Consider the following 57,671-nt stretch of genomic DNA (forward strand, 5'->3'; position numbering starts at 1 on the left):
GATCACGCCGGGCTGGAAGACGGCGATGCTGGTGGTGCTGTGCCTCTACCCGACGGTGATGCTGCTCTCCGCATACTTGGCGCCCGCGCTCGATCGGCTCGGGCTGGCGCAGTCGCCGGCAGTCTTCGTGGGCAACGTCGTCAGTGTCCTTCTGCTGCAATGGGTTCTCGTCCCGGCCGCGTCACGGCCCTTCAGGCGCTGGCTCGATCCGATCGACGGGGCGCCGCCGGGGATAAGCCTGACCGGGGCCGCGGTGGTGGCCGTGGGCTACGTCGCGCTCGTGCTGCTTTTCTCGCTCATCGGGTAGCTGAAGCGCCGATCATCTCGTGCAACTCGGCCAGCGACCACGGCGGGCTGACGTTGTGGTCGCGGTAGCCCAGCAACTGCGGCTCCGGCCGCTGGTATCGGCCGACGAAACCGCCTGCGGCAACGAAGATCTGCCCGGTGACGTCACGGGCGAGATCCCCGGCGAGGTACCCGTAGAGGGGTGCCACGAATTCGGCGGGAGCGGGGTGCAGCGACGCGCGCATCGTCATCTCGTCGAGCAGCCCGCGGTGGTGCAGGTCGGCGATGTGCGATTCGTATTCGGGTCCGGTCGACAGGCGTGTCCGTGCGCCGGGACACACCACGTTGGCCCGCACTCCGTCGGCTTTCAGCTCCGCGGCGATCGCCATCGTGAGCGCATTCACCGCACCTTTGCCGGCGGGATAGCCCGTGCCCCCGTAGTCGCCGAGGAACGCCGCCGATCCGGTGTTGACGATCGCGCCGTGGCCCTGCTCTGCCATCAGCGGCGCCGCCAGCCGGCAGGTGTGGAATACCGTGCCCAGATGCGAACCGATCAGGAGATCGAACTCCTTCGGGCTGATCCGCAGGATTGAGGACTGCGGCGGTTCTGCGATACCGGCGCAGTTCACCAGGATGTCCAGCCGGCCGAACGAACTCGTGGAGGTCTCGATCAACGCGGCGGCGACCCGTTCGTTGTCGGCCGCCCCGCTGACCGCAACGGCTTGACCGCCGGCGGCGGTGATCGCGTCCACGGTCTGCGCGACGGCATCCGGGTCACGGCCGTTGACCACCACGGAAGCACCCAGACTGCAGAGCAATTCGGCGACCGCACGCCCGATACCGCGGCTGCCGCCGACCACCACCGCGGCCTGGCCTTCCAGCCGCAAGCTCATAGCTTTCCTCCCAAAAATGTTGGGACAGAAATAGTTTCACGCACCGACCGGCTCGAGTTCCTCCTCGGCGGCGACCGGTCGTCGTGGCCACCAGAGAAAGCGGTCGAGCACCACCATCATGGCCGGCAGCACGAACGCGCGCACCACCAGGGCGTTCAGCAACAGCCCGAGGCCTACCGTGACGCCGATCTGCGACACGCTCAACACACTGCTCGGGGCCAGCGCGATCATCGTGATTCCCACCACCACTCCCCCGGCGGCGACCACCCCGCCCGTCGCGGCGAACGCGCGAATGATGCTGGTGCGCAGGCCCGCCGGCAGTCCCTCGCGGATGCGCAGGGCGAACAGCAGATTCCCCCCGGATGCCATGCCGACCATCGACACGAACGCGATCGGCGGTACCGACCAGTGCAATTCGTGCTGCAGCAGGCGGTGCCAGATCAGCACGCTGGCACCGAGGGCACAGACATAGGACGTCGCGATGGTGCCCAGCACCACCAAACCGGCGATCGGACTGCGCAACAGCGCTGCGGAGATGAACAGGATCACGCCGAACGTCAGCACCGCCAGCAGAACCAGATCACCGCCGATGACGTCTTGAAGGTCGCGGGTGACCGGTCCGACGCCGGTGAGTTGGATAGCGGTGGATTTCAAAGTGCCGTCCCGGGTTGCATCGGCAACCGCAGCGGCTATCGCCCGGGCTCGTACCGCACCCTCGTCGCCCCACTCGTGCCCGTTGCCGTAGACGTACAGCCGGGTCGCATGACCGTTCGGCGAGAAGAACTCATTCAGCGCGGGACGCATGTTGGGGTCGGTCAGGATCTTCCGGGAGGCGTAGAGGTCGACGCCGGGGCTGCCCTGGGAGATGGAGACGAGGCTGTGCAGGTAGGTCGGCAGTTCTTGCGCCGACACCGGACGAGGGTGGTTCAGCACCTCCTTCACGCTCGCGGCCAGCGCCCGCGTCTGGTCCATCTGGCCGCTGAGACCCAGCAACGCACTCGGCAAACCCGGTAGACCCGACACCGCTGCCGCGTCGGCGATCTGCTTGGCGAGTTGCTCGGCGGTGTCGACGAGGTTGTTCGAGCCCTCGACGACGGCGCCCGACCACTGCACCGCCTCCTGAGCGGCCGAACACACCGGAGTCGTGCGGCAGCCGGTGATCGCGCCGACGAACCGGCGCAGCGGATCGAAGATCTCGGAGACCTCCGCGGAACGATCCCGGATCTTGGTGACGGCTTCCTGCGTCAGATGAACCGCCAGGCTGACACCACCGATCGCGTAACTACCCGCATAAGCGCCGGACTGAATCAGATCGAGTCCGTGGACCAGCTCGCCCACCGCGGCGTCGAGTTTGACGAAGGTCGTGTCCCGTGCCGCGACCAGGTCGCCGAATTCGTCGAGGCGGTCACCGACATTGCCTCCGGTCGCGGTCAAAGCGGCCTGCTTGGAGACCATTCCGCCCGGGTGACTGGCGGACTGCACCATGCGCACACCCGAGATAGCCATGACCGTGCCGGTGATCTGTTCGATGGCGGTCACGCCGGCGGGATTGCGGATGTCGTGGTCGGTCTCGATCGTGACGACGTTGGGCAGCAGTTGGTTGGGCGGGAAGTGCCGGTCGACCAGGTCGTAGCCACGTCGGGATTCGGATTTGGCCGAGGTCGCGGTGATTTCGTCCCACCCGATCGGCACACCGGGCAGACCGATGATCAGGATCAGCACCAGAATGCCGCTGGCGACCAGAATCGGCGCCGGCCAACGCGCCACCTGGATTCCGATTCGTCGCCACCGGCGCCTGAGTCGTTCTGCCTGCGGCGGTCTGATCAGGTCCGCCCGGCCGGCGAGCGCGACGATGGCCGGCGTCAGGGTCAGCGCCGACAGGCCCGTCGCGAGCACGCCGATCGCGCACAGAAATCCGGTCGTGGCGAACATGCTGATCCGGGACAGGCTGAGCCACGCCAAGGCACCCAACGGCGCGACGACCATGATTATCGAGCCCACGATCGCCGGCGCCACCGCCCGGTACGCGTCGGCCAGCGCGTCAACCGGCGGGAGATCCTGTCGTCGGCGTTCGTGGTAGCGCCCGATCAGAAAGATGGCGAAGCCGGTCCCTGCCCCGACGGCCACCGCGACACTGACCGACAGCGAGAACAACGAAATGCTGATGAGCTCCTGGGCGGCAAGATGGGACACCACCGGCTTGGCCACGGCCAGCGCGACGATGACCGACACCAGAGGCACCATCGCGGTGATCATCGACCGGTAGACGATCAGCAGCAGGACGAGCAGCACCACGACAGTCGTGGCGGTGATGACCTGCGTCTGCCGGTCGATTGCCTCGAACTCGTCCATGATGGTGGCGCCGGGTCCGCTGACGTAGACACGCAAACCGTCGGGCGGGTGCGATTGCGCGACGACCGCGCGCACCGCGTTGATCGAGTCGACGGCTTCCGAGGTGCCGATCATGCCCACCAACCGCAGGGGCGCGGTCATCACATGACGGTCCTCGCTCATTGCCGCGTCCGCCGTGACCGGTACCTGCCACCAATCCGTCACCTGCAGGACGTGCGCGGTGTCCGCGCGCAGGGCCGCCACCAGCTTGTCGTAGAACGCCCGGTCCCGGTCGTCGAGAGTTCCGTTGCGCGCCAGGATCAGGTAGTCGACGTTGTCGGTGGGCGCTTGCTCGAAGGCCGCCGCCGAACGCTGCACCGCCAACGATGTGGCGGTGCCCGACGGCATGAACGTCTGGTCCTCGTCGGCGACGACCTGCTCGAGCGGCGGAGTGAGGCTGTTGCCCGCTACCGCCAACAGCGCCCAGACACCGACGATCAGCAGCGCAAACCGATAGATAAACCGGCCGATCAGCACGTGAACCTCAGCCGCGCCGCGCCAGCGGTGTCACGCGGCGCCTCGTAGGAGTGCAACTGGTGCATCACCTTCTCATTCAAGACCGACCCCCGGACAAAGTCGGCTAATTCAACCACCACCGTAATCAGATCGACAGTGGTTTCGCGGTCGACGCAGCCGCTGTCGTCAAACCCGGGCGTATCCGGGCTCGATAGGGTCTTGCGTCATGGGTGCCGGGCAGTTCCTGTGGCGACGGGTGCTGGCCTTCGACCGACTCGGTTCCCGCATCCCGCAGCTGATCCAAGTCTGGCTGTTGGAGTTGCTCTTCGCGCTGCCGTTGATGTTCTTCATCGGAAAGGTGATCGACATCCATGGCGCTTTCGGGGTGCCCGGCACCGGTGAACGACTCGACACGGTGTTCTGGGGAGCCCTGGTCGTCGCGCTGATCTTCGGGGCGCTGTTCGTACGGTCCTTGGTCAAGCCCCGAATGGTCGAGGGATCCTGGACGCCGACGGTCCACGCCGACGTGGGGCCGGTAACCGTCTACGGCGGCAACCGGGCCTGGACGGTGACCTATCCGTTTCTGACCAGCCACCCGTCCTACGCCCTGCTGTTGCTGCTCACGGCACCGATCCCGGCCGTGATGGTCGCCGCGACTGCCAACCAGGGCGACAGCACGTTCTACTTCCGGGTCTGCGGCATCGTCGGACTCGCCATCCTCGCCGTCATGGCGCTGGCGCGCATCCTGTCCTGGTACGTCTTCCGGTTCGGGCGCCGCGACCTCGACGAGCAGCTTGCCGGAATGCCGATCTCGCAGGCCCGCCTGGGTTGGGAGATCGCGTGGAAGCCGGTGCTCGTCTTGTTGGCGATGATGTACGCGATCGTCTGTGTCCCGCTCGGCGTCATGTGGGTCAAGGAGCAACGCACCATAGCCGCCTTGCCCGTCGTCACCGTCGTCGACGCGCAGCATCCCGGCGACTACCGGCGGGTGCGGGGGACGGTGACGTCGGGTCCGATCTATTGGGCGCCGCGGGGCACCGGCCGAGGCGGCAACAACTATGCGGGCGCCGGCGTGCTGGTGCGGCTCCCGTCCGGCGGTGACGCATTGTTGCTGGCCGAGGCGTTGTCGGTGCCCGACTTCCGGGGTGTGATGGCCGACGTCCGCGGCGGGGCATTGCAGGCCACCGGGAAGGTGGTCGACGACATCACCGCCGAGCAGCGGCGATATTACGGCTTCGACGAAAGCGCCTTCCCCCAGCCGACATCCGCGGGCCGGGTGATATTGCTCCTGTCGAATCCTTGAGCCGTCCCGAAAACCGTTCTACGACCTGCTGACCGGGTTCGCCGCGCAGCGGATCTACGCCGCGAAACGCCCATCTCGCTGCGGCGTTTACCCCCGTTCTCGAAGCCGAGTGTCGTAACGTTCTCACCGGTCCCGGGCAGACCACGAGAAACGGCACCGCATCATCGAAGGGGGCCAGCGGCATGCGCAGGCCAGTCATCGTCGTCGCCGCCTGCGCCGCACTGCTGGCGGCCGGGTGCAGCGGGTCGAAGAACACCTCGCACCATTCCGACGACAGGTCGCCGGCGGCCGAATCGGCGGAGACTACGTCTATCACCGCGACCAACGAGCCCCCGGTGGCGGCCAAGATGACAATCCGCTACGAGGACGCCACCACCCCCGAGGCGCAGCGCGGCCGCCAATTGATGGTTGACGCCAAGCTGCTGGAGAGCGTCGCCGGGCACGTCAACGACACCCTGAACCTGCCGCACGACGTCGGGGCGGTGGGCAAACAATGCGGCGAGGCCAACGACTACTGGGACCCCAACCTCAACGAGATCCAACTGTGCTACGAGGACATCCAAGAGAGCGAGGCGCGATTCGCGCGATTCGAGAATCCCAATCCGGCGCTGGCTGCGGTCAACGCGACGATTTCGGGGTTCTATCACGAGCTCGGCCACGCCACCCTGGCCATCTACGAGCTGGCGTTCACCGGGCGGGAAGAGGACGTCGCCGACCAACTGTCGGCCTTTGAACTGCTGGACCCCGGCGCGGACGGAAAGCCCTACCCCAACGGGGTGCGCATCGCGACCGACACCGCGCAGGACTGGAAGCTCAGCGCCAGGGAGGCGGGCGATGCGAACGAGCTTCCCTTCTGGGACGGGCATTCGATGGACATCACCCGGATGTACAACTGGGAGTGCTGGATCTACGGGTCGGACACCACCGCCAATGCCGACATCGTCAGCTCCGGAGACCTGCCGGAAGACCGCGCCGGCAATTGCGAGGAGGAGTTCCGGAACATGTCGAAGGCGTGGCACCAGATGTTGGGGCCGCATCTGAAGAAGCCCGGCTAACAGCGTCAGCAGCGACACCAGTTGCAGCCGTGTGAGCGTGAAGCCTGGGTTTTGAGCGTGAATCCTGGGCGTTGAGGGTGAAGCCTGGGCGGGATTTTTGCCGATTTCCCCGCCCTGGGCTCACTCTGAAAGCCGTGACTTCACAATCGAATCCAACGATTCACACCGAAACCGTGCAGCGGCTGACGCGCCTCACCCCGCGGCAGGAAACACGCTGGAACTCATCACGATCCCCTCAGCGTCAGCGTAATCGCCGCGTCCTGGAGCAGCTATAGCTCAGCGCCGTGCTGATTTATCTTCGGCCAGAGCTACTTCGAGCAACTCACCAACCCGGTGCCGCTCCCACAGGTTGAGCAGATTCGACAACATCTGCAGTGGCGCGCGAACACTTTCGTCGTCCCTGATGCGCGGGTCCTTGCGACCAACGGGAACGTCCGCGCCGAATCGCTTGCCGATCAACGCCGGCACGTCCAGCAGCCAGGCGACACCCATCGCGGCCGCATAGAGCAGGGTGTGGCGGCGCAGCCTGTCCGGGTCCAGCTCCGGTCCGCCGTGACCGCGGACTTCGTTGGCGACCAGCCGCAGCAGCGCGTCGAAATGATCGTTCCACAAGTCGGTTTCGGCACCCGACATGGCTCCCCAGATGGCCATACCGAGGTTCATCTGGCCGACACAGCCCCAGTCCAGTAATCCGCAGCGCAGCACGCCGCCGGGGTCGCGCCAGAACCAGGCGTTGTCCACGTTGGCGTTCCAGTGGCATAGCGCAACGTAGTCGGAGTCGTTGGCGAGCAATCGCATTACGGCGGTCTCGTGCTCGGCGATGCGTGGCACGTCCTCGCGCAGCCGGGCCACAAACATCGGATCCGTCACGTTCGCGGGCAGCAGCCCAGGCGCGACGTCGACGAAATCAGCCAGCTGGGACAACCTGCGTTTGAGCTGGTCCGTGCTGAGCACACGGCGCTCCCCCACCGTGGCGCCCCGTACGTCCAGCGGAAAGTGTGCGGTCAGGTATGCCGGCAACCGACCGGAGCGGTGAGTTCCCGCCAGCCGGGCCAGCGCGGCCAACAGTGCTCCATAGTGTTCGGCGGGCGCGGGCATCTCGTAGTCGAGGCACTTGTGATAGTGACGCTCAATCCCGTTGCGGCCGAACTCTATCCGCTCGGTGATCAGAATCCCGGTGCCGCTCGCCCGCTGATAGTCGGCAAACAGCGCGTGCGGCACCGAGATTGGGAACGCGGGTGCGCGGGACAGCGCCGCGAACCGTACTTCCGGTTCCATCTGCGTCTTGCCGCGATCCCGAATCGGGTTGCGCAGATCACGGGAGAACTTCACGAACAGCTCGGTATGCAGCGCCGGGCCGGGGCTGGCGTATTCGACCGACAGTGCCACTTTGCGTCCGGTACTGCCGGCGTCGATCTCGTCGAATGCCGTGACGTCGGTGACGAAGTTGTCGGCCGCCAACGCACCTGACGCCCGGAATGCGTCGGTCAGGAACCGTGGGCCGCTGTCACGTAATGCGCTGGGCTCCAGGGGAATCAGCAGCCCGCTGTCGTCGCCGGGGATCCATCGGTCGTCCATCACCAGGTCTGCTCGGCCGCACGTACCAGCATGTGGTTGACCGCCACCCGACGGTCACGAGTGACCATGTACAGCACGGCATCTGCGATGTCCTCCGGAACGAGCTTGACCATATCGGCGGTTTGCCGCTCGAACGCGTCGCGGGAGGGCGGGGCCAAATGCGTGAAGATCTCGGTGTCGACGGTCCCGGGTCCCACCACCCCGACCCGGACCCGTTTGGCGATCATCTCCTGCCGGATGCCCTCGCTGAACGCGTTGACACCAAATTTCGTCAGCGAGTAGACCGCCGTGCCCGGCCGAGCCACCCAGCCCGCGGTGGAGCTGACGGTGACCAGGTCGGCCACCCCACGCGGTGAATCCGCAGCCGCCGCAACGAGATACGGCAAGGCCGCACGGGTGACGTACAGCACTCCCTGGACGTTGACCGCAACCATGTCGTCCCAGTCCCGCAGTGATGCCTCGGTCGCGGCTCCCGGCTGCATCAGGCCGGCGTTGTTCACCACGATGTCGAGCCGGCCCAGCTCGGTCACGGCGCGTTCGACGGCGGCGGCTACCTGCTCGGCATCGGTGACGTCCGCGGGCACCGGAAGTGCTGTGCCGCCGCTGGATTCGATTTCGGCCTGCAGAGCCCGCAGGCGGTCGGCCCGCCGCGCCAACAACGCCACCGCGGCGCCTTGCGCGGCCAGCGCTTTCGCCGTCGCAGCACCGATGCCGCTGCTCGCGCCCGTCACCAGTGCTGCGGTGCCGGCCAGTTTTGCCGTCATGTTCGGGCATCCGATCGTGGTTCGGTGCGCACGATCTCGCGCAGCACATATTCGGTGTCCTCGCCCAGGTTCGGTGCGCCGCGCGTGATCTGCGCCGGGTCACGGGCCATCCGCCAGGACGGTCCCACGATCGGGCGCTGACCCTCGCGATGATCGCTGACGAACCGGTACAGCTCGCGGTCCCAGAGCCGTGGGTCGCTGATCACATCCAACGAGGTGGCGCTCTTGCACGCCGCGACACCCGCTTGGCGCAGCCGCCCGCTGAGTTCGGCGGCTTCGTGGTGTCGGGTAAGCAGCGCGATTTCGGCATCCAGCTTCTGCGCGTGCCGGAGCCGATCGCCCGACGTCGCGTAGCGCGTCTCGGTTGCCAGCAGCGGCGCATCGAGCACCCGGCAAAACCGTTGCCATTCGGCGTCATCGGCTATGGCCACACTGATCCACGTGTCGTCCGCGCACGGGTAGCAACCGTGCGGGCACATGTCGGGGTTGGTGTTGCCGACGGGTCCGAGCGGCTTTCCGGTGAGGCTCTGTTCGAGCAGGCTGTCCCCGATCATCGAGGACAGCGTCTCGACCGCCGATACGTCGACGAATTGACCGGTGCCGGTGAGTTCGCGATACAGCAAGGCCACCACGGCCGCATAGGCCGCGGCCGCACCGACCGTGGAGTCGCCGTAGCGCATGCTCATCCCGAGCGGCGGACCACCCGGGTAACCCACCAGCGCGGCGAGCCCGGCCAACGCGGCGAAACACGGCGCATACCCGGTCTGATGCGCTTGCGGACCGTCGTTGCCCCACATTTTGATCGATACCGCGATGATGTCCGCATTGATCGCCGCGAGATCCTGATAACCGAGACCCTGGCGCTCCATAGCTCCAGGGCGCAGGTTGTTGATCACGATGTCGCTCTGCGCGATCAGCTCATGCAGGCGCGCCCGTCCGTCCGGCGTCTTGATGTCGAGGTCGACGCTGCGGATCTCGGGGTTGATGCTCAGGAAGTAGGGTGCGTGGTCGATGTCGGTCCCCCCGTAGGCGCGCATCTCCTCGGGACTGCTCGCGGTCTCGACCTTGATCACTTCGGCACCCAACAGCGCCAGCAACTTTCCCGCGTATGGGCCGGCCCACACCTTGGTCAGCTCGACGACCCGCACCCCTTGCAGTGGTCCGCCGCGCTCCGTGCCAGGCCGGGCGGGCCGCGACCGCGGCGCCGGTCCGACGCGGCGATCGGGGCGGTGCAGGATCTGATCGGTGTGCTGCCCGAGAGTTGGTGCGGCGGAGACGAGTCCGGCAGGAGAGGCACTCAGCGCATACGGGACGCCAGGATAGGATCCGGTGCCCAGCACCGGGTGCCGCAGCGTTCGGAAGAAGCCGCGGTGCCGGTACTGAGCGGATCGACGCAGGTCCTCGGCGTCGTTGACCGGGACCAGCGGAACCCCCAGCCGCTGTGCGCGTTCGGCAGCGGACTCCTTGTCCAGGTTGCGAACCCATGCGGCGAATCCACGCTGGAAAGTGTCGACCTTCGCGGCCGTCACCGAGAACTCCAACCAGTCGTCGTCGAACTCGTCCAACCAAACCGGGTGGTCCAGCAACGCTTTGATGCCCAGCCAGTGCGCGCGGTTGGTCACGTACAGATAGACGAAGCCGTCCGCGCACGCGAAGAATGACGCCGGGCCCCGCTGGTCGTAATCGCCGCGGCCACCGGTGGCGGGATCCTCTCCGGCGAGGAACCGACCGACAATGCAGTCGGCTCGCGACACCAGCACGGCCTGTGCGGAGATGTCGATGGACTCACCCTGGCCGCGTCGCAGCCGTCGCAGCAGTGCGGACACGACGCACAATGCCGCGTCGAGCCCGGCCTCATAGTCGGCGAGAAATCGGCCGGGACCCTGCAGCGGCCGCGCGCCGCGGTCGGCGTGACTCGGGGTGTGGTAGCCCCAACCGCTGGCGTGGAACACGTTGACACTCTTGGCGTTCTCGAACTCTCCCACGCCGAACGGCGTGATCGAACAGCACACCATGGCTGGGTGCCGGGCAGCGAAGTCCGCGGCGCTCGCGCTCAGCACGACGTCCGCTCCGCCGATCAACCGCTCCAGGCGGTGCATACCCGCGGAATCGGTGACGTCCAGCTCCACCGAGTACTTGTTGGTGTTCAGGTAGCCGAACAGCGCACTGCCGTCGCGTGTTTCGGCGACGACCGGTGACATGACCCGGGTGCGGCTGCCAACCCCCGGCGCTTCGATCTTGACGACCTCGGCGCCGAAGTCCGACAACAACTTTCCGCAGTACTCGACCGCCACCGAGTCGTCCAACTCGACGACGACGATGCCGGTCAAGGCCGACACGGCGATCAGGGCTTCTGACGACCCGATCGGCTCAACCGCCACTCCGGGGGAAAGTTCATGTCGTTGTCTTTGACCACATTGTTCAAACCCTTCTCGAAGGTGCCGGCGGTCAGGTCGACCTCTTGCGCATCGTTGGCGATCATCGGCAGCATTCCTTCCACCATGCCGGTGAGCAGGCTGCCGAAGTATTCACCCTTGTGCTGCTTGTAGAGCTCCAGGAAAGTCTTCTGCACCGCGACGGTGTCGGTCGGGCGGGAGCGCGAACAGGCGAGCGCGTATTTCTCGGTCTCGGCTTCCAGCTTGTCGCGGGGCACCACGCTGTTGACGAATCCGCAGTCGTACATCTCCTTGGCGCTGAACGGCCTTCCGGTGAACAGCATTTCGGAGAACTTGCGCAGCCCCATGGTTTCGGCCCACCACCACAACCGCGGACCCCAGCCCACGTAGCGGAAGGCGGGGTGACCGAAAAGCGCGTCGTCCGAGGAGATCACCAGGTCGGCATCGCCGGCCTGGTAGAAGTGCCACCCGTAGCAGTAACCCTTCGCTTCGATGATGCTGATCTTGCGTAGTTCTTGAAGCGGGCGGTTTCCGGCTCGTGCCTTGGCGTAGAAGTCGGTGACGGTGGACAGGTACCGGTACGACCCGCCCGGTGGGTATTTGACATCATCGTCGTTGATCGCGAGTTCGTGCAGCAACGGCATACCCGGGTTCTCGAGCATCCCGCGCTGTTCGGGCAAATCCCCCCCACTGCCGAAATCCTCGCCCTCACCCCGGATCACCACCACCTTGACGTCGTCGTCCACGTTGCATTTGTGGATCAGGTCGGCGTAGTTCTGCCGCATGCCCAAGGTGGTGGAGTTCTGGGCGTCGGGACGGTCGAAGGTGATGTAGGCGATCCGGTTCTTCACATCCTTTTCGAACTTGATGTACTGCTCGGCTTCCTTCTTCATCTCTTCGTAGTCGTATTCGGGCATGGGTTCTCCAGTTCTGTTGCGGGGTTGAGTCAGGGATTACTTGAGCAGTGCGCCCGCGTCGACGGGCAGCGAAACACCGGTGATGTACCGGGATTCGTCTGAGGCCAGGAACAGCACCGCGTTACTGATGTCGACGGCCTCCACCCACGGCACCGGCAGCGTGTGCGTCATCTGGGAGAACGGCGCGAAGTCCTCGGGTCCGGGATTTTCCAGGTCCGGCCGAAACAGCCGAAACGTCACCTCGTTCATCGTCATCGGGGTGTTGACCTGGCTGGGGTGCACCGAGTTCACCCGGATCATGTGCTGACCCAGTTCGACGGCGAAGCTGCGCATCAGACCCATCACACCGTGCTTGGCGGCGATGTAGTGGCCGGTGTAGGCAAGCGCCTTGTGCGACCCGACCGAGCCGGTCAACACGATGGAGCCGCCCCGCTTGCCGGCGATGATATGTGGCACACCGGCTTTCACGGTTTTCCAGACGCCGGAGAGGTTGACGTCGATCATGTCCTGCCAGACGTCCTCGCCGATCTTGTGCAGCTTGTTGCCGAAGGTGCCGATGCCTGCGTTGGCCACGACGACGTCGAGCCTGCCGAGTTGCTCTACCCCACCGTCCACCGCCGCCTTGAGGGCGTCGTAGTCGCGGACGTCGACCTGGGCGGTCACGATGCGCCGGTCGAGTGCCCTTACCAGGTCGGCCGTCTCGGCGAGATCGTCCGGCGTGGCATGAGGGTAGGCGAGATTCTCGATGGGTCCGCAGATGTCGACCGCGATGATGTCGGCGCCTTCCTGGGCCAGGCGCACCGCGTGACTGCGGCCCTGGCCGCGCGCGGCGCCGCTGATGAGCGCCACCTTCCCTTCGACCCGACCGGTCATCGAGACACCTGCGCCGGCATCGATTCCCAGCCTCGCACCGTCGACGTCGGGCTGAGATGCGCGTTCGTGAGATCGACCTCCCACTCGGGGAAGCGTTTCAGGATTTCTTCCAAAGCAATACGTCCTTCCAGGCGAGCCAGGGCCGATCCCAGGCAGAAGTGGGTGCCGACGCTGAAGGTGAGGTGCGGACGAGCGGGGCGGTGAATGTTGAATTCGTCGGCGTCAGGCCCGAATTGGCGCAGATCCCGACATGCGGCGCCGATCAGCATCATCATCACCGCGCCCTCCGGCACCGTCTGTCCGTGCCAGGTGACGTCTCGGGTCACGTACCGCGAAACATGCGGAGCGGGCGGCTCGTAACGAAGCAACTCCTCGATCGCCTGCGGGATCAGTCCGGGATCCTGGGCCAGCTCGCGACGCTGGTCGGGATGCTCGGCCAATACCTTGCCCGCCCAACCGATCAGCCGGGTCGTCGTCTCGTTGCCCGCTCCGGCGACCACATTGAGATAGACCAGGATTTCGTCTCGCGTCAGGTGCCGCGTGGTGCCGGATTCGTCGACGAACTCGACGTTGAGCAGTTCGGTCATGATGTCGTCGGACGGATTGTCTGCGCGCCAGTCGATATAGGCCGCGAACTGCTCCCCCACCGACACGCCCTGTTCGGCAGCCCGCATCGGTTGGCCTGCTTCGGTGCGCAGCTGGGCGTTGCCCCGGTCGCGGATGTATTCCTGATCGTTCTCGGGAATCCCCAACAGCGCGCTGATCACCTTCATCGGCATCTGAGCCCCAAGGTCGGTGACGAAGTCGAACTGACCGGTGCCGATACAGGGATCGAGGCACTGCGCGCAGAAGTCACGGATCATCGGCTCGAGTGCACTGATCTTGCGCGGGGTGAACATGCGCGACAACAGCTTGCGGTGTACGTCGTGAACCGGCGGATCCTCGAAAATCAGTAATCCCGACGGGATGTCGAGGTTGGCCTTGATCAGCTCCAAGATCGCACCGCGCGCGGAACTGAAAGTGGCGTGGTCGACGAGCGCCTTGTTCACATCGGCGAACCGGCTCAGCGCAAAGAAGTCGAACTGCGCGTTGTAGTAGAGCGGCGCCTCTTCCCGCAGCCGCGCGAACATGGGGTACGGATCGGCGATCAGGCCGACGTCGTAGGGGTCGAAGCGGACCTGGCTGTCGGTGCTTGTCGTCACGAAAGCTCTCCTACCACTGGCGTTTTGACCCGACCCGGGCTGCGGGCTTGGTCATAGAAAGCCATTCTCTATACTCGTAGAGAACCACACGTCGGGTGCCGTGGCAAGACCGAGTCCGCGCATCTAACCCGGTGCTTTGGTGTTGCGGCGGCGAGGCGGCGGGGGGTCGCCGGCGCCGGTCAATTGGCCCTTCATCGGGCTTTTGAGAACACCGCTGGCGATGGCCGCCAGGATCCGGTCGAGTTGCTCTGCGCTGTCGATGATTCGGTCGCCGTGGGCGAAGCGCAGCAGCAGACCGTTGATGAAGGTCAGCGTGACGTTGCTCAGATCTTCCACGACGGCCGATTCCAGCTCCGCCCCATGGGGCATCAGCTGCACCAGGATTTCGCGGTGCAGCTTGGTGAACGCGTCGGTTCCCTGCGCCAGCGTGGCCGCCAACTGAGGATCACGCGCGGCCTGCATCGTCAGCTCGTATCTGGCCCGGGTCCGGGACAGTTCCGGCTCCCGGCCGGACTGGATCACCACCTGCGACAGCAACGAAGGCGAGCGCTGGGCACGGCCGGCGTCGGGATCGTCGGCCACGGACTGCAAGTTCGCCAGATCCAACTCGGCCAGGCGTTCGGCGACCGCGAGCAACAGCGCGGACCGGGTCCGGAAGTAGAAAGACGTCGTCCCGGCGGGCACCGCCGCTTTGCGGTCGACCTTCAGATGGCTGAGCCCCTTGGCGCCGTCATCGGCCAACAACTGGATCGCCGCGTCGCAGAGATCACGGCGGCGCTCGGCGGGATTGGGTTTGCGGCGCTTATCCACGGCGCCGTCGACGGGGTTGTCGCACGGGTGCACTCTACATTAGTAGAGCCACCCCGCGACAGATGTGCGTCGATCAGGCCGAACTCAGGTGCAGGGAATGCCGTGCGGTCCGCCGATCCAGTGTCCAGGCGGCGACTGCCACGGGCAGTATTGCTTGACCTGACCAGGTGCAGGCTTCCATCCGTCGACCTGACCCGGCGGAATCGGCGGGGGTCCCGGCACGTGCGGTTTCGCTGACGCCGTCCCGATGCCCATTCCCATCGACCCGGCGACCAAAGCGCCGCTGATCAGGGCAGTTCCAGTGATCTTCTTGATGTTCATTACCGTATTCCCTTCGGCTCATTCAGCGGTTGCGACGAGCCTTGTATTCGTGGGGTACCCGAATGATCCGCGGCCGAATCGTGCCGGGATGGCGTGCCACCTGGTGGTCGAGATCGAGGGTCCACAACAGTCGTTGGCAGCGGTCGGGGGTGAGTCCGATCGACCGGCTGCGGCCGCGCCCCGGCTGCTCTCGGAAATTCGTTGAAGGATCAGAGGATTCGCGTAGCGTTCACGAACGGCGCGCGAAGGCCGGTGCATGCTCGGGCAGCACACCCACCCCGATGAAGTATGCCGGCACCACCGACAGCCATGGCAGCCGTTCGATCACCCGGAACAGCGCGGCCGGCGGCGCGGGGTCCTCGCCGCGCAGCAGCGGACCGAGCAGCCCCCGGTGCAGCATCCGCTGCACGAATTGGGTTGTCGCGGTGGGAAACACACGGCGTCGCCGGACCGCCGCCAGGTGACGGCCGGTGACCCGACGTCGTAGCAGCGGCTCGGCCAGGATGGTGGCGGCGGCCACGGCGTCCTGTACCGCCAGGTTGATCCCGACTCCCCCTAGCGGGGACATGGCGTGAGCGGCGTCACCAATGCACAGCAACCCGTCGCAGTGCCAGCGGCGCAGTCGATTCACCCGGACGTCGAGGTGCTTGACGTCGTCCATCGACGCGAGTCCGTCCACCGAGTTCGCTGAACCAGAGGCCTCGGGCACCAACTCGGCGACGTCGCGACGGAAGGCCTCGATACCCTGCGCGCGCAACTGGGCGTCGGTGCCCTTGACTCCGATGTAGGCGATCTGGAAGTAGCCTTCGCGCGGGATGACACCCAAAGCTTTTCCCGGGCCGGTGCGCGGCAGGAAGGAGAATTCCGTGTCGTCGTCGCGCGGCAACTTGAACCACCACACGTCGAACTTCACCGGATAGTCGTGGGCGGGCAAACCGGCTTCCTGACGCGCGATCGACCAGCGGCCATCGCAACCGACGGTGAGGTCGGCGCGGAGTTCGCCCGGCCCGTCCGGGCCTCGGTAGCGGACTCCGGCGACTCGGCCCCCGTCCCGGATCAACCCGGTGACCTCACTGTTCATCCGCAGCGTAAAGGTGGGTTCGGCGCCGGCTGCCTCGGCGAGCAGGTTCAGCAGGTCCCATTGCGGCACCATCGCGATGAACGGGTGCGGTTGACGCAGCCGCTCGAAGTCGATGTAGGTCACCGAGCGACCGTCGGATCGGAAAGCGGCCTTGCGCACCTCGGTAAAGGGCAAGGCCGAGAACGACTTCCACAATCCGAGCTCGTCGAGTAGCCGCATCGTCGAGCAATGCACGGTGTCACCACGGAAGTCGCGCAGGAAGTCACCGTGCTTCTCCAGCAGCGTGACGTCCACACCCGCACGCGCCAGCAGGAGACCCAGGACCATGCCCGCCGGGCCGCCCCCGATGATTGCGCACGTCGTCTTCTCCGCCATTGCCGCAAGCATAGGCGGGCACTGCCCGAATGTGGTCCCGTCTACCCCCATCCGCCGACGTTGTCATAACATCACATCCGCAATGTTTTCCACCTCGGTGTCCGCGCGATGATGTCGCGGCGAAACGCTCCGACCCGGCCGGCGCACGGCAATCAGATCAGGGCCCAGCGCACCCGCGCGATGGTGATCGACGTGACCGTCCAGATCCTGCTCAGCGAAGGCATCGCCGCGGCCAGCGGCAGGCACATCGCCGACACCGCCGGGGTCACCTGGGGAGTGATCCAATACCATTTCGGCGACCGCGACGGTTTGTTGATGGCGGTGGTAGACCGGGGTTTCGCCGAATTGCTGGACGCACTGAAATCGTTGCCGCCCGCCACGCCCGGCACTCCGACACGGCAGCGGGTCAGCGCAGTGGTAACCGCTGCCTGGCAAGCGATGTCGAGCCCCACCGCACGCGCGGCCACCGAGATCCTGATCGGCACCCGCGCAACCCGCGGCGCCACGGCGACCGGGCACATCAAACGCCTGGGCAAGGCTTTCAGCACGCTGGGCGCAGCGCTGGACCGCGACCTGGACCCCACCCAGAGCGCGGCCATCGGTGGGCACCTGCTGACCACGTTGCGCGGTATGGTGGCCAACCAACTGGTCATGCACCGTCCGGTCGACACCAGCAAGGAACGTCGCGTGCTCGTCGACATCCTCAGCAGCTACCTCGAGCTGCAGCACAGCGCGACCCGACAACGGACGGAACCGAATTCATGAGCGACACGATCCAGGCACTGCTGCGGCAGCGGCTGTCAGACTCCGCGATTGCAGTGAAATACGGTGAGCTGCAATGGACTTGGAGTCAGTACCTCACCGAATCGGCGGCGCGGGCCGCGGCGCTGCTGGCGGCCGCCGATCCGGACCGTCCCATGCACATCGGGTCGCTGCTGGCCAACACCCCGGACATGCTGACGCAGTTGGCGGCCGCCGGGCTCGGCGGTTATGTCCTGTGCGGACTGAACACCACGCGACGGGGTGAGGCGCTGGCCGCCGATGTGCGGCGGTCGGACTGCCAGATCGTCGTCACCGACGCCGAGCACCGGGGGCTGCTGGACGGGCTGGACCTGGCCGGGGCACGGATCCTGGACACCTCGACAGCGGAGTGGACGGACATGGTTGCGGGCGCCGGCCCGCTGGTCCCCCACCGTGAGGTCGAGATGATGGACCCGTTCATGATGATCTTCACGTCCGGGACCAGTGGCAACCCCAAAGCCGTGCAGTTTCCGCACCTGATGCCGGTGTTCTCCGGGCGCAACCTGGCCGAGCGCTTCGCCCTGACCTCTGCAGACACCTGCTATGTGTCCATGCCGCTGTTCCACTCCAACGCAGTGGTCGCGGGATGGGCGCCCGCAGTGGCCTCCGGCGCGGCGATCGTGCCGGCGAAATTCTCGGCGAGCCAATTTCTCGACGACGTCCGCCGGTACGACGTCACCTACATGAATTACGTCGGCAAACCCCTGGCCTACATCCTGGCCACACCCGAACGCGACGACGACGCCGACAACCCGCTGCGAGTGGCGTTCGGTAACGAGGCCAACGAGAAGGACATCAAAGCGTTCGGCAGCCGCTTCGGAGCCCGGGTCGAGGACGGTTTCGGCTCCACCGAGAACGCGGTCATCGTGGTGCGCGAACCGGGCACCCCGTCGGGCTCGATCGGCAAAGGGATGGCCGGAGTCGCGGTGTACGACAGCGACACCGTCACGGAGTGCCCACTCGCCCGGTTCGACGAAGACGGTGCGCTGGCCAACGCCGACGAAGCGGTGGGCGAACTGGTCAACACGACGGGTTCGGGCTTGTTCGCCGGCTACTACAACGATCCCGAAGCCAATGCCGAACGCATGCGGCACGGCATGTACTGGTCCGGGGACCTCGCCTACCGCGATGCTGAGGGCTGGATCTACCTGGCCGGGCGCACCGCCGATTGGATGCGGGTGGACGGGGAGAACCTGGCGGCCGCGCCGATCGAGCGAATCCTGTTGCGGCACAACGCGGTCAACCGGGTGGCAGTGTATGCCGTTCCGGACGAGCGGGTCGGTGATCAGGTGATGGCCGCGGTGGTGCTGCACGACGACGGCGCCTTCGACCCGGAATCCTTCGAAGCGTTCCTCGACGAGCAACCCGATCTGTCGCCCAAAGCGCGCCCGCGCTACGTCCGAATCGCTGCCGAGCTGCCCAGCACCGCCACCCACAAGGTGCTCAAACGCCAGTTGATCGCTGAGGGCACCGCGATCGGGGCGGACGAAACCCTCTGGGTGCGCGACGAGCGGGGCACCGTCTACCGAATGATCGGTTGATGACGGACGATGGCCGGGTGACCGACTCCAGCGCGACCCGGGTGGCCGTCTACTTCGACTTCGACAACATCGTCATCTCCCGCTACGACCAGGTCCACGGTCGCAGCACATTCCAGAAAGACAAAGCAAAGGGACTCGACAAGGAACGGCTGCGGGTCGCCACCGTCGACCTCGGCGCGATCATGGACTTCGCGTCCTCGTTCGGCACGCTGGTGCTCACCCGCGCCTATGCCGACTGGTCAGCGGAGGTGAACGCGAACTACCACGGCCAGCTGGTCGGGCGCGCCGTCGACCTCGTCCAGCTTTTCCCGGCAGCTGCCTACGGCAAGAACGGCGCCGACATCCGGCTGGCAGTCGACGCCGTCGAGGACATGTTCCGGCTGCCCGACCTCACGCACGTCGTGATCGTCGGCGGCGATTCGGACTACATCGCGTTGGCGCAGCGCTGTAAACGGTTGGGTCGCTACGTTGTCGGCATCGGCGTGGCCGGCGCCAGCAGCCAATCGCTGGCCGCCGCCTGCGATGAGTTCGTCACCTACGACGCGCTGCCGGGGATCTCGACCGCGCCCACCGCACCCCCACCACGCAAGCGCGGACGGCACGCAAGTCCGTCCGAACCCGAGGACGAGCCGCCGCCACCGGACCCGCAACTCGCGGCGACCGGGCTGCTCGAGCGGGCGCTGCGGATCGGCCAGGAGAAGGACGACGCGGACTGGCTGCACAACTCCGAGGTGAAGGCACAGATGAAGCGGATGAACCCGTCATTCAGCGAAAAGTCATTGGGCTTCAAGTCTTTCAGCGATTTCCTGCGGTCCCGCAGTGACCTCGTCGACCTCGATGAAAGCACCACCACGCGGATGGTGCGGCTGAAGGGCTAGCTGTCGATCTCACCGGCGATCGCACGTTCGATTGCGGCGCGAGTGGCGTCGGGGAGCACGATGAGGCCGTCGAGCTCGGTGCGCGCCAATCCGTATGCATGCTGGCGTTCCTGGGCTGTCGCGCCGCTGTCTGCGGCGACCCGAAGCAGGCTTTGCGCCCGGGCCAGCCGTTGGTTTTCCTCGGCGGAGAAATCGCTGCGTCGCCGGCGGGTCGCTTCGGCTTCCGCGGCGTTGAACGCGGTGACGTAATCCTCGACGGCCTCCAGATACTGGCGCGCGGCGTCGCGGTCGTCGAACAGGTCTTCTGCCCGCAGCGGTTTGTGCAGGTCCGCACGCAGCCTCGCCTTGTGGAAGCCGGCGGTCAGCGGATCCCGCAGATCGGTCATCAGCGGGTAGTCCAGCAGGCGCGACGCGTCGAGCTCGTACTCCAACCAGCGTGCGTCGGTCTGCTCGTGCGCTTCCAGCGCGCGCCGGATCGCCCGCCAGTGCGCCGCGGGGTTTCTCGCCGAGACGCCGCCCAGGTCATCGGCACCGGCGTTCTGGTCCGCGGTGTCAGCGTTCTGCGTCGCCCGACGGTTCATCGACGAGATCGCCTTGATACCGGCCGCGATCAGGCCGACCAGCGGCAGCATCAGCAACAGCAGCTCGAGTAACCGGAACAGCACGCCCACCAGGCCAGGATGCCATCACATTTTCACCGCTTGTGGGTCTGTCCGGCCGCGACTTGGTCCGCTGCCTTCACGGCTATGTTTCCGGCCAGACGTGAGGCAACTTCTGGGGCGGTGGCGGCGAACTGTCCCAGCAGTCGCTGCTGCAGTGGCGCGACCGTCACTTCGCGCCGATTGCGTTCGATGGCGGTGACCACACCGGCGCCCACCTGTTCCGGTGTCCCGGTGCCCATCAACGCCGGCGCCGGGGCGCCGGACTCGGCGAACATGCCTGCGTTGCCGATCATGCCGGGGCTCACCACCGAGACGCCGATGCCTTCGGGGCGCAGGTCATCCCGCAGGCAGAAAGCGAAGCCGCGCAGGCCGAACTTGGTTGCCGCGTACCGCGACGCGCGGGCGGTAGCCGCTTTGCCGGAGATCGACGAGATGTAGACGAAGTGGCCGGACCCGCGTTCGACGAACGCCGGGATCAGTTCGCGGGTCATCTGCACCGGCACCTCGAGATTGACTCGCAGGGCGCGGTCGACCTGCTCGGCGGTGTAGCTGTCCAGCTTGCCCGAGGCCGGCAGCGCCGCGTTGGCGACCAGCACGTCGATCGGGCCGGCCGCGCCGAGCAGAGCCAGGCCGGCGCCGGGGTCAGCGAGATCGCTGACGATCGTCCGGTGCCCATCACCGACGAGCGAGGCCGACAGGTCGTCAAGTTCTTGCTGTTTGCGCGAACTCAGGATCAGACGGGCGCCCCGCTCGGCGAGCGCATTGGCGATCGCGCGGCCCAGGCCGCCGGTCGCACCGGTGAGCAGAACTGTCTTGCCGGTGAGCTGCATGACAGTGACGCTAGTCGATGGGCGGGTACGGGTCAGTAGCCGAAGCGGTTCAGCACGTCGTAGGAGGATCCGAAAATTCGCGAAAGCCCTTTGTAAATCAGACGTACCGACCGCACCGGAATCCTGTCGTGGTCGGCGAGCACCGGCCGGCGCTCCAAAGCATGCAGTCGCGGATTCCAGGCTTCCAAAGCGCGGATGTCCCGGATTCCCCACTTGACGATGCCCTTGGTGAACACCCTGGACAACACCGGCCCGAACGGTGAGACGGTATCGAAAAGCATTTCGCCGCTGGCGAATTGATCGGTCAGGCGGCTCAGCAACTGGCGGACGTCGCGTTCGGGTAGATACATGAGCAGTCCCTCGGCGACGACCAGCGTGGGCCGTCCGGTCGTGATGTCAGTCAACCAGTGCGGGCTGGTGACCGACGAGCCGATCATGCGGTACCGGTCGGTTTCCTCGTAGAGTCGACGACGCAACGCGATCACGGAGGGTTGGTCCAGGTCGTACCAGTGCACGGACTCGGGCACGGCGAGCCGGAACGCCCGGGCGTCGAGGCCACAACCGAGATGCAGTACGACCGCGTCGGGCTCTCGTTGCAAGAACGCGGCGCACCAATCGTCGATCCGTTTGGCGCGCAGGGCGACGGTATATTGATTCACCGCGGGCAGCATGGTGCGGCGCATCCGGTCGAAGTCGTAGGTGATCCGGTTCACGGCCGCGGCAGCCTCGTGGTCCCCCAGAATGGTTCGCGGCGAACGGCTTTCATATGCCCGCAGGTACAGTGTCACCAGGTTTGTCCACTCCACCGACCCCCACGGGACGGCACTGAAGTCGACGTGGTCCGTGTTCAGCATGTCTTCCCCCTGCCAGCTCGACCCAGCGTAGCGACCTGCTCGGGTCCGGCGGCCATACATCGACTGTCATGCGTATGGTGGACCCGTGCCGGCGGGTGTGCCACGATTACCCGCGGCCGGTCCCAGATAGGAGTTTGGATGTCAAACCGATTGACCGACAAGGTCGCTCTCGTCAGTGGCGGCTCCCGCGGGATGGGTGCCGCGCACGTCCGGAGGTTGGTGGCCGAGGGAGCCAAAGTGGTGTTCGGCGACATCCTCGACGACGAGGGCAAGGCCGTCGCGGCCGAGGTCGGCGACGCGGCACGCTACCTGCATCTCGACGTCACCGACCCCGAGCAATGGGATACCGCCGTCGAGCTCGCGGTGACAGAGTTCGGCCGGCTGGACATCCTGGTGAACAATGCCGGCATCATCAACATCGGGACGTTCGAGGACTACGCACTGTCGGAGTGGCAGCGGATCCTCGACATCAACCTGACCGGTGTCTTTCTCGGCATCCGGGCCGTCGTGAAACCGATGAAGGCGGCCGGTCGCGGATCCATCATCAACATCTCTTCCATCGAGGGTCTGGCCGGCACCATCGCCTGCCACGGCTACACCGCCACCAAGTTCGCGGTCCGCGGCCTGACCAAGTCCGCCGCGCTGGAGCTCGGCCCGAGCGGTATCCGGGTCAACTCCATCCATCCCGGACTGATCAAGACGCCGATGACCGAGTGGGTGCCCGAGGACATCTTCCAGACCGCGCTGGGGCGCGCCGCCGAACCGGAGGAAGTCTCCAGCCTGGTCGTGTACCTGGCCAGCGACGAGTCCAGCTATTCCACCGGCTCGGAGTTCGTCGTCGACGGCGGCTGCGTTGCCGGGTTGGGGCACAAGGACTTCTCGGCGGTGGACACCGCCGAGCAACCCGAATGGGTCACCTGATCTCAGAAGGCTTCGGGGTCGCGCTGGACTTCGGCCGGCACCGGATGCTGATACAGCCGTGAGGCGTTCTGCCAAGTGATCTTGCGGATCACGTCGTCGGGCAACCCACCGATCTGTTCGTGGATCGTCTGCTGAGTGTGCGGCCACGTCGAGTCGCAGTGCGGATAGTCGGCCTCCAGCATGATGTTGTCCACCCCGATGCGGCCGTACTGCATGAACGACGACTTGTCCTCTACCGCGCAGAACCAGAAATTGCGCGTGAAAACCTCGGCGGGAGTCAGTCTTTCGCCCAGCGCCTGCCAGGTGCCGTACATCTCGTGGTAGCTGAGCATGTGGTCAAGGCGGTCCAATAACCCTGCCACCCAACCGATTCCGCCCTCCGACAGGCAGATCTTGAGGTCGGGGAACCGGCTGGGCAGACCCGAATACAGCCAATCCACCGCCGCTGAGATCGCGTAGGCGAAGAACAGCACGCCTTGTACGTCCGGCGGGGCGTCGGCGGTCGTTGACGGTGACGAACCGGAGGACCCTATGTGCAGGTTGACCACCGTGCCGGTCTCGGCGCACGCCGCCATCATCGGGTCCCAATGCCTGGAGTGGATACTCGGCAAGCCGAGCATGGCCGGGTTCTCGCTGAACGTCACCGCGTGGAAACCCCGTTCGGCGTTCTCCCGGATCATGGCCGCACCCAGCTCCGAATCCAGCAGCCAGGGCAGTTGACACGGAATGATCCGGCCGGGATAGGGGCCGGCCCACGCCTCCAGGTGCCAGTCGTTCCAGGCCCGCACCGCGGCCAGGGCCAGGTCGCGATCCCCGGTGACCTGCTGCAGGCGCTGGCCGGCGAATCCGGGCAGGAACGACGGGAAGTTCAGCGACGCGTAGATACCGTTGAGGTCCATGTCCCGGACGCGAGCGTGGATATCCCAAGCGCCCCTGCGCATTTCGTCGAATCGGACCGGTTCGAACCCGTACTCAGAGACGGGCCGCCCCACCACCGCGTTGAACCCGACGTTGGGCAGTATGTGACCGTCGTAGACCCACGTCTGTCCGCCCTCGGGGGTGTCGACGACCTTCGGTGCGCGGTCGGCGAACTTGCGCGGCAACCGCCCGGTGAAGGTGTCCGGCGGCTCGACGATGTGGTCGTCCACCGAGATGACCGTGTAGCGGCGTTGCGCCCGAGGCGGATCCGGCAGCAACGTCACCGACCGGTCGGCGCCGGTCTTGGCGGTGGTGAAGTTCAGGTCGGCGGCCAGGTCGTCGATCGATTTCATGCCGGGGTCTCCTTTAGGTGGCGAGCAGACGCAAAAGCACCCCAATTCGGTAAGAATTGGGTGCTTTTGCGTCTGCTCGCGCAGGGTTAGGTGAGCACATCGGGGTCGGCTTTGATCGTCATGCGTGCTGCTCCCGCCCAGTAGACGACGGCGGCACGTTCGATCAGCGAGGCCTGCATGCCCTTCATGTCCGACCACTTCATCTCCGACGGCGATCTGCCGGTCAGCAGGACGTCGTAGGCCAGCTTGCACACCCGCTCGATCGACGCCGCGCGGTAGACGGCTTCCGGCAGGGTGCGTCCGGTGGCGATGACCCCGTGGTTGGCCAGGATCGTCAGATTCGCCCCGCCGATATGCGCGGCGAGATCGGCTGCGCGAGAGGGGTTGTCGACTTCCCCGTCGTAATCCTCGACGAGGCACAGATCGTCCAGGAACAACGCACCGGTTTGATGGACGAGTTCGGGAAGCCGGCCCAGAGCCGCCAGCACGCACACGTAGTACGGGTGGTTGTGGATGACGACCCGAGCGTCGTCGCGTACCCGGTGCAGTTCGGTGTGGATGTGGATGGCCGGGGTCACGTCCCAGCGGCCGCGGATCACCCGCGCGTCGGCGTCGACCGCGCAGATGTCGGAGGCGGTGAGTTCCTGCCACCACAACCCCCAGGGGTTGACCAACATCTCGCTCTGCTCGTCGGGTTGCCAGGTGATGTGACCGGCCATGTTCTCGGCGAACCCGATGGACGCGAGGTGACGGAAGGCTATCGCCAGCGCCTGTTCGTCGGACAGTTCGACGCCGATCGGCGGCACCACCGAGGGCGCCCACACTTCCAGTCCGCCCCGGCGTGCGTCAGGAGCATTCATCGGCGGCCTCCATCCTGCTTCGGATATCCTCGCGGAGCTGGCCTTTGGCGACCTTACCCCCGGACGAGCGCGGAAGCTCGTCGACTACCACGAGCCGCTCCGGCAGCAATTCCTTCGAGACTCCCAGCGCCAGTAGATGTTCGACGAGGTCGCTCAGTACGAGGCGACGGCGGCCGACGAGTTCGACGTAGAGACAGACCTTTTCGCCGAACACCGGATCGGGCATGGCAACCGCCGACGCCCCCGCGAGTGCCGGATGGGTCATGGCGGCGTCTTCGACCTGGGCGGCGCTGATGTTCTTGCCGCCCCGCAGAATGAAGTCCGAGGTTCGTCCGGTGACTGTCAGGTAGCCGTCGGCGTCGATCTCGCAGATGTCGCCCATCCGCATCCAACCGTCGCGGGTGAACAATTCGTCGTGGTCGGTACCGCCTTCCAAACCGCCTGCCAAACCGCCTTCCAACCCGCTGAGGTACCCGAGGCTGGTCGCCGGGCCCCGGCAAGCGGGCTGGCCGCGGCCCGTGTGGGTGACGTCGAGGTCACCGTCGAAAAGACGTACCGACATTTCCGGGATGATCCGCCCGCCGGTTCGCAGGCGTTGTTGCTGCGGGTCGTCCAGCGTGGTCCCGCTGAGCACTCCGGTCTCGTTGGAGCCATAAAACTGCAGAATCTGGGCGCCGCTGAGGTCCTCGAACTCCGCAGCGGGCCGGTACGGCAGCGCCTCGCCGCCGGTGAAGACCACCCGCAGCGAGCTCATGTCGTGCCCCCGGCGATCCGGGTCCGCCATCAGCATCGTCAATTGCGTACTGACACAACATAATACGGTGACACGGTGTCGGGCTATCGCTTCGTACACCGCAGCGGTGGTGAACCGCTCCAGGATCACCGTGGTCGCACCCAGGTGAATCGGGGTGGTGTGGCTGGTCCATATTCCGAATCCGAACGGCATCGGGATCACCGGCAGGATTACGTCGTCGGGGGTCAGCAGCCCGTGGGCGACGGCCTTCCGATGAAAGTAATGCCAACGGTTCTGGGTGTGCACCACGCACTTGGGTAGTCCGGTGGTCCCGGAGGTCGAGTTGATCAGAAAGACGTCGTCGGGTCCCAACTGAGCGGCAGCCGCGACGGCACCTGGGCGCACGTCCGGGTCCAGACGCAGGTCGGGGCGCAGGATCAGCACCGGCAGTCCCACCATGGTGGCCGCATCAGTCGCTGCCGCCCCGCGCGGCGGATCGCTGATCAGCAACGTGGGCTGCGTGGCACGCAACAGATGAGCGCCTTCCCGCACGCCGGCGCGCGCGCCGATGCCGACCACGACGGCGCCGCAGCGTTCGACGGCGACGAACAACACGTGGATGGCCGCCGAATCACCGTGCCACACCGCGACCCGGTCGCCGGGCCGGACCCCGCAGGCGACCAGCCGTCCAGCCAAAGCGGTTGCCGCGGCGTCGAATTCGTGCCACGTCAGCGCCGCTGCCGCACGGTCCTGCCGCGAGTCGAGGTACGCCGTGCGCTCCGGCGAGTGCTGTGCGTGACCGCGCACCGCTTCGGACAGCGTCGTATCCGACCACCAGCCCGCCGCGCGGTAGCGGGCCGCGTCTGCAGCCGCGTACGCGGGCGATCGCGCCATCGTCAACGCGCTGGCGTGCATAGCCATGATGATAGGAAACGACGTCCGGGGCTGGTGGTCCCGGAGGCGCATCCAGGTTCAACTTTCTGACCGGTGAATTTATCGGGCTCCAAGGATTTATAGAGAATCCTTTAAGACCGTTGCCGAAGTCTGATGTGGCCCGCCACCAACCGGGAGCGGGCTGACCTCATACAGGAGTTCAGGCACCGTCATGGCCATTGTCGACTCGCCGGCACACCATCACGCCCATTTCCCCGGATCGCACCATGCGCCGCCCGGACCAGCATCGGGCCCAGTCGGCTACCGCGATCAGCCGGTTCGCCACCCGTGGGAGATCGGTCTGCTGGTCCTGGTCATCTTGACCAGCGTGGTTCTCTACCTGATCGCGATTGCCGTAGTGGTATCCGGCAAGACCAGTCTGCTGTGGCTTTCGGTGCTTGCCACGCCGCTGGCGCTGTTCCTGGGCCGAGGATTGAACTACGGCCGGCAACGCACCAACGGCGTCAAAATGTCGCCCACCCAGTTTCCGGAAGGCTACTGGCTGGTCGTCGAAGCGGCACAGCGGTTCGGTCTGACCGAAGTCCCGGACGCCTACGTCGTCTTGGGCAACGGACAGATCAACGCGTTCGCCAGCGGCCACGGCTTCCGCCGGTATGTGGTGGTGTACAGCGACCTGTTCGAGGTCGGCGGCCAGGCTCGCGACCCCGAGGCGCTGGCTTTCGTGATCGGTCACGAGGTCGGACACATCGCGGCTGGGCACGCCTCCTACTGGCGACAGCTCAGCCAGTTGGCCATGAAGGTTCCGTTCCTCGGTCAGGCGCTGTCCCGGTCGATGGAATACACCGCCGACAACTACGGCTACGCGTTCCGCCCGGAGGGCGCCCGCCGCGCCATCGGGGTGCTCAGCGCCGGTAAGTACCTGCTGCGCTGGGTGGACTTCGACGGGATGGCCGACCGGGCCAGCACGGAGACGGGGTTTTTCGTGTGGCTCTCCAACATGATGGCCTCCCACCCGGTCAACACCTGGCGGGCATCGGCCCTGCGCAATCGCTCCGCCGCCGGCTCGCTGTTCCTCCGCCCCAAGCAAGCCGCCCTTCAGCCGACCCACTGGACGGCACCGCAGCACGGCAATTGGGCGCGCTAGCCCGATAACACCAGACCGGGTCGGGTCCGGGCTGCCGAGCGGCGCCACGCGACGGCGTCGCTCGGTAGTCGTCGGGACGCACCGGTCAGCGGAGCGCACCAACGGGTAGACATATCAGCATGACTTCGGACAAGCATGACCTGGCCGTGCGCATGGCCAAGTTGGCGCAGACCATAGCCACGCCGCGCACCATCGAGCAGATTCTGAGCGACGTCACCGCGGCTGCTGTGGAGCTGATACCCGGCGCCGACACGGCCGGAGTGCTGCTGGTCCACCGCGGCGGCACCTTCGAATCGCTCGGCGATGTCACCGAGCTGCCCGAAAAACTCGACGAACTGCAACACCGCTTCCAAGAGGGCCCCTGCTATCAGGCCGCGCTACACGACACGATCGTGCGGACCGACGATTTCCGGACCGAAGAACGCTGGCCGCAGTACTCGCCGGCTGCCCTCGAACTCGGCGTGCTCAGTGGGTTGTCCTTCAAGCTCTACACCGCCGAACGCACCGCGGGCGCGCTGAACCTCTTCGGGTTCGAAGCCGGCGTCTGGGACGCCGAAGCGGAAACCATCGGCACCGTGCTCGCGGCGCATGCCGCCGCGGCGATCCTGGCCGGACGCCAGGACGAGAACATGCAGGCGGCGCTGTCCACCCGAGACCGCATCGGGCAGGCCAAAGGCATCATCATGGAGCGCTACAACGTCGACGAGGTACGTGCGTTCGAGATGCTGCGCGCCCTGTCCCAGGAGAGCAACTCCAAGCTCGTCGACATCGCGCAACGGGTCATCGACACCCGCGGTGGCGGCACCGCCGAGTGATCAGCCGCTCTTCAGCCGGATCTTCCAGCGCACGAAGCCCAGGTAGAAGATGCTCAGCACCACAAGCATCGCCATGTCGAAGATCCAGGCGCCCGCGGTGTGTTTCCAGTGCGAGTCCTTCGGCACCTGCGGCACTGGACACAACGTGGTCAGGTCGATGGTGGAGGCCGACGCCGCGAAGCCCCATCGCGCCGGGGTGACCCACGACATCTGGTCCAGGCCCATCCGGTTGGTCACCGGGATCATGCCGCCGGAGAACACCAGCTGCGACATGACTGCCACCACGAGCAGCGGCATGATCTGCTCGTTGGACTTGGCGACGGCCGACAACACCAATCCGAGCATGGCCGACGCGACCGTGGTTGCCGCGATGTCGACATAGAGCTCCAGCGCGGCACTGCCCAGCACCGAGGCGTCCACCTTGGGTCCGGGCTTGCCGAGGAGCGCGATGATGGTCACGATCGCCGACTGGACCAGCGCCATGACGGTGTACACGCAGACCTTGGCCAGCAGGTAGGCGGTGGTGGACAGGCCCACCGCCTGTTCTCGGAGGAAGATCGCCCGCTCGCCGATCAGGTCGCGGATGGTCAGCGCCGTGCCCATGAACACCGCACCGACATTGAGCAGCACCAAGATCTGAGCCGGCTCGGTGGGAGCGTCACTCGGATTGGGTGGGGCCATGTTCGGGGCATTGAAACCGACGTCACCGGGCACCGACATGGACAGCGCACCCATGATGAACGGCAATATCGCCAGGAAGATGAAATAGCCGCGGTCGGAGATGATCAGCCGCAGCTGACGTCGGGCGATCGTGGAGAACTGCCGGAGCAGGCTGGTATGCGCCGCCTCACCCAACTCGGCGGGTTGCTCGGTGGGCGGCACTGGCGGTGGCGGACCGGTGCGTTCCAGGTACCGGGCCTTGGCCCCGTCCGGGTCGTCGGCGACGGTGCTGAAGATGTCAGCCCAGTTGGTCGTGCCCATCGACGGGCCGATCTGGCTCGGCGGCCCGCAGAACGCGGTCTTGCCGCCCGGCGCCAGCAACAGCACCTGGTCGCAGACGTCGAGGTAGGTCAGCGAGTGGGTGACGACCAGGACCACACGCCCGGCGTCGGCCAGTTGCCGAAGCATCGTCATGACCTGCCGGTCCAAGGCCGGGTCCAGACCCGAGGTCGGCTCGTCGAGGATCAGCAGCGACGGACCGGTGAGCAATTCCAGCGCCACCGAGGCGCGTTTGCGCTGACCGCCGGACAGCTTGTCGACGCGGGTCTCGAGGTGCTTGGTCATCTCGAGTTCCTCGAGCACCCGGGCGACCACCTGTTCGCGGTCTTCCTTGGTGGTGTCCGGGGGCAGGCGCAGCTCGGCGGCGTACATCAGAGCCTGACGCACAGTCAGCTGACCGTGCACCACGTCGTCCTGCGGCACCATCCCGATCCTGCTGCGCAGCGAGGCGTATTCGGCGTGCACGTTGTGGCCCTCGAAGGCCACCGTGCCGCTGGTCGGGTGGGTGTAGCCGGCGACCAGCTTGGCGAAGGTCGACTTGCCCGCACCGGAAGGACCGATGACCGCGGTGAGCATCCCGGGGCGTGCGGTGATCGAAATGTTGTCCAGCAGCGTCTTGTTGCCCTCGATCGTCCACGTCACCCCGCGCACGTCCAGTCCGCCGGTACGGGTTTCGAGCAGGCTCTCTTCGCGACGGGACAGGACACCGTTCTCGAAGACGAGGTCGATGTTGCCGATCGTGACGACGTCGCCGTCGCGCAGCACGGCGGACTCGACCCGGGTGCCGTTGACGAAGGTGCCGTTGATGCTGCGGTTGTCGCGTATCTCGATGCCGTTGGGCGACGGGATCAGGGTCGCGTGGTGGCGGGAGGCCAGCACCTCGGGGATGACGATGTCGTTGTCGTCGGCGCGACCGATCTTGATGGCGTTCGGCGGCAGGTCGCCTCCGGCCTTGCCCGGCCGCAGGATCTTCATCATCGAAGTCCTGCCGCCCACGTCGGCCGTGCGGCCGATCACCGGCGGCGGCTGCGCTCCGGCGGCGGGACGGTAGATGTGCGGCGACGAACCCGGTCCGCCTTGCTGCGGGTGCATCGGTTGCGGGCCGGACGGGTAGCGCGGCTGCGGTCCCGACGGCGGCGCCGCGGGCATCCGTGCTGTCGACGGGGGCGCCGGCGGCTGTCCCCAATTCTGGCCGCTCTGTTGGGAAATCGGACCGCTGGGCCGCGCCGGTATCGCCATTGCCGTCGTCGGCGGCGGGCGCCCCACCGTTCCCTGGCTCCGGCGGCCCACCTCGAAGTCCAGTGCCGGGCCGTCCGGGTTGCCGATGTTGACGCGCTGCCCGTCCTGTATGTCGACAACCGGCACACGTCGGTTGTTGACGTACAGCCCGTTGAGGCTGCCGTTGTCGATGGCGACCCATCGGCCCTGGTCAAACCGCAACAACAGGTGCACGCGGGAGATGAGGGGGTGTGCGACGCGGACGTCCGCGCGCAAGTCACGCCCAATGACTACGTCGTGGCCTGCTGCGAAGGTGCGTTCGGCTCCGTCATACCGCACGGTCAACACAGGCGGGGCAGCTGTCTGGGTCATCGCAGACAACTGTATCGGCAGGTTGGTCGTTTGCAGAAGGAAGACGTCAAATATGTGTTACCGATGCTGCGGCGGCCGATCAGCGGCGCGGCGCGTTGCCTCGGCGGATCTCCTCCAGACACTGCAGCCGCGTCTGCCCGGTCTGCTGCACGCAGACCTGAACCGGGGTCTCTTGCTCACTGGGCAGCGGCGTCTCGTTGGGTCCCGGAGCCGAGGTGACGGTGGGACTCGCGACGGGCCCCTCGGTCAGCGACCAGATGCCCTTGTCCGGGTCCTGCACGCCCTGCAGCGGCGAGCAGAAAGCGTCGGCCTTGGCCCGTGTCTTTCCGACGCTGCCAAGCGGGTAACACTCCGCACCGATCGCGACCACCGGTATCGGTTCGACGTTTCCCGGGGTCGGTGTGCCGGCGGCTGCGGAGGTGGTAGCGGGCGCCGACGGTGCCGCGCTCGCCGTGGGTGTCGCGGTCCGCGAAGCGGTCGCGGCCCGCTCGTCTTCGTCGGCACGCAGGAACTCCCGCAGCCCGAAAACAATGGCGATCACCAGCAAGATCGCCAGAACCCCGGGGACCAGGACGGCGGGCCGCAGCAGCGATCGACTCGATGGCGGCGACGCGACCGCGGGCAGGGACAGGTTGGTCTCGTCGGCGTCACCGGTGTCGCCCAGGTGATGGCCGAGCGCACGCGCGAAGTCGACGCACCGCAGGTAGCGGTCTTTGGGATCTTTGGACAGCGCCTTGCTGAACACCGGATCGAGATCGGCCAGGGAGGGACGCCGTTCGCCGATCGGAGGGGGTGTCGCGGTGAGATGCTGACTGATCACCACCGCCGGGTTCGTGTGCTGGAACGGGGGCGACCCGGTGAGCAGCTGGTAGGCCGACGCCGCGAGTGCATACTGGTCCGCCCGGCCGTCCAGGTCGTTGCCCATCAGTTGTTCGGGGGCCGCGTAGGCGACCGTGCCGACCGTCATGTTCGTGGCGGTCAAGCCGGTCGATTCGCCCACCAGGCCGGCAATCCCGAAGTCGGCCAACAGGATTCGTCGAGCCGGTGAATCGGGCTGGGCAATGAGCATATTGGCGGGCTTGACGTCGCGGTGCATCATCTTGTGTTCGTGCGCGTAATCCAGCGCCTCGGCCACCGCGGTGATGATCTCGACGACCTCGGGTCCCGGCATCCCGTTCGGATAGCGTTCTTCCAGCAGAGCGCCCGCGTCGGTGCCGTCGACGTAGTCCATGTCGATCCACAGCTGCCCGTCGGTTTCGCCACGGTCGTGCACCGCCACGATGTGCGGGTGCCATAGGGCCGCGGCGGTCTCGGCCTCGCGATAAAAACGCTCGCGGTATTCGCTGTCCGCGGATACGTCGGCCTTGACGACCTTCAGCGCATCCTGGCGCGGCAGTCTCGGGTGCTGAGCCAGATAGACCTCACCCATTCCGCCGGATCCGAGCCGCCGGACAATGGTGTATCCGGCGAACGTGGAGCCTTCGTCGAGCGGCATGGCGGCATAGTAGCCTGCGGCCACGTTGCGCAAACCCAGTCTCGGCTGCGGCGCCGGCATCCGCGTTCTGGTGGGCCCGCGCCCGGAAGCGACCAGCCAACTGGCCGGGTTGAGCGGGGCACCGCGCGGACGAGAACGCAACAAAGGTTTGGTTGTGGGTTTGACCTGCACAGAAGTCGGGGAATCTGCACAGGGCAGCCCAGCCGCGAGCGCGAGGCTGGGCACGCAATACACCGACCTACACGCAGTGAACGTGTGGTACCCGCGTGTCGATTGCAGGATCTCTCATAATCATTGCTATGCAACATATTTCGGATCTTTGTTTTATCTGAGTGAACAACTGTGTACTGTTGGACCCATGGCGGAACGCGGCGCTCAGCCTCAGGTATCCCGTGGCCGTAGGTTGTTCCTGAAAGCTGTCCGGAACTTATTCAAGCCCCTACAGCCCGACGACTACATCGAGATGATCAACCCGTTATGGACAACGAAGGAGTTGCGCGGGAAAGTCGAGCGGGTCGAGTCCCAGGGCTCGGAAGCCTCGAGCGTTCTGATTCGCCCGGGTTACGAGTGGCCCGGCCATAAACCGGGCCAGTATGTGCGGCTGGGTCTCGTCATCGACGGGGTCTACCACTGGCGCGCGTACTCGCTGACATCTGATCCGGAACCCGTCGACGGTCTGATCAGCGTGACGCCCAAGAAGGTGGACAGCGGTGTGGTGTCGCCGTATCTGGTCGAGAAAATCCGGCCCGGGGAACTGGTGCGACTCGGCGAGATCGAAGGCGTGTTCACACTGCCCGAGCCCTTACCCGACAAGATGCTGTTCATCAGCGCCGGCAGTGGCATCACGCCGATCATGAGCATGCTGCGCAGCCTCGATCACCGCGATGAACTGGGCGACGTGGTGCACATTCACTCCGCTCGCACCCGCGAGCAAGTGATGTTCTTGTCCGTCCTCGAAGATCTCGACGGCCGTCACGAGAAAATGCGACTGGACATTCGCCTGACCGGAGATCGCGGCCGACTCGAACCCGAGGACCTGGATGAGGAGTGCCCGGACTGGCGCGAGCGTGAAGCGTTCTGCTCGGGACCGGAAGAGATGCTCGATGCGCTGATCGAGCATTGGGAGAAAAACGGCGATCCGGATCGCCTGCACTTCGAGCGATTCCAGCCGAAGATCGGCGGTGACGCCGGCGACGGCGAAGGCGGCGAAGTCAACTTCCTCAAGAGTGACAAGACGGTCGAATGCGACGGCGGCACATCCATTTTGGAAGCAGGCGAGAACGCCGGCCTGGAACTCGCGTTCGGATGTCGCATCGGGATCTGCCACACCTGCGTGGGCACCCTCAAATCGGGAAAGCTGCGTGATCTGCGCTCCGGTGACATCAGTGAACCCACCGAGCAGGAAGTTCGGATCTGCATCAATGCCGCCGAAGGCGACGTCGAACTAGAACTGTGATCGAAAGGAACCGCAGTGACTTCTACGGTGCAACGTACCGAAAGCCCGTTCGCCCATTTGGGTGAACAAGAGCGAGAGAAGCTGGGTAAAGAACTCGACGCGATTCACGACGACGTGTTCGCCGATCTCGGTGACCGCGACCGCCGGTACATCAAGTCGGTCATCACCGCCCAGCGCCAAATTGTGGTGGTGGGCCGGGTCCTGCTACTGGCCTCTCGATCTAGAACCGCGTGGGTCGTCGGCACGGCGTGCCTGGGGCTGGCGAAGATCTTGGAGAACATGGAGATCGGGCACAACGTGATGCACGGTCAATGGGATTGGATGAACGATCCCGATATTCATTCTTCGAAATGGGACTGGGACACCGCCTCAACTGCGGAGTCATGGCGGCACTCGCACAACTACATCCATCACACGTACACAAACATCCGGGGCAAGGACAAGGATCTCGGCTACGAGATCATGCGTATCGACCCCAACCAGCGTTGGCGTCCGTACTACCTGGGGCAACCGCTCTATAACTTGCTGCTCACCATCTTGTTCGAGTGGGGTGTCGCCGTACACGACATGGATATCGAGGCGATCCGGGCCAGGGAGAAGCCGTGGTCGGAGGTGCGCAAGGACCTGAAAGGCATCAGCGTCAAGGCGCGCTCGCAGATCATCAAGGACTACATCGGATGGCCGGTAATCAGTGCGGGCGCATACGCCTTGGTACAACTGGCCTTCGGTGGACAACTCGAACCGCCGGCGGCATCGCGACTCGGCCGGCGTCTTCGCAAGGTTTCGGGCACGGGACGGGTGGGCGCGGCAGCCACATTCTTCGACAAGGTGTTACCCGGGGTGGAGAGCACCTACCTGCGCACCTTGGCCGCCGACGTACTGGCCAATGTCATCCGTAATGTGTGGGCACACGCCATCATTTTCTGCGGCCATTTTCCCGACCAGACCTACACGTTCAGCGAAGAAGAAGTCGAGGACGAGACGCGCCCGGAGTGGTATTTGCGCCAGTTGGTCGGCGCGGCCAACATCGACGGCAGCCCGCTGTTCCACGTGATCAGCGGCAACCTCGGCTACCAGGTGGAGCATCACCTGTATCCGGATATGCCGGCCAGTCGGTACTCCGAGATCGCGCCGAAGATCAAGGACATCTGCGAGCGCTATGAGCTGCCCTACAACACCGGGCGGTTCTCCAAGCAGTGGTTCATGGTGCACCGCACCATCTTCCGACTGGCGTTCCCGGGCGGGAAGCCACGGCCGAAGCCCGGACCGTACCGCAGCGGGGAGCGGTCCACCCCTCGCCACGAATACAGTGAGGCAAATCGTTCCCGCGAGCGGGTCCCTGCCGAGCACCCGGACTCCGGCCCCGAGCACGAGTCGAGCGGCGTGGAGGTGCAACCGCCGCCGCGCGGCAAGGAGTGACTCGCTACCCCAGCGTGGTGTGCATCAGCATCACGTCGTATGCCGACCACAGCGAGAGGTTGAAGTACACGTCCTTGCCCGTCGACCAGGGATGCATCATCGGCGCGTAGACCCCGCCGGGCATCTGGAAGTTCGAAACCAGCAGATGCTCCGGGCTGTACGGTCCTTGTGGCGCCGGCGCGGTCCTTGCCACGACGTCGTTGGCGCCGTTGGTGTACATCACCAGGTACTGCTTGAGGTAGGTGTTGTACTGGGCCGACATCTCAGCGACCGGACCCGGGATCACCGGTGTGGCCGCCGACGGCTTGTTCGGCACCCAGGAATTCGAATCCCCGTTCCAGTACTCATATTTGGTGAGGTCGGGGATGAAGCGCGGCTGCACCCGCGACAAGTGCGCCGCCCCACCGCGACCATTCGGAGTTCCGAACGAGTACAGGTAACCGTCACCGCCCTTGACGTAGGCGCCCATCTGGAAGTTCTCGTTGCCCTCGACGTACGGCACCCGCGCGGCATCGGGTCCGTTTGCGCGGATGGTGCCCGGGTAGACAGCCCAGTTCTGGCCGTTGTCGGTGGACATCGCGATCCCGGAGTAGTTGGTCCACCACTCGCCGTCGCGACCCCAGTCCTTGATGGACATGAAGTTGATGTACTGCGTCTTTCCGACGGAGATGGCAGCGGTCGGGATGATTCCCGTCTCTTCCTTCGCGTATTTGATGCTGTTGATGACCTGTCGGGAAAAGCCCGGCTGTTGTGTCGGGGACCCGGCGTATCGGTTGGACGGGTCGCCGGCGGACACGTGCAGGCCGTGGGACAGATCCTGGTCGGTGCTGCGGAACAGCACGTTGTAGCGCCACTGGTCGCCCTTGACGGCGCAGTAGCCGAAGGTGTCGCCGAAGGCCATCAGCACCTGGCGGTTGGCGGGATCACCGTTGTCCCAGAGGATCCCGAGATCGGTACCGGAGATGCCGAAGCGCTCGAGGGTCTTGTTCGGGCCTTCCGGACCGGTCACCCACTCGACCAGCGCGGTGTTCGAGCCTCCGAGAGCAGCACCGGAATCCGGTGCGCCCTCGGGTACGGCCGGTGCCGGCGCCGGGTTGGGCGGGACGGCTGCCTCGGGGGCCAACTGTCCGGCGGGGGGCTGCTGGCCGGCCGCGGGAGGCGCCGGGGCCGGCGGCGCGGGGTTGGCGCCGGGGACCAGCGCTTGCTGTTGCAGCGGCGCGGAATACCGCTGACCCGGTTGTTGGACGCGCTGCAGCGGACCCACCCGCGGCAGCGGGGCGCGATCATTCGCACCGCGGGGCCGCTTGTTCATCGGGCCGAGCACCTTGCCGCCCGGGTTGGTCACCACCGCGTTGGCCGGCGGCGGGACATTGGCTTCGGGCGCGCTGCACGGCAGCGCATGCGCGTTGGGTGTCAGCCCCGGGACAAGGACGGTCGGGAGCAGCAGCCCGATCGTGGCCGTCGCTGCCAGCGATACCGAAACGTAGCGAGGAATCGCCGACATGTCGCACCTTTCCAGGGTCGGACGCCCGAATTGACGTCCGCAGTGGGTTGATGTGACGATAGTGACCGTTGTGACCGTTGTGACCGTTGAGCTGACAATAGGTACCCGTCCGTGACCGTGTCGCAATCCATTCGTCGGTCGTCATCCAGGGAGACGACGAGCTGTGCGGGAGCCCGAAACCGCCGTCGGCGCAGGCGAATTCACGCAGCACGCACCACCTTGACGGCGACGCCGCCGCGCCGGCGGTAATGCGTGCGGCATTGAGAGACATCTCATGCTTAGGTCGCCCTTGCAGCGGATATACAGGCGGGGGTCGCGGTCCGGATCGGACACCCACATCTAGGAGGCACGGTGGTCACGATTGGCAGTTCGCAGGGCACCGCCGGCGACAGGACCGGTCCGGAAGAGCGCCCCGAAGTCTGGCCCGGCAAGGCCTACCCGCTGGGCGCGACCTACGACGGATCCGGGACGAATTTCGCGGTGTTCAGCGAGGTCGCCGAACGGGTCGAGCTGTGCTTGTTCGACGACGAGGGCAACGAGACCAGGATTGCGCTGCCCGAGGTCGACGGATTCGTCTGGCACGCCTTTCTGCCCAGCGTCGAGCCGGGCCAACGGTACGGATTCCGGGTGCACGGCCCCTACGATCCCGGCAACGGTCAGCGCTGCAACCCCAACAAGCTGTTGGTCGACCCCTACTCCAAGGCGATCGACGGCAGCTTCCAGTGGGACCAGTCGCTGTTCAGCTACAACTTCGGCGATCCCGACAGCCGCAACGACGAGGACTCGGCCGCCAACATGCCCAAGTCGGTGGTGATCAACCCGTACTTCGACTGGGGGGTGGACCGGCCGCCCGGTCACGAATACGCCGACACCGTCATCTACGAGGCGCACGTCAAGGGCCTCACCCAGACCCACCCGGCGATCCCCGAGCGAATCCGCGGCACCTACTCGGCGATCGCGCACCCGGCGATCATCGAACACCTGACCAACCTGGGCGTCAATGCAATCGAGCTGATGCCGGTGCACCATTTCGCCAACGACTCGACGCTGATCGACAAGGGGCTGTCAAACTACTGGGGCTACAACACCATCGGATTCTTCGCCCCGGACTTCAAGTACACCGCCAGCAACAATCCGGGCGGGCAGGTGCAGGAATTCAAAGCCATGGTGCGCACCCTGCACGAAGCCAACATCGAGGTGATCCTCGACGTGGTGTACAACCACACCGCCGAAGGCAACCACATGGGGCCCACGCTGTCGATGCGCGGGATCGACAACGCCGCCTACTACCGGCTGGTCGAGGACGACAAGCGGTACTACATGGACTACACCGGCACCGGCAACAGCCTCAACGTCGGGCATCCGCACACCCTGCAGCTGATCATGGACTCGCTGCGCTACTGGGTGACCGAGATGCACGTCGACGGCTTCCGGTTCGATCTGGCCTCCACACTGGCCCGCGAGTTCTACGACGTCGATCGCCTTTCCACGTTTTTCGAACTGGTGCAACAGGATCCGGTCGTCAGCCAGGTCAAGCTGATCGCCGAACCGTGGGATGTCGGCCCCGGCGGCTACCAGGTGGGCAACTTCCCCCCGCAGTGGACGGAATGGAACGGCAAGTTCCGGGACAGCATCCGCGACTTCTGGCGCGGTGAGGACGCCATCCTCAGCGAGTTCGCGTCCCGGCTCAGCGGTTCGGCCGACCTCTACGAGCACACCGCGCGACGGCCGGTGGCCTCCATCAACTTCGTCACCGCGCACGACGGTTTCACGCTGCGAGACCTGGTGTCCTACAACGAGAAACACAACGAAGCCAACGGCGAAGACAACAACGACGGCGAGTCGCACAACCGGTCGTGGAACTGCGGCGCCGAAGGCCCTACCGACGATCCCGAGATCAACGCGCTGCGCGCCCGCCAACAACGCAACTTCTTGGCGACAACCATTCTGTCGCAGGGTGTTCCGATGATCTGTCACGGAGACGAACTCGGCCGCACCCAGAACGGCAACAACAACGGCTTCTGCCAGGACTCCGAACTGACCTGGATCGATTGGGAGAACGCCGACACCGAGCTCATCGAGTTCACCCGTGCGGTGACCACCCTACGGGCCGAGCATCCGGTGTTTCGCAGGCGGCGCTTCTTCACCGGCGCCCCGGTGCGCCACCGCGGTTCGGCGGGCATACCGGACATTTCGTGGTTCCGCCCCGACGGCTCGGAAATGAGCGACGAGGACTGGGACTCCGGCTTCGGCAAGTCGGTGGCGGTGTATCTGAACGGGCTGGGCATTCCGGGCACCGATACGCGCGGTCAGCGCATCACCGACGATTCCTTCGTGCTCTGCTTCAACGCCCATCACGAGCCGATCGATTTCGTCCTTCCCCCTGACGAATTCGGGCCGAACTGGATTCCCGTGCTCGATACCGCGACCGGCGACGGACAAGTCGAGCAGAACGATCCGCTGCCGCCGCAGGGCAAGATCACCGTCGAGGGTCGCGCCGTGGTCGTGTTGCGGCTCGAGCGCACCGATTAACCACGAGTTCACGCCGCCGATGCCGATGCCCGACCGACGTTCGGTGCCGATTCGACGGCGTCGTCGCCGGGTATCTGATTAAGCAACCGTCCGGAAACGAAGGATTGTCATGAGCGCGAAGTCGAAAACCTTGTACATGCCGCTGTCGATCGTCACCAGCGTGACCGGTGGGCTGCTGGCCGGCGCCGTTTTCAGCCAGGTATGGAAGCGATTCAGCAACGACGAACCCGCGCCGCCCGATCCCAAGGATCTCAGCAACTCCATGCGCTCCGCGCTGATCGGCGCCGGCCTGCAAGGACTGATCTTCGGCGTGGTCAAGGCTGCGGTGGACCGGGCCGGTGCCCGCGGCTATCAGGCCGTGACCAACGAGTCCCCCGTGCCCTGACGTCACCGGTCGCTGTACTAGAACGTGTTACAGTCTGCCCGACCGGGGCCTCCCGGGCAGCATGGGCAAGGAGACCCGATGGCTTCTCAGCGCCGACGAGATTCTCGAAAAGCACAGTCGCAGCAATGAACCGGTGATGAGCAAGACGCGTTCGCTGGCGCTGGTGACCGTCGCATACGTGGTCGCGGTCGGCGTCGCCGCCGTCTGGCTGGCATGGGGACCGACCACCGGACGCCTCTGGCTGGACACGTTCGTCGCCGACGTGCTGGCGACCCTGGTAGTGTTCGCGTTCAGCCGCGGGTATCGCAATTCCAGTTTCTACGACGCTTATTGGAGCGTCATTCCGCCGCTGCTGACCTTTTACTGGTGGAGCCAGTCCGGCGTGGACCAGCTGCGGTGTTGGCTGGTCGCGGTACTGGTCACGGTGTGGGCGGTGCGGTTGACCGCCAACTGGGGGTACGGGTTTCCCGGACTGCATCACGAGGACTGGCGCTACGGAATGTTCCGGGAGCGCGCCGGGCGCTGGGAGTTCGTTGTCGACCTGGTCGCGATCCACCTCATCCCGACGGTTCAGGTCTTCGCCGCGATGCTGCCCGTGTATGTCTGCGTGACCCGTCCCGGCAGTGACATGCGGTGGCTGACGGTGACGGCCTTCGTCGTCGGGCTGGCCGCGGTGACCCTCGAATTGGTCGCCGACGTTCAGTTGCACCGGTTCGTGGCGAACCGGCGCCCCGGCCAGGTGATGGACCAGGGACTGTGGAGCTGGTCGCGGCACCCGAATTACTTCGGGGAGTTCACCTTCTGGCTCTCCCTGGCATTGTTCGGAGTCGCCGTCGCACCGTCGGACGCGTGGTGGCAGATCCTGGGGGCGCTGGCGATGCTGGGGATGTTCCTCGGTGCCAGCATCCCGATGATGGAGACGCGCAGTCTCGAGCGCCGGCCCGAATATCGACACGTCATGGACCGGGTGCCCCGCTTCGTGCCGCGACCACCGCGGCACGTCCCGGCATGAGTCGCAAGCGCGTCGTCATCGCCGGCTTGGGCGACGTGGGTTTGTTGACCGCGATCCGGCTGGCTCCGCATGCCGACGTCGTCGGAATCTCGGCGAAACCCGGGCTGGTCAGCGGGCAGGAGCTCGGCGTGAGGCTGGCCCGTCCCGATGACTGGGCGCGTGACTACTGGATACCGTTCGACCGCTTCCGGGGACTGGACCGGGTGCGCACCGTCCAAGCGACGCTGACAGGGCTGGACTTGACAGGCCGCACCGTCGCGGCCCGACGCGCCGACGGCACGGTCGTCACCGAATGTTTTGACGCGCTGGTCATTTCGACCGGGGTCAGTAACGGGTTCTGGCGTCAGCCCACGCTGCAGTCGCCTGCGGATGTGGGTGTGCAGCTTTACGCCGCCCACGAGCGGCTGATGACCGCGAAGTCGGTGGCCGTCATCGGCGGCGGAGCGGCCGCGGTCAGCAGTGCCGTCAACCTGGCCACCACGTGGCCCGACAAGCAGATCGACCTGTACTTTCCCGGGGACCGCCCGCTGCGCGAGTACCACCCGCGTATCTGGAACCGCGTCCATGCCCGATTGACCGGACTCGAGGTGGGCCTGCATCCTGGGCACCGCGCCGTGATCACCGACAGTTTCACCGGCAACGAGATCACCAGTGACCCCGTTCGCTGGAGCACCGGACAGACCCCGGCCGTCGCCGACGCCGTGCTCTGGGCGATCGGCCGGGTGCGCCCCAACACCGAATGGTTGCCGCCCGAACTGCTCGACGAATGCGGATTCGTCCGGGTGACACCGGAACTGTGGGCTCCCGGGCATCGGGACGTGTTCGCCGTCGGCGACGTCGCCGCCACCGATCCGCTGCGCAGCTCGGCCCGAAACCGCGGAGATGCGTTGGTGGCCAGCAACATTCGTGCCGCGTTCGCCGGGCGCCCGTTGCGGCCTTTCCGTGCCCCCCATCGGCGGTGGGGTTCGTTGGTGGGTATCCAGCCCGATGGGTTAGAGGTCTTCTTCCCCACCGGTCATGCGTTCCGCTTTCCCGCTTGGGCGGTCGAGCGGGTGGTGATGCCGGGGATCGTCCGCTCGGGTTTGTACCGCGGTGTGCGCGAGAACCGTCCCTTCGGGTGAGAGGAGCAAGACGTGGAACTCTGGGAATTGGTTGCCCGCGAACAGATCAGAGATACCCTCGCGCGGTACAACTGGTCGGGTGACGCCGGGCGGGTGACAGCCCTGGCCGAAACGTTCTGCGCGGACGGTGTTCTCGAGGTTCGTGGCATGGAACCGCTGCGCGGCCGGTCCGGCATCGCGGCGTTTCTCGGCAACGTTGCGGGTGGCGTCGCCACCACCGGTTCGGACGTCAAACCCGTCGTCCGGCACATCCTGACCAACGTGTGGTTCACCGACCTGGCTCCGCAACGTGCCGAGGTCTCGTCGTACTTCACGGTCGCAACTCACGTCGGGCTCGACCACTTCGGTCGTTATCGCGACATTCTGGTACCGGACGGCCACACATGGCTGATCCAGCACCGAAAGGTATCGACCGACTGGGCAGCACCCGACTCGGTGATGGCGCGGCCTAGCTGATCGCCGGTACCCGTCGGCCGACGCTGAGCCGTGCGGCCGCCGCGGCCGTCAGGAAACCGCCGAGTGCCGTCCACCCGTCGACCCCGGCCAAGCCGTTCTTCGCCAGCAGCACCAGCGCAATGCCGGCTGCGCAGACCAGCGCCCCGGCCACCCCCGACCATCTGCCGGGTTCGACTGGCGCGTCCCACCATGGCAGCCGCCGATGTTCGAGCGGCGACAGCAGGCGAAAGGTCACAGCCATGACGGCGGCGAACACCAAGGCGCGCAACGCCAACAGCCCCCAGAACCCCGGTGCGTGCACGTCATAGGCATCCAGGCCGACGGCATGCAGGGCGAAGGTGGCCACCGCGATCGCCGGGATGTGCCACAGGTAAAGAGTCATCGCGCCGCCGTTGCCGACCATGACCGCGCGCCAGACCTTGGGTCGCTCGGCCCAACGGCGGACCGGACCCGCGACAGCGACGAACATGCACGACATCCAGGTGCAGTGCAGCGCCAGTAACAGCGTCGGCGGGGACACGTTCGAGATCCGCTCGGTACCGGTCACCACCAACGACACCTCGTATGTTCCGGTGACGGCCAGCACAACCTGCGCGGCGAGCGCCGACAGCGCCGCGACGATCGCTGCGCGCACACCGATCAACTGCCGCGCGTAGGCGACACCGATCGCTACCGGGATCAGCCACACGATCACGAAGTTCGCGACACCGGATTCGGCGGTGCCGACCGCGAACCGGATCCCGTCGACCGCGGCAGCGGCCACCAGCAGGCCGACCACCACCAGCGCGACCACGCGCCCGGAGCGCATCCGAGTCATCATCGGCACGAAGGCCAGCACCACCAGGTAGACGCCGAGGAACCAGAGCAGCGCCACGCACTCGCGACCGAGTCCCGCCGCGGATTCCGCTCCGAGGGTCGCCTGCACCACTACCAGGGCAGCGGCCCACGTCGCGAGGTACCAGAACACCGGCCGGCACAACCGCTGGGCGCGGGTGAACAACCACACGCCCCACTTCGTGCCCGAGTGCCAGCCGTAGGCGCCGGCCGCACCGCCGGCCAGGAAGAACAGCGGCATCACCTGGACCACCCAGGTGACCGGGGCTATTGTCGGCAGCGCGCCGAGCAGATTCCCGATCTGTACCCCGTCGGAGTCGATGGTGGCCAGCAACAGCGCGCAATGCCCGAACATGACGACGACCAGAGCGGTCAGGCGCGCGACGTCGACCGCGCGGTCGCGTCCGCGCACCGCCGCCTCGGAAACCGCAGCCGGAAGGGGCAGGAATGTGGCGAAGGGCATTCGACCAGGATGCCCGGTTCGCGGCGGACTGCGAATGAGTAGTCCTACGCGTTCGGCGAGACCCGGGTTGACCTGCGAGGACGCCGTCTCGGAGCTTACGTCGTGCCGCTACGGCGGGGATAACCGCGGCGCACGGTTCGGTCCAGGATGCCCAGCGTCGCCCGCAGCGCGCCTTCGGAGATGACGGGGAAGATCCCCGCGTCGCGCCACTTCTGGTCGATGTCAGACCAGTCGTAGAACGAGGTGACCACGGTGCCGTCGGAGCCGGCCGGTTCCAGCCGGTACCCGTAGACGTGGCCGATCTGGGGCCGGATCTGACCCAGGATCGTCCACGCGATCAGCCGGTCCGGTTCGAATTCGCTGATCTCGACCGTGACGTCGTAATTGCCGAGTTGCGGAAAATCATTCAGCGACTCGCGATCCATATGGACCACGAAACTGTCGCCGACCGCTTGGACCGGTCCGCCATCGGCGTCCTGCAGCATGCCCGACGAGTCGATCGCCACGTGGCCCTGGGGATCGCACAGCACCGCGAAGATGTCCGCCGCCGGAGCCGCGATGGTGCGCTGGATTTCGATTCGGTCAGTCATTGGTCCTCGCAGTCAGGAGTTACGGGTCGAGACATCAGCCGGTCAGCTTCGTCAGCCAGTTCGGGTTCTGCAGGTCCACGCCCCCGCTGCCGTCCCAGACGAACGGGGTGCCGCTGGCATGGAAGCCGGCCAGGCTGGTGCTGGCGTTCGCGGCCTTGACCTGGGCGGTGCCCAGGTCGCTGCGTGACCGGATGCAGTTTGTGGTGGTGGTGTTCGCTCCGACGGTTTGGGCCAGGTTCGCCAGTTCGATGTCGGTGCGGTCGGACAACGCGCCTTCCTGCGGCTGGAAGTCGCTGCCGAAAATGGCGTCGTAGAAACCGGTGTAGACCTTCGGATCATTCTGCGCTGCAACGCAATACGAGGCGGCGATGGCGCGCGTCGAGTAGTTCTTGGTATGCGACTGTTCGTCGAGGAAGTTGAGCAGGTGGTAGCGCACGGCGAGCTTCTTGCCGGCGACGGCGTTGTCGATGTCACCTGCGTAGGACCTGATGAAGGCCCCACACGGTGGGCAGATGGGTTCGTTGAAGATGTCGATTGTCGCGACCGCCGTCGAACTGCCGATGAAGACGCCGTCGTTGAGGACTTTGAGCTGGACCGCATCAGGCTCGACGGTGGGCGTGGCCGACGACTGGTAGGTCGGCTGCGGCGCTGATCGATTGGTGCCGGAGAAGCCGATGATCAGACCACCCGCGATGGCCACGACGACGGCGACCGCCAGCCCCGCCCATAGCCAGGGTTTGCGCAGCAATCCTGTTGGCCTGGAAGGAGGTTGACCCCACGCCGGCACGCCGGCGGTACCCGGCGGCCAGCCCTGGGTACCGCCCCACTGCGCCGGCACGGGCGCTATCGGACCTGACCCGGGCCCGGGCGGCGGTGTCCACCCCGGGCCCGGTGTCATCGACGGGTGTGGCTGCGGGGTGAAGCCGGGGGGCGGCGGCCCGCCGTACGCGGGCGGCAGCGAGGCCACCTGGCTGCGCTCCAAGATGTCGCTGGCGCGGTCCTGGTCAGGCGTGGCGAGCGCCGCATAGGCGGCCGCCGACAAATCGCCGCAGGTGGGATAGCGGTCGGCGGGGTCCTTGGCCATTCCGCGGGCGATCACCTGGTCGAAGGCGCTCGGCACGCCGGGCCGGGCGACGCTGGGCCGCGGAATCGGCTGGTTGATGTGTGCGCCCATCACGCTGAGCTGGTCGCCGCGGTAGGGCGGGGAGCCGACCAGGCACTCGTGCAACACGCACGCCAATGCGTAGATGTCGGCCCGGTAGGTCACTTCGGCCTCGCTGAATCGCTCCGGAGCCATGTAGTAGAGAGTGCCCACGGTGCTGCCCAGCTGCGTCAACCGCTCGTCGGAGGTCGCGCTGGCGATCCCGAAATCGACGAGGTACGCGAAGTCGTCCTTGCTGATCAGGATGTTCTCCGGCTTGACGTCGCGGTGCGTCACCCCGGCCGCATGCGCGGCGTCGAGCGCCGATCCGATCTGGCGCACCACGGCCACCGCACGCGGTGGGGTGAGTGGTCCGTAACGCTTGAGAATGGCGGCGAGATCCTTGCCGTCGATCAGGCGCATGTCGACGTAGAGTTGCCCGTCGATTTCGCCGTAGTCGTGGATCGGCACCACGTGGGGTTCCTGCAGCCGTCCCGCGGTGCGGGCTTCGCGCTGCATGCGCTGACGGAACACCGGGTCCATCGACAGCGACTGCGACATCAGCTTCAGCGCGACGATCCGTTCTTTGACGGTGTCCTCGGCTTCGTAGACGTCGCCCATGCCGCCGCGACCCACCAGGCGTCGCAGTAGATACGGCCCGAACCGCGTTCCCTCCCGGGAACCCTCGGTACTGTCATCCATCGCCGACTCCTCACCCGCCTTCCGGGCAGCTGATCAACAGCGCCTTGGCCGATTGCCACTGTGGGGAAACGAACACACGGCGACAAGCCAGGCATAAGGCTAATGGTTTGGGTGATTGTAGGGTGCGGTTCGCAGTCGCATCCGGAAGCGCATCTTCGCGGGGCCACCCTATCGCGGTGAGGTCACCGGATCAGAGCGAACGATCAGCATGCGAACAGTGGGTCTGCCCGGCGGTCGGGTCGGGGTTGTGCAATACTCGCGTGCAATAAGGTAAGGATAGCCATACTTAAGGAGATCGGGACGCCTGCGTTGCTTCCTGGACGGACACCGATGACGCACGATATATCTGCTATCAGCCAACCCAATTCGGACCGGCCGCAATGATCGCTCCTGTCTGGATAGCCGCGCCACCCGAAGTGCACTCGGCCCTGCTGAGCAGCGGCCCGGGACCCGGATCTTTGTTGGCCGCCGCCGCGGCGTTGAACAGTCTCAGTGCCGAATACGCGGCGGTTGCGGCGGAGTTGTCCGCCCTGCTGGGCGGGGTGCAGGGAGGTTCCTGGGAAGGACCGACCGCCGCGCGGTACGCCGCCGCACATGTGCCGTATCTGACTTGGTTGACCCAGATGAGCGCCAAAACCGCCAGCGCTGCCGCGCAACACGAGGTGGCCGCCGGGGCCTATTCGGCTGCGCTGGCGGCGATGCCGACGCTGGCCGAACTGGCCGCCAACCACGTGGTGCACGGCGTCCTGGTGGCGACGAATTTCTTCGGGATCAACACGATCCCGATCGCGCTGAACGAGGCGGACTATGTCCGGATGTGGATTCAGGCCGCCACCACAATGACTGTGTACGAAGCGATTTCGTCATCCGCGCTGGCGGCGGTGACACCCACCGAGCAGTCGCCACACATTCTGTCCGCCGAGGCGGCACCCGCGGAACCCGCGACCACAGCGCCCGCCGACCCCATCGAAGAATTGTTGTCCGGGTCCGAACACTTCACCAGCATGTACCGGGCGCTCAAAGGTCTGATCTCCGACCCGCTCGGCACCGTGGTGCAGTTGATCACCGACTTCGCCGCCAACCCCGCCGAAGCGGCGGTGACCTGGCTGCCGCTGTTCTACGTCTTTGCCTACGCGGCGGTTTTCGGGGTGATGGGGACACCGATGTACGCCGCCGCCGCGGGTCCGTTCGGCGTGATTCCGCTCGCGCTGGCGCTCTCGACCATCTCCGTGGTCGCCGAGGTTCCCGCCGAGCTGATCGCCGAGGTTCCCGCTGTCGCCGCCGACCAGCGGGTGATGCCGGTAGTCAGCGTCACGCCGACGGTGACCACCGCCGGTGCGGTGCCGGCACCAAGCAGCCTCCCGGCACAGGCTCCCGCGACGGCTACTGCGACCGCTCCCCCAGCTTCGGGCTTCCAAGGTTTCGCCTATCTGGTGGGCGGACCCGGCGCCGGCCCCACCCTGGGTCCGGCACTGCATAACAAGGTGACCGCGAGTGCACCGGCATCGGGGATCTCCGCGGCAAGCGCCGCATCGGCGGCCGCTGCTGCGCAGGCGAAGGCCCGTCGTCGTCGTCGTGGCGACGTCAAGAACCGCGGCTACCGTGACGAGTACCTCACCCTCGACAACACTGCGGACTGGACGCCGGAGGAACCTCCGGCCGACGAGTTGACGGCGTCCACCAGCGGTGCCGGACGACTTGGATTCACCGGCACCGCAACGAAATCCAGAGTCCGCGACGCGGCCGGATTGACCACCCTGGCCGCCGACTCCTTCAACAGCGCACCGACCGTGCCGATGATGCCGAGCACCTGGGCCACCGAATTGCCCGACGGGCAACCGCACGCCGACTGAGCCGCCCGGCCGCGCGTGCGTCGCCGGCCGGGGTCGCCGGGCGGGGGATCGCGAATCACCAGGTCCGCTGTTGCGGGCGACCCCCACACCCGACGACGGTCACAGGATGTAGAGCATCTCCTGATAGGTCGGCAACGGCCACAGGTCGTCGGCCACAACGCCTTCCAAGGCGTCGGCCGCGGAGCGGACCGCCTCCATCGCCGGCAGCAACTCCTGCTGGGCGTGCGTTGCCTCTTCTAGCGCCGATGTCGCCGCGTGGTCCGACAACGCCGACTTCAGCGTCGCCAACGCGGTGGTGAGATCAGCAAGGGGTGTCGAAACCGCTTCCAGCGCAGCGGTACTCGGTTCCAGACCGGCGGCTCTCAGCGTCGCGACATTCTGCGCGAGCTCGGTCTGGTAACGCACCGCTGCCGGCAGAATGACCGTCGTCCCCATCTCCAGCGCCAACTTCGCCTCGACCGCAATGGTCAGTGCGTACTGCTCCAGCCGGACCTCGTAGCGACTGCGCAGCTCACGTTCATTGAAAACGCCGTATTTCTCGAAGACCTCGATTGCTTCCGGTTTGATCAATTCCGGGATGGCGTCCAAGGTGGTCTTGAGGTTGGGGAGTCCGCGCTCGGCCGCCTCGATCTGCCAGTTCTCCGAGTACCCGTCGCCGTTGAACACCACGGCACCGTGTTCGGTGATGACGTCGGTCAGCAACGTCTGCACCGCGGCGTCGAAGTCCACCCCGTCGGCGACGGCCTGCTCCAGGATGGTGGCCAGGTAGTCGAACGAGTCGGCCATGATCGTGTTCAGGATGATCATCGGCACGGCGACGGTCTGCCCTGAGCCGGGTGCCCGGAACTCGAATCGGTTGCCGGTGAACGCAAATGGGCTGGTACGGTTGCGGTCGCCGGCGTCGGTGGGCAGGTGCGGCAGGGTGTCCACACCGATGATCATGGTGCCCTTGCCTTTTGACGACGTCGCGGCGCCCTTGGCGATCTGCTCGAAAACGTCGGCGAGTTGCTCGCCGAGGAAGATCGAAATGATCGCCGGTGGTGCCTCATTGGCGCCCAGCCGGTGGTCGTTGGTCGCCGAGGCGACCGAAAGTCGTAGCAGCCCGGCGAATTTGTGCACGGCCCGGATCACCGCCGCGCAGAACACCAGGAACTGGGCGTTCTCATGCGGTGTATCGCCGGGGACCAGTAGCGAGCCCAATTCGGAGTTGCCCACCGAGAAGTTGACGTGCTTGCCGGATCCGTTGACACCGGCAAAAGGCTTCTCGTGGAACAGACATTCCATGCCGTGCTTTTTGGCGATGGTCTTGAAGATCGTCATCAACAGTTGCTGGTGATCGGAGGCGATGTTGGCCCGCTCGAACATCGGCGCCACCTCGAACTGTCCGGGCGCAACCTCGTTGTGGCGGGTCTTGGCCGGAATGCCGAGTTTGAACAACTCCCGCTCGGTGTCCATCATGAAGCCCAGCACACGTTCGGGCACCGCCCCGAAGTAGTGGTCGTCGAACTCCTGGCCCTTGGGCGGCTTGGCACCGAAAACCGTCCGTCCGGCATTGATCAGGTCCGGACGGGCCAGGAAGAAGTGCCGATCGATCAGGAAGTACTCCTGCTCCGGGCCACAGAACGAGACCACCTTGTTCAGGTCGGTGTGACCGAACAGCGCCAGGATCCGTTCCGCGTGCACGCCCATGGCCTGCTGACTGCGCAGCAACGGTGTCTTGTAGTCCAGCGCTTCGCCGGTCATCGACACGAAAACGGTTGGGATGCAGAGTGTATTGCCGTTCGGGTTCTCCAGGATGTAGGCCGGGCTGGTGACGTCCCAGCCGGTGTAACCGCGCGCCTCGAACGTACTGCGCAGTCCGCCCGACGGGAAGCTGGACGCGTCCGGCTCGCCCTGGATGAGAGTCTTGCCGGCGAATTCGGCCAGCGTCTGGCCGTCGGAGACGGGTTCCAGGAAGCTGTCGTGCTTTTCGGCGGTGAACCCCGTCATCGGGTAGAACACGTGCGCGTAGTGGGTGGCGCCGTGTTCCAGTGCCCAGTCCTTCATTGCTACCGCGACGGTGTCGGCGACGGCCGGGTCGAGTTTGGCGCCCTTCTCGATGGTCGCCATGATGGACTTGTACACCGACTTGGGCAGCCGTGCCTGCATCTCTGCCTTGGTGAAGACATTCGAGCCGAAAATTTCACCCGGGGTCTCGCCGGCCACGAAACTGACTGCCGGAGGGATGTATGCCTCGACGTTGTTGATCGCCTGCAGGCGGACCGCGTTTCCGCTCATTGAGTTCCTATCGATGCTCGATCGGGCCCGTGGCTCAAGGCGCCACGGGCGCTAGACCGCCCCACCGTAGGAGGATTCGATGGCGATCCTGTTACACCCACGTCAACGCTGCGAGGCGTTGATTGCGTCCGTAGCGTTGGCGACGTGACGAGCGGTGACCTGCCCGGCCGCGGCGCGGGTGATGCGTTGCGGCGCAGTCTGGGTGTCGGCGATGCGGCGGTGATCGGACTGGGTTCGATGCTCGGCGCGGGAATCTTTGCCGCACTGCCGCCCGCGGCGCACGCCGCCGGCGCGGGGCTGATGGTCGGGCTGGCGGTGGCCGCGGTGGTGGCCTATTGCAACGCGACATCGTCGTCGCGCCTGGCGGCCCTGTACCCCGCTTCGGGTGGCACCTACGTCTACGGGGGCCGGCGCCTGGGCGAGTTCTGGGGATACCTTGCCGGATGGGGTTTCGTGGCCGGCAAGACCGCATCGTGTGCGGCGATGGCGTTGACCGTCGGATGGTATGTGTGGCCACAGCACGCCCATGCGGTCGCGGTCTGTGCTGTGGCCGGTTTGGTCGTGGTCGACTGTCTAGGTGCGCAGAAATCGATGTGGCTGACCCGGGGCATCGTCGGCGCGGTGCTGCTGGTGCTCGCTGGGGTGGTGCTGTCGGTGCTGCTCGGCGGGACCGGCGAGGTTGCGAATCTTGCTCTAGCTGAGAGCCTTTCACCCGGCGGGGTGCTGCAGTCGGCGGGTCTGCTGTTCTTCGCATTCGCCGGCTACGCCCGTATCGCGACGTTGGGTGAGGAGGTGCGCAACCCGGCTCGCGCCATCCCGCGAGCGATTGCGATCGCATTGGCGATCACCTTGGCGGTCTATGCCGCCGTAGCTGTCGCCGTGTTGACGGCGCTGGGGCCGAAACGGCTGGCTGCGGCATCGGCTCCGTTGGCGGAGGCGGTGCGGGTGACCGGCGCCTCGTGGTGGGTGCCCGTGGTCGGAGTCGGCGCGGCACTGGCCGCCCTCGGTTCATTGCTGACGCTGCTGATGGGTGTTTCGCGCACGACATTGGCGATGGCTCGCGATCGACATCTGCCGCATCAGCTTGCCGTCGTGCACCCGCGATTCGGAGTGCCGGCGCGCGCGATGGTCACTGTCGGCGTGGTCGCTGCGATCCTCGCGGCCACCCTCGATCTACGTGGCGCCATTGGATTCTCGTCGTTTGCGGTCCTGGTCTACTACGCGATCACCAACGCGTCAGCGCTCACGCTGCGGGTGGACGAAGGGCGTCCGCCGCGGGTCATACCGGTGGTGGGATTCATCGGTTGCGGAGTGCTCGCGTTCGCCTTGCCGGCTGCCTCGGCGGTCACCGGCATCGCGGTACTTGCGCTGGGCGTCATTGTGTTCTGGGTGCGCCGTGCCTCGACACGGAAGACCGGAGACACGACGAGCCCATGACGTCGCAACCTGCCGGTTGACCGACACCTTTCGTCCCGTCGGAAAAGGACTTTCGCCAGGTGTGCGGGAGCGGTGTCGTCCCATAGCCTGACGGCATGACGCATCGAATCCACGACGACAGCGGTGGCGCCATCCTTTCGGCGAAAGAATGCTGGGATCTGCTGGCGGGTGCGACGCTGGGGCGACTGGTCACGGCCGCGGACGGTCGGCTCGAGATCTTCCCGGTCAACTACGCCGTCCAACGCAAGACCATCCTGTTTCGCACCGCCGGCGGCACCAAGCTGGTGAGCACCGCCATCAACAACCACGTGGTCTTCGAGGTCGACGACCACAATGTTGCAGAGGGTTGGAGTGTGATCGTCCGGGGCACCGCGCGTTCGGTCCGCAGCGATGAGGAAATTGCGGAAGCCGAACGTGCGCAGGTGCTGCCGTGGACGGGGTCTGTCAAATCGCACTATGTGCGGGTGATTCCGGAGATCGTCACCGGCCGCCGGTTCCAGTTCAGTCCGGCCGCACAGCAGCAGATTCTCGCCAACGGGTAGTCCGAGTACGGTGTCTCGGGCAATGGCGTCGGGTTGCTGGGGAGGCTGAGTGCACGAGAGTCCGCAAAATGCCGGAAAACCCGTGCCACGCCATACATTTTGCGGACCCTCGCGGGTCGCGGCAGCGACCTTAATCACCGGTGCGGGTGAACTTCACGTCGACATCGGTGCTGGGGCACGCGGCGCCCGTCACCTCCATCCTTCCGTGACCGGTCAGCAGCGTAACCGGATCCTGTACGGGTTGCGGCATCGCGAACGGCACCGTGACTTTCACGTGCGCCGTGCCGCCCTTCCAGCACTTGGCATCGAATTCACGCTCATAGACCCAGGTTCCGTCGGTGTACAGCAGCACCAGGACCGTCGCCGGCGCGGTGTGCAACAGGCTGACGCAGCGCTCACCGGTGCGCAGGCAGTCCGTGCGGGCGACGTAGTCCTTCTGCTCGGTGAAACCGTTTGGCTGCGTTGATGTCTGGTGATATCGGCCGCGCAGATTGGCCGCGGGTGAGACCACCCGGGGCGGTAGCGTGGCCGGGTCGGGCACTGTGTCGAGTCCGACGTCTCCGGTGCGGGTGAACGTGACGGTGCGTTTGTTGGAGCAGCCTTTGCTCATGGTCTCGACGGCCTCCCCGGCGAAGGTTCCGTCTGCAAGTGGTTGCAGCGTGAACATATCCCAGACCTCGCCCTCGACGTCCCCGCAAGTGCTCGAGCCGACACTCACCGCGACCCAACTGCCGCCGACCTCGTCGAGCACCATCGTCGGCACCTGCATGGTCCTGCCGTCCAGACGGGACGCCGTCGCGACGCATCCGTCAACCCGGCACACCGAACGCACCGCCCACAGTTCGGTGGTCGGGGTGACGTGCTTTTCCGCGGGTTGGCCGTCGATGCCGGTCACCACGCCGAAGGCGACCTGGTAGACGCCGGTGAACGGACCGGTGTTGGGCGGCGACGTGCTGGTCGGCGCGGCAGCCTTCGACGGGGCTGTGACACCCGACCCGTCGCCGGAGGTGAGTTGCACGGTGGTGAAAACGCCGCCGATCAGCAACAGCGCGATGCCCACCAGTGCGCCGACCAGCACAGCGCCCCGCCTGCGCCGTGGTGTCGCGGCGATCGGCGCCGCGCGGGTCAGTCCCGGTGACGTCACGGCGTATGCGCTCTGGGGGTATCGGGCATGAGTGACGGACGGCACCTCGCTCGCGTAGGCGCGCCCCGGGCCCAACTGCCAGGCCAACTGCTCGGCGAACTCGGTGCAGCTGCCGAACCGTCGGGACGGATCCTTGGCCATCGCGACAGCGAACACCCAATCCAGGCCCGCCAGGTCCGGCCGCAGCACTCCGATCGAGGGCGGCGGGGCGTTGACGTGGTGAGTGATCACCACGGCGGGATTGGAGTCGGCGTAGGGCGGTGTCCCGGTCAGCAGATGGAACGCCGTGCAGGCCAACGCATATTGGTCGGCGCGCCCGTCGATCGGCTCGCCCCTCAACTGCTCGGGAGCAGAGTAGTTCACCGTGCCCACGGTCATGTTGGTCGCGGTCAGCCCGCTGGCGTCGTCGATGCGCCGCGCGATGCCGAAATCGGCCAGGTAAATGCGCCGCGGCTGACCGTCGCTCTCTGCCAGCAAGATGTTGGCCGGTTTGACGTCGCGGTGCAGCAGACCCGCGTGATGCGCGTAGTCCAGAGCCGAGCCGACCGCGGCGACGATTTCCAGGACATCGTGCAACGGCATTCCGCCCGGAAACTCCTCGCGCAGCAGCTGCGCCGCGTCGGTACCGGCCACGTAATCCATCGACAGCCAAAACCGGCCCTCGTACTCGCCACGGTCGTGGATCCGCACAATGTGCGGATGTGACAGGCCGGCCGCCACCTCGGCCTCCCGTTCGAACCGCGCGCGGTAGACCGGGTCGTCGCTCAAGTGCACCGGCAGCACCTTCAGCGCGTTCTCGCGCGGCAACCGTGGATGTGTCGCCAGGTACACGACGCCCATCCCGCCCTCCCCCAGCACCCGGTTGATCCTGAATCCGGCGAACTCGTGACCGGTTGTCCACTCGAGCGGAGGGGTGGTGTCCACGGTGTGCCTCTTTCGGCCGGCGACGTCTTCCCCGGGCGGGGGGTCAGCCGAATCGGCCGACAGCACATACGTTGCCGTTCAAGGCTTGCCGCATCGTGTCAGATTTCTTGCGAAATTCTTGCTCCCTCGGACAAGCCGAACCGATCATGCAGGCGCACCAACAATTTCGGTGCCCACCAGTTGAGTCGGCCGAGCACGTGCATGAATGCCGGCACCAACAGCATCCGGACCAGCGTGGCGTCTGCAAGCACCGCCACGGTCAGCCCGAAACCGAACAGCCGCATCACCGAAACCTGGGCAGCCATCAGAGCCGCGAACGAAATCGTCATGATCAGGGCTGCCGCGGTGATGACCCGGCCGGTGTGCGCAACACCCAGCGCGACACTTTCGTCATTGGCATCCGGTCCGCGGTCGGAAGCCAACCAGTATTCCCGTATCCGGGATATCAGGAAAACCTCGTAGTCCATGGAAAGCCCGAATGCTATGCAGAACAACAACACTGGCAGCTGCACGCCCAGAGTGCCGGTGGCGGCGGTGCCCAGCCCGCCCAGGTGTCCCTCCTGGAACACCCACACCAGCGCACCGAACGCCGCGGTCAACGACAGGGTGTTCATCAGCACCGCCTTGAACGGCAACACCACACTGCCCGTCAGCAGGAACAGCAGGATCAGGGTGATGGCGACGATGATGGTGAGCACCCACGGTAGGCGCGACGCGATCGCGTGCACGCTGTCGCGGTTGCTGGCCGCTACGCCGGTCAACAGCGCTGCTCTGCCCTTCGGCGGCGTCACGGCGTGCAGGCGGTCCAGCTGTGCGGTCGAGGCTGCCGTGTACAGCGGGGTGGTGGTGCCCACGGTCAGAAACGCGCTGCCGTCGCGGAGTCCGTAGGGCGCCGACGGCGGACCAAACCGCGCGCCGCCGACGAAGGTGCCGCTGAGCCAGGACACCCAGGACACGTCGGGCACCCGGGACAGCGCGGCGGCGTACCCGTCCAGCTCGGCGGGACTCAAGCCGGTCGCGTCCGGAAGCACCACGGTGACGTTGGGAACACCACCGTCCCTGAAGTCTCTGCGCAGCTGCTCGCCGACCTGACGTGCGGAAGCCGAGGGGGGCAGAATGCGGTCGTCGGCGAAGCCCCAGCGCGCATTGTGAAACGGCGCACCGAGCAGCAGCAATATCACCGTGATGGTGATGCCGACCGGAATAGCATGGCGGATAACGACTTTCGTCCACCGGTACCAGGACCAGGAGTCGAAGAACCCCGGCGGACCAGTTGTCCCCCACAGGATACGGCGCATGCGCGGACGCATTCGCGACGAGTCGAGTCGCCGGTGCAGCAGCACGATGGCCGCGGGTGTGACGACGATCGCCGCGGCGGCGGCGAACGCGACCACCGCAACCCCGGCATACCCGAAAGACTTCAGGAAGTACTGCGGAAACAGCACCATGGTGGCCATCGACAGCGCGACCGTCAGCGCCGAGAACAGCACGGTGCGACCCGCGGTGACCATTGTCCGGGTCAGCGCCGCGTCACGGGATCGCCCTTCTGCCAGTTCGTCTCGGTATCGACTCAGAATCAGCAGGGTGTAGTCGACGGCCAAGGCCAGCCCCATCGCAACCGACAGGTTCAGCGCGAAGATCGACACATTGGTGAACAGCGCGATACAGCGCAGCGCCGCCATGGAACCGATGATCGCGAAGATGCCCACGCCCGCTGGTATCGCGGCCGCGACCAGACCGCCGAACACCCAGACCAGCACCAAGAAACTCAGCGGCAGCGCCACCGATTCCATCGCCAACAGGTCGTGCTGGGTCTGCTCGTTCACCTGCCAGTAGACGGTGGCGTCACCTCCGGCGCGCACCACGACGCCGTCGCGGCCGTTGACGATCTTGTCGATTTCGTCCGCCAACTGCCGTGCGGTTTTCTGGGCATTCGTGTCGCCGCCGGTGAGTGCGGCCATGATCAGACCCGTCCGGCCGTCCTTGCTGATCAACAACGACGCGGCCTCGGGCGGCGCGGTCCACACCGAGCGCACCTCTCGAACACCCGGCCAATTCTTCAGCCGCCCAACGAGATCGGATCCCACCGCCCGGCCGCGCGGTCCTAGTGCGCCGTCGTCGGAGGTCAGCGTGAACACGATGGCCATATCGCCCTGGTCGAATTTGCCGGTCAGCAACGCGGTCGCGCGCGCGGATTCAGCGGCCGAATCCAGTCCTTCACCGGACGAAAGTGTCCTGGTCACCGGGAGTCCGAAGATCGCGGCGGCGATCATGACCAGCACGGCCGCGACGATCACCCGGCGCGGCGCGGTGATAGCGAGTCGAGCGATTCGGTGCAGCAAGACTTTTCCTTCCGAGTTGCCGATGCGCCTCGCTAACGGGGGGCGAGTTCATGCTCGATCAGTTCGCGGTAGACCGGCACCTCGAGGAGTTCGGTGTGCGTGCCCGTTGCCTGGATCCGGCCGTGTCGCAGGACCAGAATCTGGTCTGCGTTGGTGACCGTCGAGAGTCGATGCGCCACGACGAGCAGGCTGCGTTCACCGCGGGCCTGCCGCACGTTGGCCATCACGTCGTACTCGTTGGCACGGTCGAGATGGGCGGTGGGTTCGTCCATCAGGATGAGCTCCGACCGCGACAGGAAGGCTCGCGCCAGGGCCAGCCGTTGGCGTTGACCGCCCGACAGGCTGCGCCCGCGCTCGAGTATCGGCGTGTCGAGTTGTGCTGGCAACGCGGCGATTTCGTCGGCGATGTTGGCTTGCTGCAGCACCACCCATAGGTCGTCGTCGGCGGCGCCGGGATCGGCGATGAGCAAGTTGTCGCGGATGGTGCCGTGCAGCACGGGAGCGTCCTGCTCGAGCAGGCCGAGACGACCGCGTAGTTCGCGCAGCGCG

General features: G+C 66.0%; 46 protein-coding genes (2 of these 46 cut by a window edge). 19 read left to right on the plus strand and 27 right to left on the minus strand.

Going from position 1 to position 57,671, the window contains the following annotated elements:
- Positions 1–307: the end of an antibiotic biosynthesis monooxygenase gene (locus AC5Y47_RS05085; RefSeq protein WP_499942563.1), read on the plus strand. The gene continues 620 nt to the left of window position 1, outside the view; 307 of the gene's 927 nt are visible here — the last part of the coding sequence; its start codon lies off the left edge, out of view; its stop codon occupies positions 305–307.
- Here the strand turns inward: AC5Y47_RS05085 and AC5Y47_RS05090 are convergent.
- Together AC5Y47_RS05090 and AC5Y47_RS05095 are read right to left on the minus strand one after the other, a co-directional pair.
- Positions 297–1,178, minus strand: coding sequence for an SDR family NAD(P)-dependent oxidoreductase (locus AC5Y47_RS05090; RefSeq protein ID WP_499942564.1), 882 nt, complete (start codon positions 1,176–1,178; stop codon positions 297–299). The genes AC5Y47_RS05085 and AC5Y47_RS05090 overlap by 11 nt on opposite strands.
- A 36-nt stretch (positions 1,179–1,214) precedes the next feature.
- On the minus strand, positions 1,215–4,046 hold the full coding sequence (locus AC5Y47_RS05095; RefSeq protein ID WP_499942567.1) for an MMPL/RND family transporter: 2,832 nt from the start codon (positions 4,044–4,046) through the stop codon (positions 1,215–1,217).
- A gap of 205 nt (positions 4,047–4,251) precedes the next feature.
- Here AC5Y47_RS05095 and AC5Y47_RS05100 point away from each other — a divergent pair, with 205 nt between their 5' ends.
- Positions 4,252–5,328 carry a hypothetical protein gene (locus AC5Y47_RS05100; protein ID WP_499942569.1) on the plus strand — a complete coding sequence of 359 codons (1,077 nt, stop codon included), beginning with the start codon at positions 4,252–4,254 and terminating at the stop codon, positions 5,326–5,328.
- 347 nt (positions 5,329–5,675) lie between these two features.
- Entirely contained in the window at positions 5,676–6,383 is a 708-nt protein-coding gene (locus AC5Y47_RS05105) for a DUF4344 domain-containing metallopeptidase (protein WP_499942865.1), read from the plus strand.
- 276 nt (positions 6,384–6,659) lie between these two features.
- Here AC5Y47_RS05105 and AC5Y47_RS05110 read toward each other — a convergent pair whose 3' ends face one another.
- The 9 genes from AC5Y47_RS05110 to AC5Y47_RS05150 form a co-directional block, all read right to left on the minus strand.
- On the minus strand, positions 6,660–7,961 hold the full coding sequence (locus AC5Y47_RS05110) for a hypothetical protein (protein ID WP_499942571.1): 1,302 nt from the start codon (positions 7,959–7,961) through the stop codon (positions 6,660–6,662).
- Positions 7,961–8,725, minus strand: a complete 765-nt coding sequence (locus AC5Y47_RS05115) for an SDR family NAD(P)-dependent oxidoreductase (protein ID WP_499942573.1) — start codon at positions 8,723–8,725, stop codon at positions 7,961–7,963. Before AC5Y47_RS05115 ends, AC5Y47_RS05110 begins: the two co-directional genes overlap by 1 nt.
- The gene (locus AC5Y47_RS05120; RefSeq protein ID WP_499942867.1) at positions 8,722–11,064 is read right to left on the minus strand and encodes a CaiB/BaiF CoA transferase family protein; all 2,343 of its coding nucleotides are present in this window, start codon (positions 11,062–11,064) and stop codon (positions 8,722–8,724) included. The genes AC5Y47_RS05115 and AC5Y47_RS05120 overlap by 4 nt, the downstream gene beginning before the upstream one ends.
- A gap of 5 nt (positions 11,065–11,069) precedes the next feature.
- Positions 11,070–12,038, minus strand: coding sequence for an enoyl-CoA hydratase/isomerase family protein (locus AC5Y47_RS05125; protein ID WP_499942575.1), 969 nt, complete (start codon positions 12,036–12,038; stop codon positions 11,070–11,072).
- A gap of 36 nt (positions 12,039–12,074) precedes the next feature.
- Positions 12,075–12,911, minus strand: a complete 837-nt coding sequence (locus AC5Y47_RS05130; protein WP_499942577.1) for a mycofactocin-coupled SDR family oxidoreductase — start codon at positions 12,909–12,911, stop codon at positions 12,075–12,077.
- Positions 12,908–14,113, minus strand: coding sequence for a cytochrome P450 (locus AC5Y47_RS05135; protein WP_499942579.1), 1,206 nt, complete (start codon positions 14,111–14,113; stop codon positions 12,908–12,910). Before AC5Y47_RS05135 ends, AC5Y47_RS05130 begins: the two co-directional genes overlap by 4 nt.
- Before the next feature lie 123 nt (positions 14,114–14,236).
- Positions 14,237–14,923, minus strand: coding sequence for a TetR/AcrR family transcriptional regulator (locus AC5Y47_RS05140; protein ID WP_499942871.1), 687 nt, complete (start codon positions 14,921–14,923; stop codon positions 14,237–14,239).
- 84 nt (positions 14,924–15,007) lie between these two features.
- Entirely contained in the window at positions 15,008–15,244 is a 237-nt protein-coding gene (locus tag AC5Y47_RS05145) for a hypothetical protein (RefSeq protein WP_499942581.1), read from the minus strand.
- 229 nt (positions 15,245–15,473) lie between these two features.
- Positions 15,474–16,700, minus strand: a complete 1,227-nt coding sequence (locus tag AC5Y47_RS05150; protein WP_499942584.1) for an FAD-dependent oxidoreductase — start codon at positions 16,698–16,700, stop codon at positions 15,474–15,476.
- Positions 16,701–16,811: 111 nt separating this feature from the next.
- Between AC5Y47_RS05150 and AC5Y47_RS05155 the strand changes: the two genes are divergently transcribed.
- The 3 genes from AC5Y47_RS05155 to AC5Y47_RS05165 are packed head-to-tail and all read left to right on the plus strand — an operon-like array spanning position 16,812 to position 19,920.
- The gene (locus AC5Y47_RS05155; protein WP_499942587.1) at positions 16,812–17,465 is read left to right on the plus strand and encodes a TetR/AcrR family transcriptional regulator; all 654 of its coding nucleotides are present in this window, start codon (positions 16,812–16,814) and stop codon (positions 17,463–17,465) included.
- Entirely contained in the window at positions 17,462–19,042 is a 1,581-nt protein-coding gene (gene fadD1 / locus AC5Y47_RS05160; RefSeq protein WP_499942590.1) for a fatty-acid--CoA ligase FadD1, read from the plus strand. Before AC5Y47_RS05155 ends, fadD1 begins: the two co-directional genes overlap by 4 nt.
- Positions 19,042–19,920 (plus strand): NYN domain-containing protein, encoded by an 879-nt coding sequence (locus AC5Y47_RS05165; protein WP_499942594.1) that lies wholly within the window; start codon positions 19,042–19,044, stop codon positions 19,918–19,920. Before fadD1 ends, AC5Y47_RS05165 begins: the two co-directional genes overlap by 1 nt.
- Here the strand turns inward: AC5Y47_RS05165 and AC5Y47_RS05170 are convergent.
- The 3 genes from AC5Y47_RS05170 to AC5Y47_RS05180 are packed head-to-tail and all read right to left on the minus strand — an operon-like array spanning position 19,917 to position 22,266.
- On the minus strand, positions 19,917–20,591 hold the full coding sequence (locus AC5Y47_RS05170) for a hypothetical protein (protein WP_499942597.1): 675 nt from the start codon (positions 20,589–20,591) through the stop codon (positions 19,917–19,919). The two genes, AC5Y47_RS05165 and AC5Y47_RS05170, sit on opposite strands and share 4 nt — an antisense overlap.
- 23 nt (positions 20,592–20,614) lie before the next feature.
- Complete coding sequence (locus AC5Y47_RS05175; protein WP_499942601.1) at positions 20,615–21,412, minus strand: SDR family NAD(P)-dependent oxidoreductase; 798 nt, start codon at positions 21,410–21,412, stop codon at positions 20,615–20,617.
- Between the two features lie 32 nt (positions 21,413–21,444).
- Complete coding sequence (locus tag AC5Y47_RS05180) at positions 21,445–22,266, minus strand: class I SAM-dependent methyltransferase (protein WP_499942605.1); 822 nt, start codon at positions 22,264–22,266, stop codon at positions 21,445–21,447.
- Positions 22,267–22,404: 138 nt separating this feature from the next.
- On the opposite strand from AC5Y47_RS05180, the gene AC5Y47_RS05185 reads away from it, so the two are divergent.
- Complete coding sequence (locus AC5Y47_RS05185) at positions 22,405–23,187, plus strand: SDR family oxidoreductase (protein ID WP_499942609.1); 783 nt, start codon at positions 22,405–22,407, stop codon at positions 23,185–23,187.
- A 2-nt stretch (positions 23,188–23,189) separates the two neighbouring features.
- On the opposite strand, the gene AC5Y47_RS05190 is transcribed toward AC5Y47_RS05185, so the two are convergent.
- From AC5Y47_RS05190 to AC5Y47_RS05200, 3 genes are all read right to left on the minus strand, one after another.
- A complete protein-coding gene (locus AC5Y47_RS05190; protein WP_499942613.1) occupies positions 23,190–24,458 on the minus strand; it encodes an amidohydrolase family protein in 1,269 nt (422 codons plus the stop codon).
- 86 nt (positions 24,459–24,544) lie between these two features.
- Positions 24,545–25,318 (minus strand): class II aldolase/adducin family protein, encoded by a 774-nt coding sequence (locus tag AC5Y47_RS05195; protein WP_499942616.1) that lies wholly within the window; start codon positions 25,316–25,318, stop codon positions 24,545–24,547.
- Positions 25,305–26,966 carry a class I adenylate-forming enzyme family protein gene (locus AC5Y47_RS05200; protein WP_499942872.1) on the minus strand — a complete coding sequence of 554 codons (1,662 nt, stop codon included), beginning with the start codon at positions 26,964–26,966 and terminating at the stop codon, positions 25,305–25,307. The genes AC5Y47_RS05195 and AC5Y47_RS05200 overlap by 14 nt, the downstream gene beginning before the upstream one ends.
- A 190-nt stretch (positions 26,967–27,156) precedes the next feature.
- On the opposite strand from AC5Y47_RS05200, the gene AC5Y47_RS05205 reads away from it, so the two are divergent.
- The gene (locus tag AC5Y47_RS05205; RefSeq protein WP_499942619.1) at positions 27,157–28,089 is read left to right on the plus strand and encodes a M48 family metallopeptidase; all 933 of its coding nucleotides are present in this window, start codon (positions 27,157–27,159) and stop codon (positions 28,087–28,089) included.
- A 119-nt stretch (positions 28,090–28,208) separates the two neighbouring features.
- Entirely contained in the window at positions 28,209–28,904 is a 696-nt protein-coding gene (locus tag AC5Y47_RS05210; protein WP_499942623.1) for a GAF and ANTAR domain-containing protein, read from the plus strand.
- On the opposite strand, the gene AC5Y47_RS05215 is transcribed toward AC5Y47_RS05210, so the two are convergent.
- Entirely contained in the window at positions 28,905–31,493 is a 2,589-nt protein-coding gene (locus AC5Y47_RS05215) for an FHA domain-containing protein (protein ID WP_499942626.1), read from the minus strand.
- Positions 31,494–31,572: 79 nt separating this feature from the next.
- Positions 31,573–32,988 (minus strand): serine/threonine-protein kinase, encoded by a 1,416-nt coding sequence (locus AC5Y47_RS05220; protein ID WP_499942631.1) that lies wholly within the window; start codon positions 32,986–32,988, stop codon positions 31,573–31,575.
- A 358-nt stretch (positions 32,989–33,346) separates the two neighbouring features.
- Between AC5Y47_RS05220 and AC5Y47_RS05225 the strand changes: the two genes are divergently transcribed.
- Positions 33,347–34,444 (plus strand): ferredoxin reductase, encoded by a 1,098-nt coding sequence (locus AC5Y47_RS05225; protein WP_499942874.1) that lies wholly within the window; start codon positions 33,347–33,349, stop codon positions 34,442–34,444.
- 15 nt (positions 34,445–34,459) lie between these two features.
- The gene (locus tag AC5Y47_RS05230; RefSeq protein WP_499942634.1) at positions 34,460–35,863 is read left to right on the plus strand and encodes a fatty acid desaturase family protein; all 1,404 of its coding nucleotides are present in this window, start codon (positions 34,460–34,462) and stop codon (positions 35,861–35,863) included.
- Positions 35,864–35,867: 4 nt separating this feature from the next.
- Here the strand turns inward: AC5Y47_RS05230 and AC5Y47_RS05235 are convergent, their stop codons facing one another.
- Positions 35,868–37,367: a glycoside hydrolase family 183 protein gene (locus AC5Y47_RS05235; RefSeq protein WP_499942637.1), complete on the minus strand. Its 1,500-nt coding sequence runs from the start codon at positions 37,365–37,367 to the stop codon at positions 35,868–35,870.
- A gap of 360 nt (positions 37,368–37,727) precedes the next feature.
- On the opposite strand from AC5Y47_RS05235, the gene glgX reads away from it, so the two are divergent.
- The 5 genes from glgX to AC5Y47_RS05260 all read left to right on the plus strand — a co-directional run bounded on the left by glgX (position 37,728) and on the right by AC5Y47_RS05260 (position 42,873).
- Positions 37,728–39,899, plus strand: coding sequence for a glycogen debranching protein GlgX (gene glgX / locus AC5Y47_RS05240; protein WP_499942876.1), 2,172 nt, complete (start codon positions 37,728–37,730; stop codon positions 39,897–39,899).
- Between the two features lie 109 nt (positions 39,900–40,008).
- Positions 40,009–40,284 (plus strand): DUF4235 domain-containing protein, encoded by a 276-nt coding sequence (locus tag AC5Y47_RS05245; RefSeq protein ID WP_499942640.1) that lies wholly within the window; start codon positions 40,009–40,011, stop codon positions 40,282–40,284.
- Between the two features lie 136 nt (positions 40,285–40,420).
- On the plus strand, positions 40,421–41,296 hold the full coding sequence (locus tag AC5Y47_RS05250) for a DUF1295 domain-containing protein (protein ID WP_499942642.1): 876 nt from the start codon (positions 40,421–40,423) through the stop codon (positions 41,294–41,296).
- The gene (locus tag AC5Y47_RS05255; RefSeq protein ID WP_499942645.1) at positions 41,293–42,417 is read left to right on the plus strand and encodes an FAD-dependent oxidoreductase; all 1,125 of its coding nucleotides are present in this window, start codon (positions 41,293–41,295) and stop codon (positions 42,415–42,417) included. The genes AC5Y47_RS05250 and AC5Y47_RS05255 overlap by 4 nt, the downstream gene beginning before the upstream one ends.
- Before the next feature lie 12 nt (positions 42,418–42,429).
- Positions 42,430–42,873, plus strand: coding sequence for a nuclear transport factor 2 family protein (locus AC5Y47_RS05260; RefSeq protein ID WP_499942647.1), 444 nt, complete (start codon positions 42,430–42,432; stop codon positions 42,871–42,873).
- On the opposite strand, the gene AC5Y47_RS05265 is transcribed toward AC5Y47_RS05260, so the two are convergent.
- The 3 genes from AC5Y47_RS05265 to AC5Y47_RS05275 form a co-directional block, all read right to left on the minus strand.
- Positions 42,866–44,170: an acyltransferase family protein gene (locus tag AC5Y47_RS05265; protein ID WP_499942650.1), complete on the minus strand. Its 1,305-nt coding sequence runs from the start codon at positions 44,168–44,170 to the stop codon at positions 42,866–42,868. The two genes, AC5Y47_RS05260 and AC5Y47_RS05265, sit on opposite strands and share 8 nt — an antisense overlap.
- Before the next feature lie 95 nt (positions 44,171–44,265).
- Positions 44,266–44,760 (minus strand): SRPBCC family protein, encoded by a 495-nt coding sequence (locus AC5Y47_RS05270; protein WP_499942652.1) that lies wholly within the window; start codon positions 44,758–44,760, stop codon positions 44,266–44,268.
- Between the two features lie 34 nt (positions 44,761–44,794).
- Positions 44,795–46,603 carry a serine/threonine protein kinase PknE gene (locus tag AC5Y47_RS05275; protein WP_499942655.1) on the minus strand — a complete coding sequence of 603 codons (1,809 nt, stop codon included), beginning with the start codon at positions 46,601–46,603 and terminating at the stop codon, positions 44,795–44,797.
- Positions 46,604–46,983: 380 nt separating this feature from the next.
- Here AC5Y47_RS05275 and AC5Y47_RS05280 point away from each other — a divergent pair, with 380 nt between their 5' ends.
- Entirely contained in the window at positions 46,984–48,456 is a 1,473-nt protein-coding gene (locus AC5Y47_RS05280) for a PPE family protein (protein WP_499942657.1), read from the plus strand.
- A gap of 99 nt (positions 48,457–48,555) precedes the next feature.
- On the opposite strand, the gene AC5Y47_RS05285 is transcribed toward AC5Y47_RS05280, so the two are convergent.
- A complete protein-coding gene (locus AC5Y47_RS05285) occupies positions 48,556–50,733 on the minus strand; it encodes a glutamine synthetase III family protein (RefSeq protein WP_499942658.1) in 2,178 nt (725 codons plus the stop codon).
- A gap of 237 nt (positions 50,734–50,970) precedes the next feature.
- On the opposite strand from AC5Y47_RS05285, the gene AC5Y47_RS05290 reads away from it, so the two are divergent.
- Together AC5Y47_RS05290 and AC5Y47_RS05295 are read left to right on the plus strand one after the other, a co-directional pair.
- A complete protein-coding gene (locus AC5Y47_RS05290) occupies positions 50,971–52,170 on the plus strand; it encodes an APC family permease (RefSeq protein ID WP_499942879.1) in 1,200 nt (399 codons plus the stop codon).
- 95 nt (positions 52,171–52,265) lie between these two features.
- On the plus strand, positions 52,266–52,712 hold the full coding sequence (locus AC5Y47_RS05295; protein ID WP_499942659.1) for a pyridoxamine 5'-phosphate oxidase family protein: 447 nt from the start codon (positions 52,266–52,268) through the stop codon (positions 52,710–52,712).
- Between the two features lie 130 nt (positions 52,713–52,842).
- On the opposite strand, the gene AC5Y47_RS05300 is transcribed toward AC5Y47_RS05295, so the two are convergent.
- The 3 genes from AC5Y47_RS05300 to AC5Y47_RS05310 form a co-directional block, all read right to left on the minus strand.
- Positions 52,843–54,780: a serine/threonine-protein kinase gene (locus tag AC5Y47_RS05300; RefSeq protein ID WP_499942660.1), complete on the minus strand. Its 1,938-nt coding sequence runs from the start codon at positions 54,778–54,780 to the stop codon at positions 52,843–52,845.
- Positions 54,781–54,878: 98 nt separating this feature from the next.
- Positions 54,879–57,122, minus strand: coding sequence for an MMPL family transporter (locus AC5Y47_RS05305; RefSeq protein WP_499942661.1), 2,244 nt, complete (start codon positions 57,120–57,122; stop codon positions 54,879–54,881).
- Positions 57,123–57,154: 32 nt separating this feature from the next.
- Positions 57,155–57,671: the end of an ABC transporter ATP-binding protein gene (locus AC5Y47_RS05310; protein ID WP_499942662.1), read on the minus strand. The gene runs 1,154 nt beyond the window's last position; 517 of the gene's 1,671 nt are visible here — the last part of the coding sequence; its start codon lies off the right edge, out of view — the gene reads right to left on this strand; the stop codon is at positions 57,155–57,157.

Source organism: Mycobacterium sp. NGS22 (assembly GCF_059813095.1).

What these genes read in the sequence shown, in the direction of transcription:
- AC5Y47_RS05090 (WP_499942564.1), bottom strand. Translation starts at nt 1,178, where the DNA reads ATGAGCTTGCGGCTGGAAGGCCAGGCCGCGGTGGTGGTCGGCGGCAGC.
- AC5Y47_RS05100 (WP_499942569.1), top strand. Translation starts at nt 4,252, where the DNA reads ATGGGTGCCGGGCAGTTCCTGTGGCGACGGGTGCTGGCCTTCGACCGA.
- AC5Y47_RS05105 (WP_499942865.1), top strand. Translation starts at nt 5,676, where the DNA reads ATGACAATCCGCTACGAGGACGCCACCACCCCCGAGGCGCAGCGCGGC.
- AC5Y47_RS05110 (WP_499942571.1), bottom strand. Translation starts at nt 7,961, where the DNA reads ATGGACGACCGATGGATCCCCGGCGACGACAGCGGGCTGCTGATTCCC.
- AC5Y47_RS05115 (WP_499942573.1), bottom strand. Translation starts at nt 8,725, where the DNA reads ATGACGGCAAAACTGGCCGGCACCGCAGCACTGGTGACGGGCGCGAGC.
- AC5Y47_RS05125 (WP_499942575.1), bottom strand. Translation starts at nt 12,038, where the DNA reads ATGCCCGAATACGACTACGAAGAGATGAAGAAGGAAGCCGAGCAGTAC.
- AC5Y47_RS05130 (WP_499942577.1), bottom strand. Translation starts at nt 12,911, where the DNA reads ATGACCGGTCGGGTCGAAGGGAAGGTGGCGCTCATCAGCGGCGCCGCG.
- AC5Y47_RS05145 (WP_499942581.1), bottom strand. Translation starts at nt 15,244, where the DNA reads ATGAACATCAAGAAGATCACTGGAACTGCCCTGATCAGCGGCGCTTTG.
- AC5Y47_RS05150 (WP_499942584.1), bottom strand. Translation starts at nt 16,700, where the DNA reads ATGGCGGAGAAGACGACGTGCGCAATCATCGGGGGCGGCCCGGCGGGC.
- AC5Y47_RS05155 (WP_499942587.1), top strand. Translation starts at nt 16,812, where the DNA reads ATGTCGCGGCGAAACGCTCCGACCCGGCCGGCGCACGGCAATCAGATC.
- fadD1 (WP_499942590.1), top strand. Translation starts at nt 17,462, where the DNA reads ATGAGCGACACGATCCAGGCACTGCTGCGGCAGCGGCTGTCAGACTCC.
- AC5Y47_RS05165 (WP_499942594.1), top strand. Translation starts at nt 19,042, where the DNA reads ATGACGGACGATGGCCGGGTGACCGACTCCAGCGCGACCCGGGTGGCC.
- AC5Y47_RS05175 (WP_499942601.1), bottom strand. Translation starts at nt 21,412, where the DNA reads ATGCAGCTCACCGGCAAGACAGTTCTGCTCACCGGTGCGACCGGCGGC.
- AC5Y47_RS05180 (WP_499942605.1), bottom strand. Translation starts at nt 22,266, where the DNA reads ATGCTGAACACGGACCACGTCGACTTCAGTGCCGTCCCGTGGGGGTCG.
- AC5Y47_RS05185 (WP_499942609.1), top strand. Translation starts at nt 22,405, where the DNA reads ATGTCAAACCGATTGACCGACAAGGTCGCTCTCGTCAGTGGCGGCTCC.
- AC5Y47_RS05190 (WP_499942613.1), bottom strand. Translation starts at nt 24,458, where the DNA reads ATGAAATCGATCGACGACCTGGCCGCCGACCTGAACTTCACCACCGCC.
- AC5Y47_RS05195 (WP_499942616.1), bottom strand. Translation starts at nt 25,318, where the DNA reads ATGAATGCTCCTGACGCACGCCGGGGCGGACTGGAAGTGTGGGCGCCC.
- AC5Y47_RS05200 (WP_499942872.1), bottom strand. Translation starts at nt 26,966, where the DNA reads ATGCACGCCAGCGCGTTGACGATGGCGCGATCGCCCGCGTACGCGGCT.
- AC5Y47_RS05205 (WP_499942619.1), top strand. Translation starts at nt 27,157, where the DNA reads ATGGCCATTGTCGACTCGCCGGCACACCATCACGCCCATTTCCCCGGA.
- AC5Y47_RS05210 (WP_499942623.1), top strand. Translation starts at nt 28,209, where the DNA reads ATGACTTCGGACAAGCATGACCTGGCCGTGCGCATGGCCAAGTTGGCG.
- AC5Y47_RS05215 (WP_499942626.1), bottom strand. Translation starts at nt 31,493, where the DNA reads ATGACCCAGACAGCTGCCCCGCCTGTGTTGACCGTGCGGTATGACGGA.
- AC5Y47_RS05220 (WP_499942631.1), bottom strand. Translation starts at nt 32,988, where the DNA reads ATGCCGCTCGACGAAGGCTCCACGTTCGCCGGATACACCATTGTCCGG.
- AC5Y47_RS05225 (WP_499942874.1), top strand. Translation starts at nt 33,347, where the DNA reads ATGGCGGAACGCGGCGCTCAGCCTCAGGTATCCCGTGGCCGTAGGTTG.
- AC5Y47_RS05235 (WP_499942637.1), bottom strand. Translation starts at nt 37,367, where the DNA reads ATGTCGGCGATTCCTCGCTACGTTTCGGTATCGCTGGCAGCGACGGCC.
- AC5Y47_RS05245 (WP_499942640.1), top strand. Translation starts at nt 40,009, where the DNA reads ATGAGCGCGAAGTCGAAAACCTTGTACATGCCGCTGTCGATCGTCACC.
- AC5Y47_RS05250 (WP_499942642.1), top strand. Translation starts at nt 40,421, where the DNA reads ATGAGCAAGACGCGTTCGCTGGCGCTGGTGACCGTCGCATACGTGGTC.
- AC5Y47_RS05255 (WP_499942645.1), top strand. Translation starts at nt 41,293, where the DNA reads ATGAGTCGCAAGCGCGTCGTCATCGCCGGCTTGGGCGACGTGGGTTTG.
- AC5Y47_RS05265 (WP_499942650.1), bottom strand. Translation starts at nt 44,170, where the DNA reads ATGCCCTTCGCCACATTCCTGCCCCTTCCGGCTGCGGTTTCCGAGGCG.
- AC5Y47_RS05270 (WP_499942652.1), bottom strand. Translation starts at nt 44,760, where the DNA reads ATGACTGACCGAATCGAAATCCAGCGCACCATCGCGGCTCCGGCGGCG.
- AC5Y47_RS05275 (WP_499942655.1), bottom strand. Translation starts at nt 46,603, where the DNA reads ATGGATGACAGTACCGAGGGTTCCCGGGAGGGAACGCGGTTCGGGCCG.
- AC5Y47_RS05280 (WP_499942657.1), top strand. Translation starts at nt 46,984, where the DNA reads ATGATCGCTCCTGTCTGGATAGCCGCGCCACCCGAAGTGCACTCGGCC.
- AC5Y47_RS05285 (WP_499942658.1), bottom strand. Translation starts at nt 50,733, where the DNA reads ATGAGCGGAAACGCGGTCCGCCTGCAGGCGATCAACAACGTCGAGGCA.
- AC5Y47_RS05290 (WP_499942879.1), top strand. Translation starts at nt 50,971, where the DNA reads ATGCTCGGCGCGGGAATCTTTGCCGCACTGCCGCCCGCGGCGCACGCC.
- AC5Y47_RS05295 (WP_499942659.1), top strand. Translation starts at nt 52,266, where the DNA reads ATGACGCATCGAATCCACGACGACAGCGGTGGCGCCATCCTTTCGGCG.